Genomic DNA, 56,498 nt, shown 5'->3' with positions numbered 1-56,498 from the left:
ACATGGCGTGCGCCCTGACGGAGAAGGGATACCGGACCGTCTCAGGCGGGGCCTACGGCATCGACATCGCCGTGCACCGAGGCGCCCTCGCCGTCCCCGGCCCCACGACCGTCGTCGTCGCCGGGGGAATCGGGGCGCCCTACCCGCGCGCCCACGCCGAGGACTTCCACGCCGTCAAGGACGCCGGGGGAGCCGTCGTCTCCGAGGCCCCGCCGTCGTGGCGCCCCGCGAAGTGGCGCTTCCTCGCGCGCAACCGGCTCATAGCCGCCTGGTCGGGCTCCACCGTCGTCGTCGAGGCCGGGATGCGCTCGGGCGCCCTGTCCACCGCGCGCGCCGCCATGGAACTGGGCAGGAACGTGGGCGCGGTCCCCGGCTCCGTCAGGGCGCCCATGTCAGCGGGCGCCCTGGCCCTCATCCGCAACGGCGCCACACTGGTGCGCGACGCCGCGGACGTCGAGGAGATGCACGCGCCCATCGGCTCGTGCGCACCCGAGCCCCTCTTCGGCGCCCCCGTGGAGGAGGACCGGGGGACCGACGCCCTCGCCCCCGCCCAACGGCGCGTCTGGGAGGCCCTGCCCGCCAGGTCGCGCGCCCGCCTCGGCGCCGTCGTCACCGCCTCGGGGCTCTCTGAGCGCGACGTGCTCGTGGCGCTCGCGGGACTCGAACTGGCGGGCATGGTCTCCTCCGACACCACGGGCTGGAAGCGGATGCCAGTGGTGGCGCGCCGGTAGGATCGCCCCATGACGACGTCGGTCCTCGACCAGTGGGGCGCCCACCTGCGCCACAGCCGGGGCGCCTCCGCCCACACGGTGCGCGCCTACACGGCGGACCTGGCGGCGTTCCTCGCCTTCACGGGGACAGACCCCGCCGACCCGGGCGCGGCCTCGGCCCTGACCCTCAGGGCCGCCCGCGCGTGGCTGGCGGACTCCGTGGCCCGGGGCGCCGCCCGCTCCACCGTCTCGCGCCACGTGGCGGCGCTGCGCAACTTCTCCGCGTGGGCCCACCGGGAGGGACTGGCGCCCACGGATGCTGCGGCGGCCCTCGCCTCGGCGCGGGCGGACCAGCGGCTGCCCCGCGTCGTCGACCAGGACGAGGCGGCGGCCCTGCTCGAGTGCGCGCGCTCGAGGGCGAGCGCCGACGACCCAGTCTCCGTCCGCGACTGGGCGATCCTGGAGCTAATCTACGCCACGGGGATCCGGGTCTCCGAGGCGTGCTCCCTCACCACGTCTTCCGTCGACGCCGCCGCCCTCACCGTCCGGGTGCTCGGCAAAGGCGATAAGGAGCGCACGGTCCCCTTCGGCGTCCCCGCCCGCGACGCCCTCGACCAGTGGACGGTGCGCGCCCGCCCCTCGTTGGCGGTGGGGACGGACGCCCTCTTCGTCGGGGCCAAGGGCGGGCCGATCGACCCCCGCGTCGTGCGCGCGATGATCCACAGGATGTGCGCCAGGGCCGGGGTGCGCGACATCGCCCCCCACGGGTTGCGCCACAGCGCCGCCACCCATCTGCTGCAGGGCGGAGCGGACCTGCGGGCGGTCCAGGAGATCCTGGGGCACTCCTCGCTCGCGACGACCCAGCGGTACACGCACGTGGACGCGGGCAGGCTCAGCGACGTGTACCGCAGGGCGCACCCGCGCGCGTAGGGGGCGGTGGCCGCAGGATCGCGTTGACCGCAGGAGTGTGGTGCCTGATCACTTCCGCTCGGCTCATGGAGGCGATGGGTTCGACTTTGAGGATGCAACGGGTGAAGAAGATCCCGGCGATGATGGAGGCCAGAGCGGCTGCGTGCTTGCTGGCGTTCGCGCCGCCGATGACGGCGGCGAGGCGGGCGACCATCTCGGTCTGCAGATATTCCCGGAATATTCGTTGCGCTGCCGGCGAGGCGAGGCCGTCGCCGATGAGTTGGGCGAGCCCTTCCCGGTAGTCGGGCCGGTCCCAGGTGGTGAGGGCGGCTTCCAGCAGTGCGCGGCCCAGCTGGTCCCTGGGCACCCGGTCGGAGATGACGTCCAGCACCTCTGCGGGGGTGAGGCTGAGCTCAGCGATTGCCTTGAACAGGCCCTCCTTGGAGCCGAAGTAGTAGCTGACCAAGGCGTGGTCCACGTCCGCGTCGCGGGCGATCGACCGCAGGGACGTCCTGGCGTAGCCGTGTTCGGCGAAGCGCGCCTGGGCCGCTCTGAGGATGCGGTCCTTGCTGTCGGTCGGTCGTGCGGGACGCCCCGGTTGTTTATTCACCACAGTTGAAATGATGCCATACCCGGGACCTCAATAGACGCCATGACGAACATCGCTGTGTCCTTCCAGAAGTTGCGGATGGAGTTCCGCCGACCGGGCCGACCGCCCGTGGTCGCCTTGGATTCGCTGGACCTGGAGGTTGTCCGCGGCCAGATCCTCGGTCTGCTGGGACCGAACGGATCAGGTAAGACCACCAGTGTGAACCTGTTGTGCGGCCTGTTGCGGCCGACATCGGGGACCGTGGTCTGCGAGGGGATCGACGTCCGCAGTGACGTGACCGGAGTGCGCTCGCGGTTGGGCGTCGTTCCGCAGGAGACTGCCCTGTACGACGACCTGACCGCCGATGAGAACCTCTCCTTCCACGCCCGCCTGTACGGAGTGCCCCACGCCAAGCGGAAGGCCCGTATCGACGAGCTCCTCGACCTGGTGGGCCTCAGTGGGCGCCGAGGCGATCGGGTCGGCACCTACTCCGGCGGGATGCAACGCCGCCTCGCCCTGGCGCGGGCCCTGTTGACCCGCCCGACCGTGGTCGTCCTGGATGAGCCGACCCTGGGCGTGGACGTGCAGTCGCGCGCGGCGCTCTGGGAACGAGTGCGCCAGATCGCCGACGAGGGCGGTACGGTCCTGCTGACGACCAACTACATGGAGGAGGCCCAGGCGCTGGCCGACCAGCTGGCCGTCCTCGACCACGGGGAACTCGTCGTGACGGGGACTCCCGAGGAACTGCGCGGGGCGCTCGGCCAGACGTTCATCGACGTCCGCTCCTCCCATCCCCCGAACGAAACCGGTCTGCGAGCCGTGCCGGGGGTCTGCGAAGTCACTTGGCGCGACGGGATCGCGTCGATCGCCGCGGACGGCGGTCCGGCGACCGTCCGCGGAATCCTGGACTGGTTCGCCGACCACGACGCGGACGCCGTGCTCGCCGGAGTGCGCCGCCCCGACCTCAACGACGTCTTCCTGGCCTTGACCGGAAAGGCCCTGCGCGACGGGGGCGCCTCATGAGTCGGCTGGAGCCCGTATGGGCGATCGCGGTCAAGGACTGGACGCGGTTCATCCGGCAACCGTTCCTGCTGGTGATCAGTGTGGTCATCCCATTGGTGTTCATCTTCTTCTACTCGCTCGTCATCCCGGTCAGCAACAACAACCCGGTCATGGTCGCCGACTCCGACGGCGGCCCCGCCGCAGCCCGGCTCGTCGAGACACTGCGCGCCGTCCACAGTGAAGAGGGCCCCTACTACGACGTGATCGCCACCGACCCCAGCGCCGCCCTGAGCGCGTTCGACGAGCAGCGCGCCCTGGCCGTCATCGTCATCCCCGACGGCTTCTCCGAGGCCGCCGAGGCGGGCAACGCCGCCGTCGAGCTGCGGCTGAACAACATCAACTCCGACTACTCCAAGAACCTGCGCCTGCGCCTCGACCATGCCGTCCGCGCTTTGAACGACGAGTTGGCCGGACCGGTGATGACCGTCAAGGAGACCCGTTGGCTGCCTCGCGACCCCACCATGCTGGGCTACATCTCCACCAGTCTGCTGCTGTTCGGCTGCTTGTACGCCGCCATGGTCAACACCGGCCTGCAGGTCGCCGCTGAATGGAACGACCGCACCGTGAAGAACCTGCTGCTCGCCCCAGCGGGGCGCGGCGCACTCGTCGCGGGCAAGATCCTGGCAGGGCTCGGGCAGAGCCTCGTGTCGCTGTGCCTGGTCCTGGCCGTCCTGGTGGTCGGCTTCGGCTTCAAGCCCACCGGCGATCTGCTCGGCATGGTCGGCATCGTCGTCGCGACCCTGCTCATGGGATCCGGCATCGGGGCGGCATTCGGTGTCGCCTCGAAGAAGTCCCTCGCCACAGCGTCCGCGCTCATCGCGCTGGCGATCGCGTTCTTCCTCGTCTCCGGCAACGAGGAATCGATGCGGGGCCTGGCCTGGGGACAACCGATCACCGCGCTGTGGCAGCTCTCCCGGGCACTCCCCACCACGTACGCCTTCATGTCCGCCCGCAGTATCTTCCTCACCGGCGACACCTCGGACTTGGCCGTCAACCTCACCATCGTACTGGCCTCAACGGCAGTGATCTTCGCGGCCGCGGCCGGGTTGCTGCGCCGCGCCTTCTCCCACCTGAACGGAGGCCAATGATGCACCTCGACCGCATCAATGCCATCATCGCGAAGAACATGCGCCAATGGTCCCGCGATAAGCAAGCCCTGGCGGGCCCCATGCTGATCCCGCTCGTGCTCATGTTCCTCTGCGGCGTCCTGTTCGGATTCGGCGGCGACGAGTGGAACATCGCACTGGTCAACCGCGGCGCCGGTCCGCATGCGACCGCGTTCGAGACCGGGATACGTGAACTGCGCGGCAACATCAGCCCCTACTTCCGCGTCGTCACCACCGACCCAGTAGAGGCCGACCGGCTCGTCACCGAAGGCCGCCTGCACATGGCGCTCACCATCCCCGACGACTTCGACCAGGTGATCGAGGCCGGTGGCGTGCCGACGCTGGAGACCCACGTTTACAACATCAACACCGACATGATGAAGAACGCGCGCCTACGGCTCGACCGCGCCATCCAGGACTACGCCGCCGCCCATGCCGAGGGCCTGGCGCCGATCACCGTCACCCAAACCACCACCCGCCCTGACGACGTGTGGCGCCGGACCTTCATCGCCAATAGCGCTGTCATCCTCGCCATCATGGTCGGGGCCGCGCTCAATGCGGCGATCATGGTCGCTCGCGAATGGGAGCGCAGAACCACCAAAGAGATCCGACTCGCGCCGCGGCCGTTGGCCGACTTGACCACCGGCACCCTGCTGGCCGGGATCATCACCGGTGCGATCAACACCGTGGTGACCCTGATGGTGGCGGTCGCCGTGTTCGGGGTCCGTATTCCGCTGGGAAGGCTGCCCGTCCTGCTGTCCGTCGCCGGGCTGGTGTCAGTCGCCTGCGCCGGCATCGGTGTCGCAGTCGGAGCGTGGCTGCGCGACTACCGGACCATTCAACCGCTGCTCATGGTGACATTCGCCGGCTCGTTCTTCGCTTCCGGCGGGTTCTCGTCAGTGGCGACCCTGCCCCGCCCGGTCCAGGTGTTCGACCGGTTCTGGCCCCCTGCGGCGGTGTTCGAGAACCTCCAGGCATGGACCTGGATGGCCGACCCGCCATCGCCGGCGCCGATGGTGCTCGCTTCCGGTGTCGCCGCGGTGCTCGGCGTGGGCATCGGCGCCTGGGCGCTCCACCGCAGGCTATGACCCGCCGCCGATCCGAAACCGGTCTGACGGCACCGCCGCCCGCCTCTCGCGCAGCGTTCGCGCTCTCCGGGCTGGGGGGGCGGCGCGCCGCCGCTATTCCCACGGCTTGAGCACGACCGGGCCCAGGGTGAGCCGGATCGGGTCGGTGTAGGCGCGCCGACCGGTCCTGGCGCCCCAGTGGAGGTGGTCGGCACCGGGTGGGACCCGGCCGATCACTTGGCCCCGGACGACCCTCTGCCCCGCCTCGACCTCGGCCTGCGCGGGCACGTAGGTCGCCCACACCGGCGATCCCGCCCGCTCGTGCTCGACGGAGATGACGGGCTGGGACGCGACGGGGCCCGCGAAGGCCACCACGCCATCGGCTGCGGCGACTATCGGCGTGCCGCCGGGAACGTCGAGGTCCACTCCCCGCCGCCCGGGCAGCCAGTCGTGCGCCGGAGGGGCGAAGGACGACAGCACCGGCGAGGGGGACCCCGTGGGCCACATCCAACGCTGGTCCTCCACGCCTGGAGCAGCCCCCGCCGACAGCGGTTGGGCGAGGAGGGCGGCTGCGGCGGAGGCCCGGAGGAACCGGCGGAGGCGGGTGCGGGGAGTCATGGACCCAGTCTCACCAGGCGCGCCGCCCGCGCGCCTACCGGGGCCGGAGCCCTGTGCACAGCGTTCCCGCCCCGTCCGGGCCTGTGGACGGCGCCCTTGCCGCACCAGCCCATCCCCAGTGACCAGCGACACTTCGCGGGACATGTGGTGTGATTCCGTCTGTTCTAGAATGAACGGGCGCTTGCCACGTGCAGGCGACTTCGCGTGCCATTTTCTGCGTGCCCCCGCTTCGCGGGAGGCCCGCAGGGCCAGCGGCCACGGTCCCCTCGGGGCGGCCCGGTCATGGCACCAGGGCCCACAGAAGTGGGCGGACAACCGAAAACCCCGGGGCACCGCCCCATGAACTCGCACCGCGCGGGGAAGGAAGAACCATGGCAGTCGTAACCATGCGTCAACTCCTCGAGTCCGGCGTCCACTTCGGACACCAGACTCGCCGTTGGAACCCGAAGATGAAGCGCTTCATCCTCACCGAGCGCAACGGCATCTACATCATCGACTTGCAGCAGACCATCGCCGACATCGACATCGCTTTCGATTTCGTCAAGCAGACCGTCGCCCACGGCGGCACGATCCTCTTCGTCGGCACCAAGAAGCAGGCCCAGGAGGCCGTCGCGGAGCAGGCCCAGCGCGTGGGCATGCCCTACGTCAACCACCGTTGGCTCGGCGGCATGCTGACGAACTTCTCGACGGTGTCGCGCCGCCTGCAGCGCCTCAAGGAGCTCGAGCAGATCGACTTCGAGGACGTGGCTGCCTCCGGCCACACCAAGAAGGAACTGCTCATGATGAGCCGTGAGAAGGACAAGCTGGCCCGTACCCTGGGCGGTATCCGCGACATGGCGAAGGTCCCCTCCGCGGTGTGGATCGTCGACCCGAAGAAGGAGCACCTCGCGGTCTCCGAGGCCCGCAAGCTGAACATCCCGATCGTCGCCATCCTCGACACCAACGCCGACCCCGACGAGGTCGACTACCGCATCCCCGGCAACGACGACGCCATCCGCGCCGTCGCGCTGCTGACCCGCGTGGTCGCCGACGCCGTCGCCGAGGGCCTGATCGCCCGCTCCGACGCCCGCAAGGGCAAGGGCGAGGAGACCGCCGCCGAGCCGCTCGCCGAGTGGGAGCGCGAGCTCCTCGAGGGCGAGGTCAAGGCCGACGAGGCCGCCGCGGCCCAGGCCGCCGAAGAGTCCGCCCCCAAGCAGGACTGAACGTTTTACTGAGAGGAACCACCTGATGGCGAAATTCACCGCTGCAGATGTGAAGGCGCTGCGCGAGCAGACCGGCGCCGGCATGATGGACGTCAAGAAGGCGCTGACCGAGGCCGACGGCGACTCCGAGAAGGCCCTCGAGATCATCCGCCTCAAGGGCCTGAAGTCCCTGTCCAAGCGCGAGGGCCGCCAGGCCCTGGCCGGCCTGCTGGCCGCCACCACCGACGGCACCGTCGGCGTCATGGTCGAGGTCAACTCCGAGACCGACTTCGTGGCCAAGAACCAGAAGTTCATCGACTTCGCGAACGAGGTCCTCGCCGCGGCCGTCGCCTCCAAGGCCTCCGACACGGACGCGCTGCTGGCCGCTCCGATGGGCGAGGGCACCGTCAAGGACCGTCTCGACGCTTTCGCCGCGATCATCGGCGAGAAGCTGCAGATCGGCCGCGTCGTGCGCGTCGAGGGCGACAACGTCGACCTCTACCTGCACCAGACGAACCCGGATCTGCCCCCGCAGGTCGGCGTCTTCGTGGTGACCGACGCGGCGGGCAAGGCGGTTGCCCACGACATCGCGATGCACGTGGCCGCTTACATGCCGGCCTACCTCGACCGTGACCACGTCCCCGCGGACGTGCTCGACAAGGAGCGCGCGACCCTGGAGAAGATCACCCTCGAGGAGGGCAAGCCCGAGCACATCGTGCCCAAGATCGTCCAGGGCCGCCTCGAGGCGTTCTTCAAGGACAACTGCCTGGTCGACCAGGCGTTCGCCCGCGACCCCTCCAAGTCCGTGGGCAAGGTCCTCAAGGAGGCCGGCGCCTCCGTGAGCGACTACGTGCGCGTGCACGTGGGCGCCTGAGCCCGCTCCCGCATCCGCGGCCCCGCCTTCGGGTGGGGCCGCGTCGCATCTTAGGTAGTATTGTCTCGGTTGGGCGCGCCCGAGGCGGGCGCGCCGCGCTGGATCGTAAGGAGAACTGCCATGTCCAAACCCCGCCGCGTCCTGTTGAAAGTATCCGGGGAGGCGTTCGGGGGAGGGGCTATCGGACTCGACACCGCGGTCGTGCGCGATATCGCCGAGCAGGTGGCCGTGGCGATCCGCCAGGGGGTCCACGTCGCCGTCGTCGTCGGCGGGGGTAACTTCTTCAGGGGCGCCCAGCTGGCCAAGGCGGGCCTGGAGCGCAGCCGGGCGGACTACATGGGGATGCTGGGAACGGTGATGAACGCCCTCGCGCTGCAGGACTTCATCGAGCAGGCCGGGGTCCCCGCCCGCGTGCAGAGCGCCATCACGATGACCCAGGTCGCTGAGCCCTACATCCCGCTCAGGGCGATCCGGCACCTGGAGAAGGGCCGGGCGGTCGTGTTCGGGGCGGGGGCCGGCTTGCCGTACTTCTCGACCGACACGGTCAGCGCCCAGCGCGCCCTCGAGATCCACTGCGACGAGCTGCTGGTCGCGAAGAACGGCGTGGACGGCGTGTACGACGACGACCCGAAGACGAACCCGGGAGCCCGCCGCTTCGACGCGATCACCTATTCCGAGGCCCTCACCCGCGACCTCAAAGTCATCGACGCCACCGCTCTCGCCCTGTGCCGCGACAACGGGTTGAAGACCCGGATCTTCGGAATGGGTGAAAAGGGCAACGTGACTCGCGCACTCATGGGCGAACATATCGGTACTCTTGTCACAACGCAGGACTGACCACCACACCACCGACACTAAGGAGCCACTGTGATTGACGATATCCTCCTCGAGGCCGAGGACAAGATGGACAAGGCCGTGGACGCGGCCTCCCACGAGTTCGCCTCCATCCGCACCGGGCGCGCCACCACGTCGATGTTCGCGCAACTGAGCGTCGAGTACTACGGGGCGCCCACACCGATGCAGCAACTGGCGTCCTTCCAGATCCCCGAGGCCCGCATGGTCATTATCTCCCCCTTCGACCGCACTGCCACGCAGGAGATCCTGCGCACGCTGCGCGAGTCCGACCTGGGAGTCAACCCCACCGACGACGGCAACATCATCCGCGTGGTCCTGCCCGCCCTCACGGAGGAGCGCCGCAAGGAGTACGTCAAGCAGGCCAAGTCGAAGGCCGAGGACGGCAGGGTCTCGGTGCGCGGAGTGCGCCGCAAGGCCAAGGACCAGCTCGACCGCCTCAAGAAGGACGGCGAGGCCTCCGAGGACGACGTGGACCGCGCCGAGAAGGCCCTGGACGCGGCGACGCGGGCCCACACCGACCAGATCGACAAGATGCTGGCGGCTAAGGAGAGCGAGCTGCTGACGATCTGATGGAGGATCAGTCGCAGAGTTTCTTGTCGGCGGTCTTCCGCCCCGGCCCCACCCGCGAGCGCCCGCCCCTGGGCGCGACGGGCAGGGCGGGGCGCAACCTGCCGGCCGCTGTGACGACCGGGGCGGTCTTGGTCACGGTCATCGCGGTCGCCCTGTTCTTGTACCCGCCGCTGTTCATCGGCGTCATCGCGGTGGCGTGCCTGGCGGGGGTGTGGGAGCTGGCGGGCGCTTTCGCGCGCATGGGGGTGTCCGTGGCGGTGATCCCCCTGTACGTGGGCGCGATCGGCATGGTCACCTGCGCGTGGCTGCTGGGGGCGGAGGGAATGCTCTTCGCCATGTACCTCACCGTCTTCGTGTGCGCGGCGTGGCGCCTGCTGGACGCGCGCACCGAGTCCCGGATGAGTGATATCGCCTCGTCGGCCTTCGTGGCCGTCTACGTCCCCTTCCTGGCGTCCTTCGTCGTTCTCATGGTGTCGGCGTGGCCGGACCCGTGGGTGTTCCTTTCCTACGAGGCGATGGTGATCGCCTCGGACACGGGCGGCTGGGCGGCGGGGATCGCCATCGGCCGCCACCCCATGGCCCCGCGCCTGTCCCCGAAGAAGTCATGGGAGGGCTTCGCGGGCTCGTGCCTGGCGGCGACGGGCGTGGGGTGCCTCGGGCTGCACCTGCTGGGCGCCCAGTGGTGGTGGGGCCTGGTGGCGGGCGTTCTGGTGGCGTTCGTGGGGACCATGGGCGACCTGACCGAGTCCCTCATCAAGCGCGAGGCGGGCATCAAGGACATGTCGGGCCTGCTGCCCGGCCACGGGGGCGTCCTCGACCGTGTGGACGCGGTGCTCATGACGGCGCCCGTCGTCTACTTCGTCTACGCTCTCGCGCTGCCCGGCGTGTCGTGGGAGGGGAGCCATTGAGCACACGGACCCAGCTGGCCGCGGCGCGCGCGTCGGGGGCGGGGCGCGAGGTGCGCCCGACCGACCAGCCGCCCGAGGGCGCCGCGCACGCGGGTGCCCGCCCGGTGCTGTCCTTCACGGCCAAGCGGCGGGGCAAGCCCCCCTCGCACCTGGCCGACTTGGACGCGGCGGGGCGCAAGGCGGTGCTCGGGGGCATGGGCCTTCCGCCGTTCCGCGCCGACCAGTTGAGCCGCCACTACTTCGAGCGCTTCGAGGCGGACCCGGCGGATATGAGCGACATCCCCGCCTCCATGCGCCAGGGGGTCCGCGACTCCCTGTTGCCCCCGCTGGTGTCCGAGGTCGTGTCGCTGCGGGCCGACGGGGGGCGCACCGTCAAGGACCTGTGGAGGCTCTACGACGGCGCGCAAGTGGAATCCGTGCTCATGCGCTATCCGCAGCGGACCACCTTGTGCGTGTCCTCGCAGGCGGGGTGCGGTATGGCCTGCCCCTTCTGCGCGACGGGGCAGATGGGGCTGACCCGCAACCTGTCGACGGCGGAGATCGTCGACCAGGTCCGCCTGGCGCAGGCGGCGTGCCGCGACGGCGCCCTGGCCGGTGGTCCCACGCGGCTGACGAACGTCGTGTTCATGGGGATGGGTGAGCCCCTGGCCAACTACAAGACGGTGGTGGGCGCGCTGCACCGCCTCGTCGATCCGGTGCCGGAGGGCTTCGGGATGAGCGCCCGCAACGTCACGGTGTCCACGGTGGGACTGGTCCCCGCGATCCGCAGACTTGCGGGGGAGGGGCTTCCCGTGACGCTCGCCGTGTCCCTGCACGCCCCCGACGACGGCCTGCGCGACGACCTCATCCCCATCAACTCGCGGTGGAAAGTGGGGGAGCTCCTGGACGCGGCGCGCCACTACTTCCTGGTGACGGGGCGCAGGGTGTCCATCGAGTACGCCCTCATCAAGGACATGAACGACCAGGTCTGGCGCGCCCAGCTCCTGGCCGACGAGCTCAACCGGAGGGGGAAGGGGTGGGCCCACGTCAACCCGATCCCGCTCAACCCGACGCCGGGTTCGATCTGGACGGCGTCCACGAGGCGTTCACAGGACGCATTCGTCACGACTCTCCGCGACAATGGGATAGTGACTTCGATTCGCGACACCCGCGGCTCTGATATCGACGGGGCGTGCGGCCAGTTGGCCACGTCCGCGGCGAAGAGGGCCGCGGGGGACGGCAGTAGCAGGAAGGAGACCCGATGACCGACGCATTTCCGACGGTTGGTTTTTTCCGGCAGGGGTACAACCCCGAGGCCGTGGACGCGTTCTTCGAGGACGCGCGGCGCGCCTACGAGGGCGGCGTGCCTGCCGAGCAATTCAGCGCCGAGCAGGTGCGGCAGGCGACGTTCACGCTGAAACGGCGCGGCTACGACATCGACGCGGTCGATGGGGCGATGAACCGCTTGGAGGCGGCCTTCGTCCAGCGCGACCGGGCCGAGCACGTCGCGGCGATGGGGGAGGCCGCGTGGTACGACCGCGTCGCCGACCGGGCGACCACGCTGTACCCCAGGCTCCAGCGGCCGCGGGGCGAGCGCTTCGCCCACCCGGAGTCGGGGCGGGGCTACCGGATGGACGAGGTTGATGACCTGCTGGACCGGCTCGCCGCCTATTTCGACGACGGCGAACCCCTGAATGCCGATGAAGTGCGCCAGGCCACTTTCAGGCCCGCGCGGGGCAAGAAGGCTTACGCCGAGGGCCCTGTGGACGCGTTCCTGGGGCGGGCGGTGGACATCCTGCTGGCGGTCGACTGATGCCTCCGGCCGTCCCGGTGCCCGCCCAGGGCGCGCCCGTACCTGTGGTCGTCCTTGGCTCGACGGGGTCGATCGGCACCCAGGCGCTCGACGTGATCGACGCGAATCCCGGTGTCTTCGAGGTGGTGGGCCTCGGGGCCGGGGGCGCCGACCCGGGTGCCCTGGCCGCGCAGGCCGCCTCCCACGGGGCCCCGTTGGTCGCGGTCGCGCGTGAGGACCGCGTCGGGGAGGTGCGAGGGGCTCTAGCGGCTGCTGCCCCTTCAGTGGCGCCGACGGTCCTGGGGGGCGCCGACGCGGCTTCGGACCTGGTTCGCGAAGCGTGCGCCAGGTGGGGAGGGCGCGTCGTTGTCCTCAACGGGATCACGGGTTCCGTGGGGCTGCGCCCGACGTTGGCGGCTTTGGAGTCGGACGCCACACTGGCGCTGGCGAACAAGGAGTCGCTGGTGGCCGGGGGCGCCCTGGTCAAGAGGGCCCTGCGGCGCCCCGGACAGGTGGTGCCCGTTGATTCGGAGCACTCGGCGATCGCCCAGGCGCTGGCCAGCGGCGTGCACGAGAAGGGGCTCACGTCGCGGCGCCTTTCGGGCGCCAGCGAGGTCGCCGACCTGGTGCTGACGGCGTCGGGCGGCCCGTTCCGCGGCCTCACCCGCGCCGAGCTCGCCCGGGTCACACCCGAGCAGGCCCTCAACCACCCGACGTGGGACATGGGCCCCGTCGTCACCATCAACTCTGCGACCCTGATGAACAAGGGCCTGGAGCTCATCGAGGCGCACCTGCTCTTCGATGTCGCCCCCGACCACATCATCACGACGGTCCACCCCCAGTCGATCGTGCACTCGATGGTGACGTGGCAGGACGGGGCGACGACGCTGCAGGCCTCGCCCCCCGACATGCGGCTGCCCATCGCACTGGGACTGGCGTGGCCCCGGCGGCTGCGCGGAGTGGAAGAGCCCCTGCGGTGGGACGCTGCGTCGCAGTGGACTTTCGAACCGGTCGACGACGAGGCTTTCCCCGCCGTCGGCCTGGCGCGGGCCGCGGTGTCCGCCTCTGCCACCCACCCCGCGGTGATGAACGCGGCGAACGAGGTGCTCGTCTCCGCCTTCCGCGCGGGCGCGGTGGGCCTGCCGGGCATCACCGATGTCGTCGAGCGGGTCCTCAGCGAGCACGAGGGCGTCGAGGACCCGTCGTTGGAGGACGTGGAGGCGGTCGAGCGGTGGGCGCGCGAGCGCGCCCACGAATTGTCGGTGCTTTGAGGCGGGCCGAGGGGCCCGGGGAAGCGGCTCGTCGCCGCTGGAAGGAATAATATGGGTTACGTGGTAGGCATTGTCGTGGTCGTCGTCGGCATTCTGGCGTCGGTGGCGCTCCACGAAGTGGGGCACATGGTGCCAGCGAAGAAGTTCGGGGTCCTGGTCCCCGATTACGCGGTGGGCTTCGGCCCCGCGTTGTGGAAGAAGAAGATCGGGGAGACCACTTACGCGCTGCGCGCGGTGCTGCTAGGAGGGTACGTGAAGATCCTCGGCATGTACCCTCCTGCCCGTGAGGGCGCGCGCACGCTCAACCGCAAGGGCCGGCCCACTCTGGCCGAGGAGGCGCGCCAAGCGAGTGCTGAGGACCTGCCCGAGGGCCAGGAGGCGCGGGCGTTCTACAACCTGTCGGCCCCGAAGAAGATCGTTGTCATGGTGTCGGGGCCCCTGATGAATCTGCTGATCTGCGTGGTCCTGTCGGCCATCACGATGATCGGCATCGGCGCCCCCCGGGCATCGACTACCCTGGCGGCCGTTTCCCAGACGGTGGCGAGCGCTTCGGGCGAGGTCGCCGGCCCGGCCCACGAGGCGGGGGTGCGCGCCGGCGACGTCGTCGAGTCGTGGAACGGGACGCCCATCGCGTCGTGGTCCGAGTTCCACGAGGCGATCGCGGTCTCCCCGGCGGGCGAGCCGCAGCAATTGGGCGTCAAGCGCGGGCAGGAGCACCTCACCTTCGAGGTGGTTCCCGTGGAGGGCCAGCAGGGCCGCGTCGTCGGCGTGACCGCGGGGTTCGAGTACGTGTCCGCGTCGCCGGCCGATGTGGTCGCGGCGGACTGGCAGATGTTCACCTCCACGGCCAGTGTGGTCGTGCGGCTGCCGCAGGCGGTGTGGAACGTGGGGCGGTCGCTGTTCACCGACGACGCCCGCGAGGCGACCAGTGTCGTGTCCGTGGTGGGCGTGGGCCGCATGGCGGGGGAGGTGACCGGGGACCCCTCGTCCCTTGGCCTGCGCGACACCCGCCAGGTCGTCGCCGTTCTGCTGAGCCTGCTGGCGTCCTTGAACATGGCGCTCTTCGTGTTCAACCTCATCCCGCTGCCTCCCCTGGACGGCGGGCACATCGTGGGCGCCTGCTACGAGTGGGCGCGGGGCGCGCTCGCCCGGGCCCGCGGGAAAGCGGACCCGGGGCCGGCGGACACGGCGCGCATGGTTCCGCTCACGTGGGCGGTGGGCGGTGTGCTGGTCGCCATGAGCGTCATCCTCATCGCCGCCGACATTATCAAGCCGGTTTCTTTGGCCTGACGCGGGAAAGCGGGGGCCACGGGGCGCGGCGCCAGCCCCGCCCCGCCCCCGGTGGCCGCCGGAGCGGTGCGAGCGAGCGGCCGACTGGGGGATAATGGGCCGGTGAGCGCAATCAACCTCGGTATGCCCGACGTCCACACGACGCCCTTCCCCCGCAAGAGCACCCGGCGCATTATGGTCGGGGACGTGCCGGTCGGCGGCGGGGCGCCGGTGTCGGTGCAATCCATGACGACCACGAAGACTCATGACATCGGCGCGACACTGCAGCAGATCGCGGAGCTGACAGCCGCGGGCTGCGACATCGTCCGCGTCGCCTGTCCGACCGACAAGGATGCGGCGGCGCTGCCCGTCATCGCCAAGCAGTCGCGCATCCCGGTGATCGCCGATATCCACTTCAAGCCGAAGTACGTGTTCCAGGCCATCGAGGCGGGCTGTGGCGCGGTGCGCGTCAACCCGGGGAATATCCGCAAGTTCGACGACCAGGTGAAGGACATCTGCAAGGCGGCTTCGGACCACGGAGTGTCCCTGCGAATCGGTGTCAACGCGGGCTCGCTGGACCCCCGCCTGCTCAAGAAGTACGGTCGGGCCACGCCCGAGGCGCTCGTCGAGTCCGCGGTGTGGGAGGCGTCGTTGTTCGAGGAGAACGATTTCCACGACTTCAAGATCTCCGTCAAGCACCACGACGTCCTCACGATGGTGGAGGCCTACCAGCAGCTCTCCGAGCGCGGCGATTGGCCGCTGCACCTGGGCGTCACGGAGGCGGGGCCCGCCTTCCAGGGCACCATCAAATCGTGCGCGGCCTTCGGGGTCCTGCTCGCCCAGGGCATCGGCGACACGATCCGCGTGTCGCTGTCCGCCCCGCCAGTCGAGGAGGTCAAAGTTGGGACGAAGCTGCTGGAGTTCATGGGCTTGCGCGACAAGACGCTGGAGATCGTCTCCTGCCCCTCGTGCGGGCGTGCCCAAGTTGACGTGTGGACCCTGGCCGAGAACGTGACGGAGGGCCTGAAGGAACTGACCGTCCCCCTGCGCGTCGCCGTCATGGGCTGCGTCGTCAACGGCCCCGGCGAGGCCCGCGAGGCGGACCTGGGGGTGGCGTCGGGCAACGGGAAGGGGCAGATCTTCATCCAGGGGAAGGTGGTGGAGACCGTCCCCGAGGACCAGATCGTGGAGACCCTGATCCGCCGCGCGAACCTGTTGGCCGAGGAGATGGGCCTTGAGCCCGGATCTGGCGCCGTCGAGGTCGCTCCCGTCGGACAGCGCAGCACCAGCACACCTTAGGAGGAGAACATGCGCATACGCAGTGCCATTGCCGTCACCGCCCTCGCTGCCGCCGCGGGCGTCGCCGCCACGGGTTTCCCGCGCCGCATGGGGCTCACCGCCTCGCAGGCCGCCGTCTCACTGCCCGGCGATCTGCTGGTGCCCGGGGCCGACGTGGTGGCTGACCGGGGCATCGAGGTGCCCGCCCCCGCCGCGCTCGTGTGGGAGGTGCTGGACGCCGCCTTCGAACCCGACGGATCCGTCGATGTGGTGGCGCGGGAGAGGGGCGAGTATGTGCTGCTCCGCTCCGGCGGCCCCGACTCCCCGGAGGGGGAAGGGGGAGAGTCGTCGTGTGTGATCGCCCTGCTCCCCATTACCGTTGGCCGCACCCTGGTCCACATCCGCGAGCGGCACAAGGCGGGGGAGGGGAGCAGGGCGCGGCTGTGGGCGCGGATCGTCGCCCAGTCGTGGGCCACGGCCTCCCTGCTGCGCGAGATCCGCTCCGCCTCGGTGGCCCTCGCCGAACGCCGCGCCTGGGGCTCCCGCGGCGGCTGACGGGTTCCGCCTCGTAACGGGCGCCCCCGCGCCCGCAGGGGTAGTATGGGACGGCCGCGGCGCCAACGGGGATGCCGCCACGATCGAAGGGGAATGGGATGGTCCACTCCGCGTCCGCGCTCGTCCTCACCGCCACTGGCTGCGCCATAGGCGGGTTCTGGCTGTGGATGTGGAGCGGAGCGGGCGTTTTCGCCCGCAGGGCCGGCGTGCTGCGGCTGTCCTCCGCCCGGGATTCGCCCGCATGCCCCGTCCAGCGCGTCGTCTGGCCGCAGCTGCCCCTCCTGGCCGCCCTGTGGCTCGCCACCGCCGCCCTGGCCTCCCGGGAGGCCGCGGGGTGGGACGCCTCCGCGCAGTGCGCCGTCGTCTTCGCCCTGCTGGGGGCGATGGCCCTCGTCGCCGTCATCTGCCTCTACTTCGGGGCGCTGCCCGAATGGGCATACCCGGGGTGGATGGCCCGGCGCTACTACCGCGCCCACCCCGACAGGGCCGTCGCCGAGCTCGGCCACGCCAGGGCGGTCGGCCTCGCCGCGTGACCGGTTCGCCCGCTCCCATCCCGGATGCCCCTGTTGCGACCGCTCACCCGCCCGGCGGGCGGCGTTCCCGCTCTGCGGCCCCCGGTGCCCGCGCCGTGATCCCGCGCCCACCGCTGGGCCCGTTTCCCCTGTGTCGGCGCGTTGCCCTACTCTTGGACCATGCTGCGAAACTACTCGACACTCTTCCTGCGCACGTTGCGCGAAGATCCGGCGGACGCCGAGGTCAACTCCCATAAGCTGCTCGTGCGCGCGGGCTACATCCGGCGGGCCGCGCCCGGGATCTACACGTGGCTGCCCCTGGGACTGCGCACGCTGCGCAAGGTTGAAGGGGTCGTCCGCGAGGAGATGGACCGCATGGGCGCCCAGGAGGTCCACTTCCCGGGGCTGATCCCCGCTGAGCCCTACAAGGCGACGAACCGCTGGGAGGACTACGGGCCCACCCTGTTCAAACTGGCCGACCGCAAGGGCGGGGACTACCTGCTGGCCCCCACCCACGAGGAGATGTTCACCCTGCTGGTGAAGGACATGTACTCCTCGTACAAGGACCTGCCCACGACGCTGTACCAGATCCAGACGAAGTACCGCGACGAGGCGCGCCCGCGCGCCGGCCTGATCCGCGGGCGCGAGTTCGTCATGAAGGACGCCTACAGCTTCGACATCGACGAGGCGGGCCTGGAGGCCTCCTACCAGGCCGAGCGCGACACTTATGAGCGGATCTTCACCCGCCTCGGACTCGAGTACGTGATCGTGTCGGCCATGTCCGGGGCGATGGGCGGGTCGCGTTCGGAGGAGTTCTTGCACCCCAGCCCCATCGGCGAGGACACCTTCGTGCGCTCGCCGGGCGGCTACGCCGCCAACGTCGAGGCAGTGACCACGCCCGCGCCCCCGGAGGCGGACGCCTCAGGCACGCCGGCGCCGCGCGTGGTGCCCACCCCTGACTGCCCGACCATCGAGTCGCTGGTCGCGCTGCTCAACTCCGAGCAGCCGCGCGAGGACCGCCCCTGGGAGGCGGCCGACGCCCTGAAGAACATCGTCGTGGTCCTCACGCACCCCGATGGGGGCCGTGAGCTGCTGGTCGTGGGCATTCCGGGCGACCGCGACGTCGATATGAAACGGCTCGAGGCGTCGGTGGCGCCCGCCGAGGTGGCGATGGCCACGGACGCGGACTTCGAGGGCCACCCGGAGCTGGTGCGCGGCTACATCGGCCCGCAGGTGCTGGGGCCGAACGCCCCGGAGGGCGCCGACCCCGTGCGCTACCTGGTGGATCCCCGGGTGGTGGCGGGCACAGCGTGGGTGACCGGAGCGAACCAGGACGTCCACCACGTGCTCGACCTGGTGATGGGCCGAGACTTCACCGCGGACGGCACGATCGAGGCGGCCGAGATCCGCGAGGGCGACGAGGCGCCCGACGGCTCCGGCCCGCTGCACGTGGAGCGCGGCATCGAGATCGGCCACATCTTCCAACTGGGCCGCAAGTACGCCGAAGCGCTGGGGCTGAGCGTCCTGGACGAGAACGGCAAGAGCCAGGTCGTCACGATGGGCTCCTACGGCATCGGGGTCACGCGCGTCATGGCCGCCCTGGCCGAGGCGAACTGCGACGGCAAGGGGCTGAGCTGGCCCGCGGGCATCGCCCCCTTCGACGTGCACGTCCTGGCCACTGGGAAGGACGGCGCGGTGTTCGAGGCCGCTTCCTCCTTGGCGGCCGCGCTGGACGCAGCGGGGCTCGACGTCGTCTTCGACGACCGCCGCAAAGTGAGTGCCGGGGTGAAGTTCGCCGACTTCGAACTGGTCGGCGTCCCCCTGGGGGTCGTCGTCGGCAGGGGCCTGAAGGCCGGCAACGTGGAGGTGCGCGTGCGCGGCACGGGCGAGTCCTTCGAAGTGCCGGTGGACGCCGCCGCCGCCAGGGTGGTCGAACTGCACGGACAACTGATGGGAGCGAACTGATGGCCATTCGTCCGATCCGCATTATCGGGGACCCGGTGCTGCGCACTGTGTGCGATCCGATCACCGAGGTCACCGACTCGGTGCGGACCCTGGTGGAGGACCTGCTGGAGGGCGTCGATATGGAGGGCCGGGCGGGACTGGCCGCCAACCAGATCGGCGTCGGCCTGCGGGCGTTCTCCTACAACATTGACGGGCAGATCGGGTACGTCCTCAACCCGACGATCGTCGAGCTGTCGGAGGACGAGTACCAGGACGGCGACGAGGGCTGCCTGTCGGTCCCCGAGCTGTGGTACCCGACCAAGCGGGCGTGGTACGCGCGCTGCGAGGGCACGGACTTGGACGGGCGCCCGGTCGTCCTGGAGGGCGAGGAGCTCATGGCCCGTTGCATCCAGCACGAAGTGGACCATTTGGATGGGCACCTCTACATCGACCGTTTGGAGCGCAAGGTCCGCAAGAAGGCGCTGCGGGACATCCGCGACGCCGGCATGTGAGCCCACCCGGAGGACGGCACGGCCCGGCCCCGGGCGGCCGTCCTCCGCGCCGCGCCCGCGACCGACTGGAGGGGGCGGGCGCGGTGCCTTACAATGGAAGCACACCGTTCGCCGCCCCAAGGGGCGGCGCGTGGCCGCCAGATGAACGCGGGTCAGGACGTAGGGGAAGACGATCCTCACCAGCGAACTGGAGGAACCATGAGAGGGACGTACACCCGCGGTGTACTTTTCGTGCACTCGACACCGCCCGCGCTGTGTCCGCACATCGAGTGGGCGCTGGGCACGGCGCTCGGACAGGAGGTCCACCTCCAGTGGTCGGACCAGGGGGCGGCGCCCGGAATGGTGCGCTGCGAATTCGCGTGGGTCGGCCCCGTCGGCTCGGGCGCCCGCCTCGCTTCCGCCCTGCGCGGCTGGGAGCACCTGCGCTACGAGGTGACGGAGGAGGCCACCGCCTCCGCCGACGGTGGACGGTGGTGCCACACGCCGTCGCTGGGTGTTTTCCACTCGCAGATGGACACGGCGGGCAACGTCGTCGTCTCCGAGGACCGCGTCCGCGCAGCGTTGGAGTCCGCTTCGACCCTGGGCGAGCTGCGCGAGGCCCTCGAGCTGGCGCTCGGCCAGGCGTGGGACGACGAGCTCGAGCCCCTGCGCCACGCTGGCGCTGGCGCTCCCGTTCGCTGGCTCAACAATCGCGTGGGCTGACGATGGGGACGATCGCCGACCTCTTCGGCGACCAGCTGCGCGCCACCGTGGCGGCGGATCACGGGGCCGACGGCGCAGCGGGGGAGCTGGTCCCCGCCTCGTCCGGCGGCTCCAAGGCGGACCTGGTCGAGGAGGCCGCCATGGAAGCGGTCCTGGAGGAGAGCGGACTGGAACCGGGCAGCGCCCGCGCCGACTTGACTCTGCGCGGCGACTTGGACCTCGACGACCTCGGCCTGTGCGCGGTGGTGGCCCGCTTCGAACGGGCCGCGAACGCGCGCTGCCCCGATGCCGAGATCGAGCAGTGGCGCACGCTGGGGGACCTCCTGTCAGCGGCGCGCGCACTCGGAGGGGACAGCGGGCAGTAGCCGTGGCGCGACCGTGCCAGAGCGCCAGCTGCCCATAAACTCGCCCGGGTTCGGTCAAGGACTCGTCCAATGCGCGTAAAGGCTGGAGTTTCAGGGGAAAAGGGCCCTACCATTGGAGGTGCGGCATATTCCCGTGCCACGGAGCGCCCTCGTTGGAAGGAACACTGTTGACCCGCACCGAAGAAGATCTGCTCGGCACCCGTGAAGTCCCCGAAGACGCGTACTGGGGGATCCACACGCTGCGCGCCACGGAGAACTACAGGATCTCCGGGCGCACCATCAACGAGGCGCCCGAACTCATCCGCGCCTTCGCAGAGGTGAAGAAGGCCTGCGCGATGGCCAACATGCAGCTCAAGGCGATGAAGCCCGTGAAGGCCGAGGCGATCATCGCGGCATGCGACGAGATCATCGAGAACGGGAAGTGCCTCGACCAGTTCCCGGTCGACCAGTTCCAGGGCGGTGCGGGCACCTCAGTCAATATGAACGCCAACGAGGTCATCGCCAATCTCGCCCTCGAGATCCTCGGCGAGGAGAAGGGCAACTACTCGGTCATCCACCCCAATGACCACGTCAACCGCTCCCAGTCCACGAACGACGCCTACCCCACGGCGTTCCGCATCGCCCTGTGGCGCAAGGTGAACCGCCTGCGCAAGGCCCTGGACGAGCTCGCCGACGCCTTCGAGGAGAAGGGCGGGGAGTTCCGCCGCATCCTCACCATGGGGCGCACGCAGCTCCAGGACGCGGTGCCGGTATCCCTCGGCGCGGAGATGACTGCCTTCGCCCACACGCTGCGCGAGGAGGACGAACGCCTCGACAACAACGCGGAGCTGCTGCTGGAGACGAACTTGGGGGCAACCGCGATCGGAACGGGCCTGAACACCCCCGAGGGCTACCAGGAGTCGGTCGTGCGCCACCTGCGCCGCATCACTGGCGCCCGCGTGGTGGCCTCGCCGGACCTGCTGGAAGCCACCAGCGACACGGGCGCCTACGTGTCCATGCACGCCACCATCAAGCGCTCCGCGGCGAAGCTGTCGAAGATCTGCAACGACCTGCGGCTCTTGGCGTCGGGGCCGCGCGCTGGCCTCAATGAGATCAACCTGCCGAAGATGGCGGCGGGTTCGTCGATCATGCCCGCGAAGGTCAACCCCGTGATCCCCGAGGTCGTCAACCAGGTGTGCTTCAAGGTCATCGGCAACGACCACGTCGTTACGATGGCCTCGGAGGCCGGGCAGCTGCAGCTCAACGTCATGGAACCGGTGATCGCCCAGGCGATCTTCGAGTCCATCAACCTGCTGGTCAACGCCTGCGACACGCTGCGCCTGCGCTGCGTGGAGGGGATCACTGCGAACGAGGCGGTGTGCCGCGGCTACGTGGAGAACTCCATCGGCATCGTCACCTACTTCAACGACGTCATCGGCCACCACCTGGGCGACGTAGTCGGGAAGCGGGCCGCCGACGAGGGCAAGACCGTGCGCGAGGTGATCCACGACATGCAACTGCTTGCGCAGGACGAGGTCGAGCGCATCCTGTCCCCGGAGAACCTGGCACACCCCAAGTACGCGGGGGCAACGGAGGACTGAGCCCGGGCGCGCGTGCGGCCGGGGCCGGGAAGGCGCTCCCTCGACCCTGCGTCTGTCTGACGCGCGTCCCCGCACACCGCGGAGGCCGGCTGGGCGGAGGCGGTCTGTTGGGAGTCTGCCATGACGCCCCCGCACACGGTGGAGGCCGGAGCCCCCGCAGGGGCCCCGGCCTCGTTCCCCGTCAGTCGGAGCGGCGGCGCTGGCCCATCTCAGCCGTTCCCGGACACGCGCGGGTCAGCGCTGGTGAGCGCTGCCCGGCTTCCCGCGTACTGCCCGGGTGAGATGTGCTTCGAGCGCGTCGAGGAACTGCTGCGGTGAGGTGTCGTCGGAGTGGACGGTGAAATCTCCGCTCGTGACGGACGACGCGGGGGCCGAAACCAGCGCGCACGAGGTGTAGAGCCCCGTCGCCGTCAATCGTTGGCAGAGTTCGACGTAGCGGTCGATATAGGAACCGCGCCGCATAATATGATCTATTTCAAACAAGTACTGAGTGCCATCCCTGTGGGGCCGTGTGGAGGCGCTGTTCTCCTCGACGAACATGAACCAACCAATGAAAGGCGGATCGATCTGGCCGAGTAAGCCCTCGTCGTAGGCGCAGCGAAGATCGTACGCCGAGCCAACGGCTTCCTCAGAGCGGTTGTTGAAGTTGTTCCCCATGGACGTGCCGGCTTGGCTTTTGAACTCGATCACCGCCAGTAGGGCGCCCCGGTGGACTACTGTGACATCCCAGCTCTTCGAGGGACGGAAGAAGCCCGGCAGCGTCACTGCGCGGCGTTCCACCAACACCGAGTCCTTGGGAAGCCCTGCTCGGGGCACGACGTCGCGGATCAGACGGACGAACCCATCCATGTTCTTGCCAGCGGTCACTTGGCCACGACCACCCCGGTCGGCGTCTCCGCGCAGTGCTTGACGCGCACCCGCGTCCTGGCGTGCGGTCCAGAAGTGACGGACGGCCTCCCGCACGGCGGCCGTCACTTGGTCGGTGCTGCTCATGCCGCCCTCTTGATGGTCTTGCTCTCCGATTCTGTGATGCCCAGCGCTTCAGCGAGGAGTCTGCTGTCCGCGATTCCACCGAGTCTGCCCACGCGGCTGAGCTCGCGGCGTGTCCGTGTTTCCAGGCTGTCCCAAGCGGGCAGGTGTATGCGGCGGAGGTTCTGCGCCTGGAACCGGAAGTACCCTCCGCCGAGTTTGGTCGAGTAGGCGCGTACGACGAGCGCGGCGAGCCCGCTGCACAGGATCGCGCGCAGCGCGCGCAGGTCCCACGAAGTGGAAGTGATGTGGTACAAGCCGTGATGGGGATAAACGGTTCCAGCATCGTAGGCGATGGAATCCGCGTTGTCCCGGATGTCGGGTATGAGCAGTTTCGGAGTCGTGGTCAGGGAGGGAACGATGCGGTCAATGGTCCGGTACCACAAACGCTGCGGATCTCGTTTCGCGGTGTGCCTCTTGGCGAGGGGATGCCAGAATCTCCGCAAATACGCGCCAAGGCGGGGGTATTGCGAAAGATCGACCAATGAGCCGTCGTCGGCCCACGGGTTGATGATCCCGCGGCCATCCCACGCCAGGGCCCCGTTGACGATGTCTTTCCCAGTGGCCAATGGGAGTTTCCGGTCATCTTCAACGTCCAGCGCGTCGAGTCGCCCGATGAAGACTCTGTCAGCTCCAGTCGCGACACCGATCCCGATCCTGCAACCGGCGTCCTCAAGAGTGGGGAACGCGTCTTCCAGTCTGCGGATAACGGTCTGCGCAGGATCCGGGGACAGCAGCCACGGTGATGAGCCAGCCGGAGTTGGCAATGGTGCTAGGCGAGGGTCGCTTCGCTCCGGAGTATCGGCCGCGCGCGCGACATCTTGGAGGTAGGCGTCCTCGATGGACTCGATTTGCGCCACCAGGGTGCGGAGCACCGGGGAGCGCCGAATACGGGTGATCGATGTGTATGCCCCAACGGACTTCTCGAACGCGGGGAGCATGTACATGTCGAAATACGCGTCCATGCCGTACTCGTGGGCGATCAAGGCTCGTAGTTCGCGCCCGTAGGCGTTCTTCACCCACGAATCGGAGCAGATGAAGGACAATGTCCCGGAAGGCGACAACAGGGACAACGACCGCTCGAAAAAGGGGACGTAGATGTCAGCGCGTCCGATCATAGTCCTGTATCTGCGGCGGTAGAGGGCGAGCGCTGCGGGATCGAGGGCCTCCTGGCGGATGTACGGAGGGTTGCCCACCACGTAATCGAATGCGCCGTTCAAGGGGACTGTGAGAAAGTCTCCTTCAATGAGCCAACTATCGAGCAACAGATCCGCCTCGGCCGGTGTGAATCCGTGTTCCTGGATGGTCTCACGAAGACACCGACGGGTCGCGGTGAAGGTCGAGTGGTCCATTTCAACCGCGCGGACGCACGGTTCAAGGGATTCTGCGCTCTTCCCACCATGCGAATGGTGGCTCGACAACAGCCTTTCCACGATTCGGAGGAGGAAAACGCCGCCGCCGAAAGACGGCTCCAGAATCCTGCGTGAGGCGAGGGGCGCGTCTTGGCGGTATCCGATGAGGTCCAGCATGAAGTCGACGACTGCGGGTGCTGTGAAGACCGCTCCCCGTTGTTTCTCGCCGCCGAGGGATCCGGGCGGGTTCGGGTCGGTGAGGCTCGCACTGTCCGTCGTCATGTCCTCATTCTTCCATGGAGGGTGCGCACGTGCGGTGGAGGCCGGAGCCCCCGCAGGGGCCCGGCCTCGTTCCCCGTCAGTCGGAGCGGCGGCGCTGGCCCACCTCAGCCGCGCCCGGACACGCGCGGGTCAGCGCTGGTTGGTGCTGCCCGACTTCCCGCGTACTACCCGGGCCAGACGCGCCCGGATCAGTCCTCGCCCGCGTGGTCGGAGCCGGGGACCGCGCAGTTGAACAGGTCGTACTTGTCGATGGCCGCCCGCACGGCGGAGGGGGCCACCTGGCCGCGCGAGGCCAGGGCCGCCAGGGTGCGCACCACCATGGACTCGGCGTCGATGTGGTACCAGCGGCGGGCAGCGCGGCGCGTGTCGGAGAATCCGAAGCCGTCGGCGCCGAGCACGTGGTAGTCGCCGGGCACCCACTGGCGGATCTGGTCGGGCAGCATCTTGTCGAAGTCCGAGGAGGCCACGAAGGGGCCCTCGGCGCCCGCCAGGCGCTCGGCGACGAACGGCGTGCGCGGCTGAGCCTCGGGGTGCAGGAAGTTGTGCTCGTCGGCCTCCAGGCCGTCGCGGCGCAGCTCGGACCACGAGGTCACCGACCACACGGCGGCGTCCACGCCCCAGTCCTCGGCCAGCAGGCGCCGGGCCTCGCGCGCCCACGGCACGCCCACGCCCGAGGCGAGCAGCTGCGCCTTGGGGCCGCCGGAGCCGGTGTGCCCGTCGAGCTTGTAGATGCCCTTGACGACGCCCTCCACATCGAGGCCCGCGGGCTCGGTGGGCTGGTGGATCGGCTCGTTGTACACCGTGATGTAGTACATGACGTTCGGGTCGCGCCCGCCGGCGTCCCCGTACATGCGCTGCAGGCCGTCCGCCATGATGTGGCGGATCTCGTAGGCGTAGGCCGGGTCGTAGTTGACGAAGGCGTGGTTGGTGGCCGCCAGCACGTGCGAGTGGCCGTCCATGTGCTGCAGGCCCTCACCGGCCAGGGTGGTGCGCCCGGCGGTGGCGCCGATGACGAAACCTTTGGAGAGCTGGTCGCCCGCCGCCCAGAACTGGTCGCCGGTGCGCTGGAAGCCGAACATCGAGTAGAAGATGTAGATCGGCACCATCGGCAGGCCGTGCGTGGCGTAGGCGGTGCCCACCACCTGGAAGGCGGCCGCCGACCCCGCCTCGGTGATCCCGGTGTGCAGGATCCGGCCGTGCTCGGACTCCCGGTAGGACAGCATCATGTCCGCGTCCACGGGCGTGTACGACTGGCCGGTCGTGTTGAAGATCTTCGCTGACGGGAAGATCGCGTCCAGGCCGAAAGTCCGCGCCTCGTCGGGGATGATCGGCACGAAGTACCTGCCGACCGACTTGTCCTTCATGAGGTCCTTGATGAGGCGCACCAGGGCCATCGTCGAGGCGACCTCCAGCTTGCCCGAACCCTTCGACAGCGCCTCGAAGGGGCGTGTGGGCAAGGGGGGCAGCTTGGGCTGGCGGTCGGCGCGGCGCTCGGGCACCCACCCGCCCAGCACCTCGCGGCGCTCCTTCATGTACTGCAGGGCGGGGTGGTCGGCGGGGGGCATGTAGTAGGGCGGCTGGTAGGGGTCGCGCTCCAGCTCCTCGTCGGTGATGGGGATCTGCAGGCGGTCGCGCAGCTGCTTGGCGTCCTCGACGGTCAGCTTCTTCATCTGGTGCGTCGAGTTGCGGCCAGCGAAGTGGCTGCCCAGCGCGTAGCCCTTGATCGTGTGCGCCAGGATGACGGTGGGCTGGCCGGTGTGCTCCATGGCGGCCTTGTAGGCGGCGTAGACCTTGCGGTAGTCGTGCCCGCCGCGCTTGAGCCCCCAGATCTGCTCGTCGGTCCAGTTCCGCACCAGCTCCTTGGTGCGCGGGTCGCGCCCGAAGAAGTGCTCGCGCACGTAGGCGCCGTCGTTGGCCTTGAAGGTCTGGTAGTCGCCGTCGAGCGTCTCGTTCATCAGGTGGACCAGGGCGTCGTCCTTGTCGGCTGCGAGCAACTGGTCCCAGCCACGCCCCCAGATGACTTTGATGACGTTCCAGCCGGCACCCTTGAAGAACGCCTCGAGCTCCTGGATGATCTTGCCGTTGCCGCGCACGGGCCCGTCGAGGCGCTGCAGGTTGCAGTTGATGACGAAGGTGAGGTTGTCCAGGCGCTGCTGGGCGGCCAGCTGCAGCATTCCCCGCGACTCGGGCTCGTCCATCTCGCCGTCGCCGAGGAACACCCACGTGTGCTGCTGGGAGGTGTCCTTGATGCCGCCCAAGTGCAGGTAGCGGTCGAACCACGCCTGGTAGATGCCCTCGGCGGGGCCCAGGCCGAGGGAGACCGTGGGGTACTCCCAGAAGCCGGGCAGTTGGCGGGGGTGCGGGTAAGAAGGCAGGCCTTGGCGGGTGGAGGCCTGCTGGCGGAAGCCGTCCATCTCCTCCTGGGACAGGCGGCCCTCCAGGAAAGCGCGCGCGTAGGGGCCGGGCGAGGCGTGCCCCTGGAAGAACACGTGGTCGCCGCCACCGGGGTGGTCCTTGCCGCGGAAGAAGTGGTTGAGGCCCACCTCGTAGAGGGTGGACACCGAGGCGTAGGACGAGATGTGCCCGCCGACCTTGACGCCGGGGCGCTGGGCGCGCGTCACCTGGACGGCGGCGTTCCAGCGGATCCAACGCCGGTACTGGCGCTCCATCGCCTCGTCGCCGGGGAAGTAGGGCTCCTGGTCGACGGGGATCGTGTTGATGTAGGGGGTCGTGTACTCCTGGGGCAGCTGCACTCCGTTGCGGCGCGCCTCGTCGAGCATGTGCAGCAGGACGTAGCGGGCGCGGGGGCCGCCCTTCTCGTTGATGAGCCCCGACAGGGACTCAACCCACTCGCGGGTCTCCTGGGGGTCGTTGTCGGGTACCTGGGGGATCAGCCCGTTGACGACGGGATGGCTCTCATGGAGTTGGCTCACGGCTCACCTTCCAGCTGTGTTGGATGCTGCTCGCGCAGCGCGTTCGTACCCGCGTCGGCGCGCCACGGCACCATCGCATATCGGGACCATTGTCCCACTGTGCGTGTGGAATTGCGAGCGTTCCTTCATCCAGACTCGCCATGAGAATCAACTCATTTTGAGTCGGGGCCGGTGCCCGTTGTTTGCCGATCGGTCAGGGCGGGCTCCGCGCGAACTGCGGCTTAGCCGCTTTCGTCCGGTGCGCCCGCCCGACCGGGTGGAACGGCTGGGCTTGCCCCAGGGCTGCGGGCATGTCCTAGTATGAAGAGGTGATATTTGAAGCAGCGCTCAGCGCCGCGTCCGTGGACGGCGGTGCTCCGACATGCCGATGAACCTGGGATTCACGAGAGGGCAGATCATCCAGGAGTTCTACGTCGATGATGACGTGGACCAGCAGTTGCGCGAGGCGGTGGAGGCTTCGACGGCGGAACAACTGGTCGACGTCGATTACGGCGACGTCGTCGACGGCGCGATCGTCTGGTGGCGCGCCGACGACGCCGAGGAGGAGGACCTCGCGGATGTCCTCGTGGACGCCCTGAGCAATCTGGACGACGGCGGGCTCATCTGGGTCCTCATCCCCAAGCCGGGCCGCACGGGCTCCCTGCCCGTCGCCGACGTGGAGGACGCCGCCACTATCGCCGGCCTGCACTCGACGACGGCCGCGTCCGTGGGCAACCGGTGGGCAGGCATCCGCCTGACCGCCCGCCCCCGCCAACGGTAGGGCGCGCCCGCCTCCGAAAGCGGACCTTCGAGGAGAACGCGGAGGCCGTCGTCTCCGACGCCGTGCTCATCTGGGCTGTCACGCCCTCCGCCGGTGCCGCCGAGGAACAGTGGGTCAGCGGTTTTTGGATCAACGCCGAAGCGTGCGCGATCCACATTGCCGCAGGCAGGACGACCGTGGACATGATGCGCGAATCCGCGACAGTGATGGGGCCGCTATGGGTGGCCGTCGTCCGCTCGGGGGCCGTGGGGGACCACGGGGAAACGGAGCCGCCGCTCACTGCGGACGGACTCGTGGAAGGGGCGCGCGCCCTGGGGATGCCACTGGTCGTCCTCGCCCACCCGGGCGCGGACGAGCGCTCCGCGTGGGCCGGAGCGGCTGTGCGGCGCGCCTTCGACCACGCGGGCATAGGCTACGCGCTGGCGGATCTGTATCCCGGCGAGCCCATAGAGATCGGGATGGGGGAGGGGCAGGCGGACCCCGCCCGCTGGCCGAGTTCCTGATAAGCTGGTCAGCGCATATGGGGCCTTTAGCTCAGTCGGCTAGAGCATCTGGTTTACACCCAGAAGGTCATCGGTTCGAACCCGGTAGGGCCCACCCAGGCGGCGCGCCCACAGGGTGCGCCGCTTCTCCATAGGCACTCTGCCGTGGACACTCTGGATGAGCGCTCGATCTAGTGGAGCGCGCGGACAGAGCGAGTAGGGCCGGATAGCGCGTCGCCACTGCCTCCGGGCAGTCCGCCGCGCACATCGCCTCCCACGCGCCCCGGGTACTGTGGGGCGTATGAGCATCACCGATCAGACGACGGGGGACAGCGGAGCCGGGCCCCTGCTCTTCGACCAGATCAACGCAGCGGCGGAGAACGCGGGGATGCGCGCCAAAGGCTGGCCGCCCGTCTACACGGCGTCCGCCAGATCGCGGATCGTGCTGGTCGGCCAAGCGCCGGGCAGGATCGCCCAGCAGACCCTCAAGCCCTGGAACGACGCCAGCGGGCGCCTGCTGCGGCAGTGGCTCGCCGTCACGGACCAGCAGTTCTACGACCCGGACCTGTTCGCCCTGATGCCTATGGACTTCTACTACCCCGGCAAGGGCCCGCACGGTGACCTGCCGCCCCGCAAGGACTTCGCGCCCACGTGGCACCCCAGGCTCCTGGCCCTCATGCCGCGGGTGCGCCTCACCATCCTCGTCGGCGCCTACGCGCAGCGCTACTACCTGGGGAACTGGGCGGGGCGGACCTTGACCGAGACCGTGGCGAACGCCGCCGGAGCGCCGGACGGATTCTTCCCCCTGGTCCACCCCTCGCCCCTCAATATCGGCTGGCGCAAACGCAACCCGTGGTTCGAGCGGGAGACCGTGCCCCTGCTGCGCGAGGCGGTGGCCCGGGCGCTGGGGGACGCGGAGCCCTCCGATTCGCCGTCGCCGCCGACCGGCGGCCCGGGCGCACAGGGACGCGGGGGGACCGGGTAGCCCGGTCCTCGGCCGTTACCCGTGTTCCGGGCTTCCCCGGGTTCGGCGGCGTGGCCGCTAAACTCGGGGAAGCCACCCGCTCCCCGTGTTCCGCACACAAGGCTCGGATTTACGTAACACAGCCAGGCGGAGATCGTTGGAATCAAGCCGTTGTGTGCGCAGCATGTTGCGTAATCCGGGGTCCTTGCGTGCGATCAGTGACGCGGTGCCTGCGTGCGCCACCCGTCGACTGCCCGTCAGCCGCCCGCCGACCGCCTCCCGCCGGTCAGCCGCCTGCCGGTTCCGCGTCAGCGCTGTCTGGCTGCTCGTCGGCGCCTTCCGACTTTGTGGCGGAACCTTCCGACTCAGCCCCATCACCCGTCAGCCCGTCGGCGCCCGAAGCCGCCACCAGCGCCTTGACGATCATGGCGACCGCCTCGTCGGCGGGCACGTGCTCCCAGATCCTCAGCACGGTCCACCCCTCCTCTTGGCACATGGACGTGGTGTCGAGGTCGCGCCGGGCGTTCCGCTTGAGCTTCGCTTCCCAGTACTCGCGGTTGGTGCGGGGGACGCGCGAGTGCTCCGGGCAGGCGTGCCAGAAGCACCCGTCGACGAACACGGCGACCTTGAGGCGCGTGAACACGATGTCCGCGCGCCGCCGCTTGTTGGGCCACGGCGCGAAGTCCACGCGGTACCGGTAGCCCCGGGCGTGCAGGAGGCGGCGGATCGCCAGCTCAGGAGCCGTGTCGCGGCGCGTGTTGGAGCGCATCGAGCGCGCCGTCGCCTCGCTGGACGCCCACGAGCCCCCACCGTCCCCGCCGCTCATCCTTCCTCTGGCGAGTTCAGGGCCTCCGCGTCCCGCCCGGCCGCTCGGTAGGCGGCGGCCAGGTTGGCGCGGGCGACCGGCGCGTAGGGGTGGTCGGGTCCCGAAGAGCGGAGCACCGCGTCAAGGCCTCTCTCCAGCAGGGGGATGGCGTCGGCGGGCCGACCCGCCTGCTGGTGGGCCGCCGCCAGGCCATTGCGGGCCGCCAGCGTGTCGGCGCTGTCGGCTCCGCGCAGGTCCGCGCGCTCGCGGAGGTTCGTCTCGAACAGGGCGATGGCCTGATCGAACTCTCCCCGGGCCTGGTATCGGCGGGCCAGGGCGTTGCGCTCTGCGATGGGGTCTGCGTCGTTCATTCTTCACTCGATTCGGGGGACGAGGAGGGGGCCGGGGACGCTGCCCGTCTGGCGGATTCGAGGTCGCGCCGGATGTTGGCGGTGAGGGGGTGGTCGGGGCCAAGGGCGTCTTCGGAGGTTTTGAGCGCCGCTTCGTACAGGGGGATCGCCTCGCCCAGGCGGCCCGCTTTCCGGTAGGCGTTGGCCAGATTGGCTTGGACGGTGAGTGTGCCGGGGTGCGCGGGTCCCAGTAGCGCGCGGTGCTGGGCGAGCGCGTCCTCCAGCAGGGCGATGGCCTCGTTGAGCCTTCCGGCCTTCCGGTAGGCGGTGGCCAGGTTGGCCTGGCAGGTGAGGGCGTCGGGGTGTGCGGCGCCCAGCGCTGCGCGGAGCCGGGTGAGGGCGTCTTCGAGCAGTGGGATCGCCCGGTCGAATGCTCCTGCTTTCACGTGGGCGGCGGCGAGGCCGCCCTGGGACGTGAGGGTGCTGGGGTGGTCGGGCCCCAGGGTCTCGCGGCGTCGCCCGAGGGTCTGCTCGTGCAGGGCAATGGCCTCGTCCAGGCGGCCCGCCTCCAGGTAGGCGCCCGCCAGGATGCTTTGGGAGGTGAGCGTGTCCGGGTGCGCGGGTCCCAGGAGGGCGCGGTGCTGGGCGAGGGTGTCCTCCAGCAGGGCGGTGGCCTCGCCGAGCCTGCCCGCATCCAGGTACGCGGTGGCGAGGAGTCCCTGGGAGGCGACCGTATCGGGGTCGGTGAGCCCAAGGGTCGCGCGGCGTTTGGCGAGGGTGCCCTCCAGGAGAGTAGTGGCCTCGTCGAGGCGGCCCGCGTCGAGGTACACGGTCGCGAGGTTCGATTGCGTCGCGAGGGTGTCGGGGTGCGCCTGGCCCAGCGCCTCGCGGCTCAGCGCGAGGGCGCCGCCGTACAGGGCGATGGCCTCATCGAGCGCGCCCGCCGCCTGGTAGGCGGTGGCGAGGTTGCTCTGCGCGGTGAGCGTGTCGGGGTGGTCGGGCCCCAGGGCTTCCCGCCTGTGGGCGAGTTCGTCCTCGAACAGGGGGATCGCGAGGTCACCCCTGCCTTCCTCCAAGTACCGGTGCGCGCGGGCGTTCCGCTGGGCAGCGGGGTCTGCGGCGTTCATTCCTCACTCGATTCGGGGGACGAGGCGGTGGCCGGGTTCGTTTCGCGTTCAAGGGTTTCGAGGTTCTCCCGGACCGTGATGGTGAGGGGGTGGCCGGGGCTCAGGGCTTCTTCGCACACCTCGAGTGTGTCTTTGAACAGCGCACGAGCGTCGTCGAGGCGGCCCGCCGCCTGGTAGGTGTATGCGAGGTTGTATTGAGAAGCAAGTGCGTCCGGATGTATGTTTCCCAGGGTTTTGCGTAGCTGGGTGAGAGTATCTTCGTGCAGGGCAATGGCCTTGGCGAGTCTGCCTGCGGCTCGGTAGGCGGCGGCAAGATTGTTCTGGGATCTGAGCGTCTCGGGGTCGGTCGCCCCTAAATCCGTCCGACGGCGCTTGAGTGTGTCTTCGTATAGAGGAATTGCCTTTTCAAGTTTTCCTTTTCTAAAATAGGCGTTGGCGAGGTCGCATGCGGAGATGAGTGTGTCGGGGTGGTTGGGCCCGAGGACTTTGCGGCGCCGGATGAGGGTGTCTTCGTACAGGGGAATCGCTTGATCAAGTTTGCCAGTCATCCGATAGATGGTGGCGAGGTTGTATGCGGAGATGAGTGTGTCGGGGTGGTTGGGCCCGAGGACTTTGCGGTGTTGCACAAGTGCGTCTTCGTGCAAGACGAGGGCCTCATTGAATCTGCCCGCTGCCTGGTAGGCAAGGGCAAGGTTGTCCTGGGATGCGAGTGTGGCGGGGTGCCTAATGCCCAGGACTTTACGTTTTATGGTGAGCGTGTCCTTGTCCAGGGCGATGGCTTCGTCGAGTCTGCCAGCATCCTGGTAGGCAAGGGCAAGATTGGTCTGGGATGCGAGTGTGTCAGTATGCGTGGGTCCCAGAATGTCACGATGATATGCGAGAGTGTCTTCGAGAAGTATGAGAGCCTCGCTGAGTCTGTCTCCTTGACGGAGGGCATCGGCCAGGTGCCCCTGGGATGCGAGCGTCACGGGATGTGCTGCCCCTAGGGTTTCACGGCATTGCGTTAAGGTGTCCTCAAACACGGCAATGGCAGCGCAGATGTGGCCTGTCCTCTGGTAAGCGAGGGCGAGATTGTTGTGGAAGGACAGAGTGTCAGGTTGGTTGGTGCCCAGGATGTCCTCGACGGCGCTCACAGCATCGCGCAGTGTGAGAACCTCATACGGGAGGCCGAGGTCGTTCGCGTGTCTGAAAGCATGATGAAGGCAAACCCTCACCTGTTCGCGCTCGAACAAGGGGTGCGAGTAGTCCTGTGCGGCGATGGCGCGGAGCTGGTCGATGAGATCGAGGGTCTCCCGTCGGCGGCCCTCCGCATTGTTGCGCGGCAGCCTGTCAATGTTCACTTGACCCAGTAGGCCCGCGGCCGCGTCGAATGCCTCAGTCCATTCCTCCGGGTTCCAGTTCTCACGTAGCACCTGCGCCTGGAGCCGGTGCACCATGGTCACGCCCCCGTCGGCGGACTGCTGGACTTCCGACGCGTTGAGGAGTGCGGTCAATGCGCGGTGCGCGTCCTCGGCAGTATCATCGCGAGCGTTCGCGTCTCTGTCGGTCTTATCCGCATCCGCCCGCGGGTCGAGCCAATGCGTGGGCACACCCGACTCGGCGAGCACAGCGAGCGCCCCGAGCTGACGGCGAGCCGCGTCGCGTGAGTCGCCCTTGAGGTGGCTGAGGGCGGAGTCGGCGGCCATCAACAGCGCGATGGACACATCATCAGCGTAGGAATCGCCAGGAATACGACGGATCACCCGGTCACTGCTGAACGCCTCCAACCGCACGAGATACTCCTGGAGCGACCATCGCTTGTTTCTGGCGGTCTCGGCAGCCTGGGCAAGGGCGAGGGGAAGGTCCCCGAGCCGCTCGGCCACAGCATCCGCAGCCTTCTCGTCCTGTGTGCCCATGATCGACTGGACAAGATCGATCGAGTCAGGACGCGGCAGAACCTCCACTTCCACAGGCTCCCACGCCGACGACGCCTCCCGACTCCTGGCCGTGGCCACCACCCGCAACCCCGCCCCCTGTGGAACCAAATCCGCCAAATCTTCGAAGTCCTCGACGTTGTCGAAGATGACGAGCCGGTCGCCCAGGGCAGGGGACTTCAAGTGGTCGAGGCACCGCCGAATCATCTGATCCTCAGTGGGCTTATCATTCGTGTCAATGCCCAGCCGGTTCGCGAGTTCCACCAAGTCGCTTTTGACCGCCGCCTTCGTCTCTGCGCTGACCCATGCGACAACGCCCCACCCGGCCTCCTCGCACCACTGCGCCAGGGCCGACGCCAACTGGGATTTCCCACACCCAGCCATCCCCACCAAAACCGTCCGCCCCTGACGCTCGTCGATCACGAGACTACGCAACCGCCCCTGCTCCCCGCGCTCGACGAAACCCGAAGCCACATCAGGACGCCCGCCGAACAACACCCGACCCGGCCGCGCATCAACTGTCGTCGACGGATCCGATCTGGCCAACAGCACATCCAACTTCCCGTGCGTAACCTGATCGTTCTCGAGCCCCTTGCTCACGCCCAGCCGAACCTCGTCCACGCCCTCCTCAATACGGTCGAGCGCGCCCATGACGTACTTGAGTGCCTCGATCTTGAAGTTCGGCGACCATGGCGCGAGCCTGATGTACTCACCGGCCACAGCGTCGACAATCTCATTGAAATACGGCTCAGACCACTCGAAAAGCTCTGCTCGGATCGGGTCACCGAGGTCGTGGAGCAGGTCAGCGAACCCATCGGGGAAGCGCACGGCCTCGAGAACCAGAGATTCATCGGCTGCAACCCGGCCAAGAAGCCTCTCAACCTCAGTGGCAACGCCATCCAGGCACTCAGTGCCAACGCCCTGGTCGCGGCACTTCTGGTACATGCCGCGCACTCTGCCTGCCACGGTCTTCTCGATCCGCTTGGCGACAGCGTGGTTCTTATCGTTGACCTGGCCCCTCAACCGGGCCAACAACACCAACCCCTCCTGCGCATCGCCGACAAGACTGGCGCCCGTATCCTGGCCCGACGCGCGCAGAAGGAACTTCACCACAGGCGCACCAAGGCCAGCCACCGACACGAGCACAGGATCCATACCCGCATCCTACATGTGTCCCACCGCACATGTAAGAGGGGTGTCGAGGGCGGAGCCAACGAACACAGGCGCCTCGCCTCCCACGGTCCCGCGCCAGCCCCGCCGCCCCCGTAGCCCTGGCTATTCCTGCGCCTCGAGGATCTCCTCGACCACGTCCTCGCCCGCGACGAGTTTGCCGGAGGCGCCCACGCCCAGCTGGCCCATGGCCAGGCGGCCCACCATCTGCTGGTTCGTGGTGGTGCGCTGGGAGCGCGCGCCGGACACGAAGCTGAAGAACCAGTGGACCAGGGTGCCCACCTGGGATTTGAAGCCGACGATGTACAGCAGGTGCAGGAAGCACCACGCCGCCCACGCCGTGAAGCCCGTGAGGTGCAGTCGCCCCATCTTCACGACGGCCTTGAAACGGGCGATGGTCGCCATGGAGCCCTTGTCGAAGTAGCTGAACTCTGTGCGCTTGGGGGCGCGGCCCCGCAGGCGGGTCTTCACGGTGTTGGCGGCGAAGCGCGCCGACTGGATTGCCCCCTGGGCGACGCCGGGCACACCCGGCACGCTCATCATGTCGCCGAGCACGAAGATCTCCGGGTGGCCGGGCAGCGTGAGGTCCTTGCCGACGACGACGCGCCCGGAGCGGTCCACCTCGGCGCCCGTGGCGTCGGCCAGCAGTTTCCCGAGCTCGCTGGCCTGGACGCCTGCCGCCCACACCTTGCACTGGGAGGCGATGGTCTCGGTGGTGCCGTCCTTGTGTTTGAGGGTGACGCCGTCGGCGTCGACGCCGGTGACGAAGGCGTTCATGCACAGCTCGACGCCCAGTTTCTCCAGGGACTTGCGGGTCTTGGCGCTCAGTTTCTCGCCGAAGGGCGGCAGTGGCGCCGACGCCCCGTCCACCAGGACGACGCGCGCTTTGGCCGGGTCGATATTGCGGAACTCGCCTTTGAGGGTTTTGGAGGCGAGCTCGCGGATCTGCCCGGCCATCTCCACGCCTGTGGGGCCCGCCCCCACGACCACGAAGGTGAGGAGGCGCTCGACGACGGCGGGGTCGGTGGCCTGCTCGGCCTGCTCGAAGGCCCCGAAAATGCGGGCCCTCAGCTCCAGGGCGTCGTCAATGGTCTTCATGCCGGGCGCGAACACCGCGAAGTGGTCGTTGCCGAAGTAGGACTGCCCGGCGCCCGCGGCCACGATCAGCGTGTCGTAGGGCGTTTCAAAGCGGTCATTGTGGTTGCGCCACTTGACGACGCGCGCCTCGACGTCGATGCCGTCGACCAGGGCCTGCATGACGGTCACGTTCTTCTGGCGCTTGAGGATCTCCCGGGTCGTCGGCGCGATGTCGCCTTCGGAGAGGATGCCCGTGGCCACCTGGTACAGCAGCGGCTGGAACAAGTGGTGGGAGGTCCGCGCCAGGATCGTGATGTCGGCGTCTGCCCGCTTCAGGCGGCGCGCGGCGGTGAGTCCTGCGAAACCCGACCCGATGATGACGATCCTGTGGCGGGACATAGCTCATTCTCCTTTGTTAGGCCAGCCTAAATTGTACTGAAACCATGCATCTCCGAGTTGTGAGCTCTCCCTCAGTATGGGCCGGGTTGCTCCGATGCCCCCGATGTAGCGCAGCGCGTCCCGTCCCAGGTGGTCAGAGCCCTCGGGAATATGGGGCTCCGCAGTCCCCAGTGTTCCAAAATGCGTCTGAGTCTCGCACCGATCCGTAGGCACAGCGGGTGGGTGTTCCAAAATGCGTCTGAGTCTGGCCGAAATCCGTGAAATCTGCCCAAAACCGTCGAACTGAGACGCATTTTGGAACACTCCGCTCCGGTGCTGCCAAAACACGGCGAAGCTCAGACGCATTTTGGACCAGTTCGCCGTGCTGGTATGCGTCCGTGCGTACCCGACCCGAACTGCCGCACGTCCATCGGCGTGCCGTCCAGGCGCTGGTATGCGTCCGTGCGTCCCCGACCCGAACTGCGGCATCCGAGGAGGAGCGCGCCACGGCAGCCGGGAGCGGCCCCGCCCTCATACCTGGGTCGAGAACTCGCGCTCGGCGTTCTCCAGGTAGGAGCGGCCCCGCCCTCATGCCGGGGCTGTGGTCCGGGCGCGCCGCGCAGTGCGCTCGCGTAGGCGGGCCAGTACAGTGCCGGCCTCCTGCAGCGTCGAACCCGAGTCCGCGATGTGCGCCAGGTTCCGGGGGATCGCGAAGCCCCGCGCCCGCATGCCCTTGGCCCACAGCAGGCCCGCACGGTACGAGGAGCGCACCAGTGGGCCCGCCATGACGCCCGCGAAGCCGATCTGCTCGGCCTCGGCCGCCATCTCGAGGAACTCCTCGGGGTGCACCCACCGGTCGATGGGGTGGTGGAGCGGCGAGGGGCGCAGGTACTGCGTGAGGGTCAGCAGGTCGCAGCCCGCCTCGTGGAGGTCGCGCATTGCGGCGCCCACTTCCTCACGCGTCTCGCCCATCCCCAGGATCAGGTTCGACTTCGTCACCATGCCGCCGTCGTGGGCGCGGCGGATCATCCCCAGCGAGCGCTCGTAGTTGAACGCGGGGCGGATCTTCTTGAAGATGCGCGGAACCGTCTCCAGGTTGTGCGCGAACACCTGCGGGGCGGCGCCGATGACCATGTCAATGGCCTCCTGCCGGCCCCGGAAGTCGTCGACCAGCAGCTCCACTCCCGTGCCCGGGCACTTCGCGTGGATGAGGCGGCACGTCTGCGCGTACAGCCACGCTGCGCCGTCGGGCAGGTCGTCGCGGGCGACCCCCGTGATCGTCACGTAGCGCAGCTCCAACTCGGCGACGGACTCGGCGATGCGGCGCGGCTCGTCACGGTCGTACTCGCTGGGACGGCCCGTCGCGATGTCGCAGAAGTCGCAGCGCCTTGTGCACAGCGCCCCGCCGAGCAGGAAGGTGGCCTCCCGGTCCTGCCAGCACTCGTAGATGTTGGGGCAGCCCGCCTCGGCGCACACAGTGTGCAGGCCCTTGGCGTGGGACAGGGAGCGCATGTCCTGGTAGTTCTCCCCGGCGCGGGCGGTGGTGCGGATCCACTCGGGTTTCGCCTCGATGGGGGACTGGGAGTTGCGCACTTCGACGCGCAGCAGTTTGCGGCCCTCGGGATCGGGCAGGGTGCTCATTGAAGGGGCCTCGGATCGGTGGTGGCGGATACGTCTGCGACTGGGCGCGCCAGCTGCGGGGCGATGGCGTCGATCAGTGCGGGCACCAGGGCAGCGCAGGCGGCTTCGACTGTGGTGTGCACGCCCTCCCATGACAGCGAGGTCACGTCCGCGTCGACCAGGCCGCACGGGATGATCCCCGTGAAAGCGCTCTGCGGGTCGATGGCCACGTTGAGCGCCAGGCCGTGCAGCGTCGCCCCGCGCGCCACTTTGAGGCCGATGGCGCACAGTTTGCGGTCCCGGCGGCCCTCCTCGGTGAGCCACACGCCCGCCCTGCCCTCGACGCGGCGCACGGGCAAGTGCCACTGGGCGCGCACGGTGTCGATGACGCCGCGCTCCACCGCGCGGATCCACGTCACCAGGTCCACGGGCTCGCGCAGGCGCACCACCGGGTAGACGACCAGCTGGCCGGGGCCGTGCCACGTCGCCGAGCCCGCGCGGTCCACCCGGATCATGGGCACGTCGGAATCGGGGATGTCCTGGGGCTTCGTGTGGCGCCCCGCCGTCCACGTGGGCGTGAACTGGGAGACGACGACGGCGTCCTCGCCCCCCTGGAGCACACGGGCGTGCAGGGAGCGTTGGAGGGCGTCGACCTCGCGGTAGTCGACCAGCCCTCTGCCGAGAAGATTGACGATTCGCACGGCTGTGATGATAGTCGCACCGCCCCTGGTGCGCTGAGCGCGGCGCCGGTATCCTGTGCGGATGGAAGCTGCGAACACCGCCAGCCTCACGGTCGGCGACATCATGGGACTCATGGAGGCCTGGTACCCCGCCTCCACTGCCGAACCGTGGGACAAAGTCGGCCTCATCTGCGGGGATCCGAGCCGTCGGGCCTCCTCCGTGCTGCTGGCGCTGGACCCCGCCCGCGCTGTCGCCCAGCAGGCGCGCGAGGGCGGTTTCGACATGGTCATCACCCACCACCCACTGCTGCTGCGCGGGGCGTCCTTCCTGCCCGTCACGGACCCGAAGGGGAGCGTGATTTCGCACCTTATCCGTTCCGATATTGCCCTGTTCAACGCGCACACCAACGCCGATGTGGCGCACTTGGGCGTCGCCGAGGCCCTGGCCGCCCTGGTCGGGATGAGCCACTGGGAGCCCTTGGAGCCCACGGGCACTGACTCCCAGGGCCGTCCCATCGGACTGGGGCGCGTCGGGGAGGTCGAGCCCCAGAGCCTCGGCGAATTCGCGGACCGCGTCGCCTCCGCGCTGCCCGCCAGCCCCGCCGGGCTCCTCGTCGGCGGCGACGAGGCGCGCCCCGTCCGGCGGGTCGCCGTCCTGGGCGGGTCGGGGGACTCCCTGCTCCAAAGGGCGCGCGAGGCGGGCGCCGACGCGTACTTGACCGCTGACCTGCGCCACCACCCGGCCCAGGAGCACCTGGAGGGAGGGGCGCCGGCGCTGCTGTGCGGCAGCCACTGGGCGACGGAGAGCCCGTGGCTGCCCGTGCTGGCAGGGCGCCTCGCGGCCGCGGCCGCGGCGAAGGATGTGGAACTTCGCGTGGAAGTCTCTACGATTGTCACCGAGCCCTGGTCCAGTCACCGCGCCACCCTGGGAGGAACAGCATGAAGGCCCCGCACACCGACCAACTCGAGCTGCTCACCCTGCTGGGCTACGACCAGCGCGAGTCGGCGCTGCGCCACAAGCGCGAGTCCCACCCCGCCCACGCCGTCGTCCGCGAGTTCGCGGGGCGCGCCCAGGACCTGCAGCGCGCCGCGGTAAAGCAGAGCGCCGTCATCTCCGACGCGGGCCGCGAGGTGGCGCGTATCGAGGCGGAGATCGCCAGGGTGCGCGAGCGCCGCCAGCGCCAGCAGGGCCGCATCGACGCCAACCAGGTGCCCCTGCGCGACATCTCCGCGATGCAGCATGAGATCGCGCAGATGGACCGCCGTTTGGGCGAGCTCGAGGACGACCAGCTGGCCGCGGAGGAACGTGTGGAGTCCGCCCGCTCCGCCCAGCGCGCCATGGAGGAGGAGTCGGCCGCGATCATGGCCGACATCGAGGAGCACAAGGCGCAGTTCCTGGCCGACACGGCCGCCACTGACGACGAGCTCCGCCAGGTCATCAGGGCGCGCCGCGAACTGGTGGCGCGCCTGGACGCGGGCCTGGTGGAGGAGTATGAGGATGCGAAGCGGCGCAACGGCGTCCTGGCGGTCATCGAGGTGCGCGACGGCGTCGGCATCGGCGTCGGCGCCGACCTGAGCCCCCTGGAGCTCGACCGCATTATGCGCACCCCCGCCGACGAGGTCTACCGCACGGAGGACACCCAGCAGATCGTCGTGCGCACGACGGCGTCCACTCCGCGCTGAGCTCCCCGGCGCGCCTTACGAGACGACCAGGGTCACTTCGCGCGTCGATCCGCCCGCAGTGGCGCGCCGGGGTTCGGAGCGCTCGACGCCGACCACCCGGTGCGCGCCGCCACGCGCGTCCACGAGCTCGATCTCCATGGCCGTGCCGGTGAGGGCCGCCATGCACTCCTCCTCGCCCTCCGACTCCAGGGCGCCCGCCGCCATCAACGACCCGGCGATGGCGCCGCGCCACCGTTTCGCATCGTGGGAGACGACCTGGCGGCCCGTGGCGCTCTGGCGCTCGACGCGCAGCTCCCAAGTGTGCGCCCACGGCGCCCGGCACGCCGCCCTGTACGGGCCCGACCGGCAGTCCAGCACGATCTGTCCCTTCGCCCGGGGTTCCAGTGCGGCGGCGAGGCGGGGCGCCCACCACCGCGCCATGGGGCCCAGTCCCGGCAACGACACTCCCATGGCGAGGCGGTGGTCGGGCACGGGATCGGCGGGGGACAGGGCCCCGAAGAGGGCCGAGAAGACCGTGACCCCCTCCGAGCGCTTCCATGGGTCGGCGCCCGAGGCGGCGATCGCGTCGTAGAGGACGCCGGTGAACACACGGGAGGCGGGAGCGCACGGGGAGGTCCACAGCCGCGTGTTCGCTCCCAGCTGCGCGGCCGCTCGTGCGCCGACTCCGAGCACCCGCGCGGCCTCCTCCCCATCGCCGAGGGCTACCAGCGCTTCGATGACGGTGCGCCTGGCGGTCGCCAGGGCGGGGATCGACAGGGCTTCGACATTGAGGCGCGGCCCGGATTCGGGCGCGGACTTGCCCTCGGAGGGCGGTAACCAGATCAGCACGGTCCCCACCCTAGATGCTCGGAGGCCCGGGGGCGTGCGGACCGGCCCCTCGGGGATGTCACGGCCGGTGGTGAGGGTGAGGGTGAGGGCGCCGGCGGGGCCGCGCCCGCCGGCGGCGAGGGGGATGGCGGGCACCCGTGCCGACGGGGCACTACACTGGATGGCGGTTGAGTCGGCCGGGCGGCCGCGTGCGCGTCAGCGCCCGAGGAACGTCCGGGCTCCACAGGGCAGGGTGGTGGCTAACAGCCACCCGGGGCGACCCGCGGGACAGTGCCACAGAAAACAAACCGCCGCCCAGTGCGGCAAGGGTGAAAAGGTGGGGTAAGAGCCCACCAGCGGCGCGGGCGACCGCGTCGGCTAGGTAAACCCCACCCGGAGCAAGACCGAGCAGCAGGCGGATGGCCCGTCCTCGCCTGCGGGTAGGTCGCTCGAGGCCGTCGGCAACGGCGGTCCTAGATGGATGGCCGCCGCCGCGCTGCCGGTAACGGGGCGCGGCACAGAACCCGGCGTACAGGCCGACTCGGCCGTGCGGGAGGGGGAGAGGTCCCCCTCCCGCGCCCCTCTATCAGTCCTGGTGGTTGGCCGCGTAGTAGGCGGCCCCCACGATGCCCGCCGTGTTGAGCAGCTTCGCCGGGATCATCGGCGTGCGCAGTTCCAGCAGCGGCATGAACTTGTCGGCGTTCTCCGACACGCCGCCGCCCACGACGAACAGGTCGGGGCTGAGCAGCATCTCCAAGTGCGAGTAGTAGCGTTGCAACCGCTCCGCCCACTGCGCCCAATCGAGGCCCTGCAGGGTCTTCTGGCCGCTCGAAGCGCGCTTCTCGGCGTCGTGGCCGTCGAGTTCGAGGTGCCCGAGCTCCGTGTTGGTCATCAGGCGCCCATCGACGATGATCGCCGAACCGATGCCGGTCCCCTGCGTCGTGAAGACGACAACGCCCTTCGCGTCCTTCGCGGCGCCGTAGGCGACCTCGGCGATCCCGGCGGCGTCGGCGTCATTGAGGGGGACGACGCCGCGGCCCAGGTGCTCGGACATGAGCGCGTTGACATCGGTGCCCACCCACGACTGGTCGAGGTTCGCCATGAAGGGGATGACCCCGTTGAAGACGGGAGCGGGGAAGGTGACGCCGATGGGGACATCGGCGCCCACGCCGAGGCGGTCCACCAGTTCGCGGCACACCCGCGCAACGGCGCCGGGGGTGGCCGGTTTGGGAGTGGGGATGCGGATCTGGTCGCCGATGTACTCGCCGGTGTCCAGATCGACCAGCGCAGCTTTGACGCCGGAGCCCCCGATGTCGATTCCGCATGCGATATGAGCCAAAACCCCTCCTTGGGACGCGGTGTGCACGGGTGGGCCTCCCACGCTGGGGGCCACACTGCGGATTCTACCGCGAGGTGCCCTCACTTGTGCAAGGGCCCGTCCACTATCAGGGCTCGCCTACGGCAGGGTCAGGATCTGCGCTCCGTCCTCCGTCACCACGAGGGTGTGCTCGAACTGGGCGGTGCGGGAACGGTCCGCTGTGACCACGGTCCAGCCGTCGTCCCACTGCTCCCACTCAACACCCCCCAGGGTCAGCATCGGCTCGATGGTGAAGACCATGCCGGGTTCCATGACCGTGTTGTACTGGGGCGCTGCGTCGTAGTGGGGGACGACCAGGCCCGAGTGGAATGCCTCCCCGACCCCGTGGCCGGTGTAGTCGCGCACGACGCCGTAGTGGAAGCGCTTGGCGTAGGCCTCGATGACCCTGCCGATCACGTTGATCTCGCGCCCCGGACCCACCGCTTTGATGCCGCGCATCATGGCGTTGCGGGTGCGCTCGATCAGCAGGTGCGACTCCTCGTCCACTGCTCCCACCTCGAACATGGCGCACGTGTCCCCGTGGACGCCGTCCTTGTAGGCGGTGATGTCCACGTTGACGATGTCCCCTTCCCGCAGGGGCCTGTCGTCGGGGATCCCGTGGCAGATCACCTCGTTGATGGAGGTGCACAGGGACTTCGGGAAGCCCATGTATCCCAGGCACGAGGGGTAGGCGCCGTGGGCGATGAGGAAGTCGTGGCCGACGCGGTCCAGCTCGTCCGTGGCCACTCCGGGGGCCACGGCGGCGCCGACGGCCTCCAGGGCGCCCGCGGCGATGCGCCCCGCCTCGCGGATCCTGCGGATCGTTGCGGCGTCCTTGACGTCCGAGGCGGTGACGCGCTCGGGGCCGGAGTGGAACATGTACTCGGGGCGTTCGATGCGCTCGGGCACGTGGCGGGCGGGGGAGACGCGCCCGGGGGCCAGGGTGCCCAGAGGGGCGCGGCGCGCGAGTTCGGAGGCTTCAGTCATGCCCTAAGCCTACGTCCTGCGGGGCCGCCGTTGGTCGCGGGTGCGCCGGCGGCGAACGCAGGGCGGGCCCGGTGGCGGCACACGGGGTCCGAGTCGGGGACGAGCCGCGCCCGTTCCGAACCAGCGCGGGGCGGAGGCGCGGGCGCGCGTGGGTACCGGGGGGGCTGGGCCGCCACGTGGTGCCAGCCCCCCAGTGGCAGCGCGGCGGAGCCGCCGACTGGCGCCCGCCCCGCTGTGGCGGGCCTACTGCTCCTTGAAGTTGCCCTCGCCGGGGAAGGAGCCGTCGCGCACGGCCGCCACGTAGTCGCAGGCCGCGTCGGTCAGGGCGCTGCCGAGCTCGCCGAAACGGCGCACGAAGGAGGGCGTCCAATCGCTCATCCCCGCCATGTCCGACCACACGAGCACCTGGCCGTCCGTGTCCGGGCCCGCGCCGATGCCAATGGTCGGGATGTCGAGGTCGGCCGTGATGCGCGCCGCGACCGTGGAGGGCACCATCTCGAGGACGAGCGCGAAGGCCCCGGCCTCCTGCACGGCGCGGGCGTCGGCGCCCATGGCCTGGCCCGCCTCGCCGCGCCCCTGCATCCGGGGTCCGCCCAGGGCGTTCTCCGATTGCGGCGTGTAGCCCAGGTGGGCGCACACGGGGATGCCCGCGTCCACCAGGGAGCGGATGATGTGGGCGCGCGGTGCCCCGCCCTCGAGCTTGACCGCGTGCGCCCCGGCCTTCATGAGGCGCGTCGCCGAGGCGAAGGCGTGGGCGGGGCCGTCCTCGTAGCTGCCGAAGGGCAGGTCCGCGACGATCAGCGCCCTGGAGGTGGAGCGGGCCACCGACGCGGTCGCGCGCTCCATGTCCTCCACGGTGACGGGCAGCGTCGAGGAGTGCCCCAGCATGACGTTGCCCAGGGAGTCGCCCACCAGCAGCATGTCGACCCCGGCCGCCTCCAGAAGGGGGGCGGTGAGGGCGTCGTAGGCGGTGAGCATGGTGAGCCTGGTGCCCGACCGTTTTGCCGCCGCGATGTGCGGCAGGCGGACCCTGCCCTTGGAGATGGGGGCGGGGGAGTGGGCGTCGGGTGGGGTGATGCGGGACATCAATGGCTCCTGGAGGAAAGTGGTGGCGGGTTCGGCGCCCGCTCTGGGGCGGGCGGACGGGAACAGCTTAACGCGCCCGTGGACGTCACAAGGAGCCCCCGGGGGCGGAGCACTACTATTGGATCGGTGTGCGCCGCGCGGACAGCGCCGACCGGGAGGCCGCAGGGCCGTACCCGGGGCCGTCCGCGCCGGGCGCACGTCGGCAACACCCCCAACAAGGAAGCAGGACATGGCTGGCAACGCCCCAGACCTCGACCCCCTCGATGCGGACGCAGTCGACGCCGTCCGCGTCACGGGACTCGCCTCCATCGCGGCCGCACAGTCCCTCGACGAGCTCAAGGCTGTGCGATCGGCACTGCTGGGCGAGCGCGCCCCCCTGGTCACCGCGAACCGCGCGATCGGCGGCCTCGAGCCCTCGCAGCGCGCCGCAGCGGGTAAGAACCTCGGCCGGGCACGCAGCGCGCTCACCCAGGCCCTCCAAGAGCGCCACGAGGTCCTGGCCGCCGCCCACGAGGCCCGCGCCCTCGTCGAGGAGGCCGTCGATGTGACGCTTCCCACCAGGCGCGAGCGGCTCGGTGCCCGCCACCCCCTGGAGACCCTCATGGAGGAGATCGCCGACTTCTTCGTCGCGATGGGCTGGGAGATCGCCGAGGGGCCCGAGATCGAGCACGAGTGGTTCAACTTCGACTCACTCAACTTCGACATCGACCACCCCGCCCGCCAGATGCAGGACACCCTGTACATCGATGGCACCAGTGCGGGCGGGCGGGAGGCGTCAGACGGGCACCTCGTCATGCGCACCCACACCTCGCCGGTGCAGTCCCGCGCGATGCTCGCCAGGGGCGTGCCCCTGTACGTCGCCTGCCCGGGCAAGGTCTTCCGCTCCGACGCCCTGGATGCGACCCACACCCCGGTGTTCCACCAGGTCGAGGGCCTCGCGGTGGACAAGGGCCTGACAATGGCGCACCTCAAGGGCGTGCTCGACCACTTCGCGAAGGCGATGTTCGGCCCCGAGGCCCGCGCGCGCCTGCGCCCCTCCTACTTCCCCTTCACCGAGCCCAGCGCCGAGATGGACCTGTGGTTCCCCCAGAAGAAGGGCGGCCCCGGCTGGATCGAGTGGGGCGGCTGCGGCATGGTGAACCCCAATGTGCTGCGCGCCAGCGGCATCGACCCCCGGGTCTACTCGGGCTTCGCCTTCGGCATGGGCCTGGAGCGCACGCTCATGCTGCGCCACGGCATCTCCGACATGCACGACATCGTTGAGGGGGACGTGCGCTTCTCCCAGCAGTTCGGCCTCACCGGAAGGGGAAACTGACATGCCCATGGTTCCACTCAGCTGGCTCGGCGACCACGTGGACATCGCCGAGGGCGCCACCGCGGCGCAATTGGCGGCCGCCCTGGTCAGGGTCGGCCTCGAAGAGGAGGAGATCCACCCGGCGCGCGTGCGCGGCCCGCTGGTGGTCGGCCGGGTGCTGACCCGCGTGGAGGAGACCGCCTCGAACGGAAAGACCGTCAACTACTGCCGCATCGACGTCGGGGAGCACAACGACGCACCCGGAACTGGCAAGGAGCCGTCAGAGCTGCCCAGCCGCGGTATCATCTGCGGCGCCCACAACTTCGACGTGGGCGACCTGGTGGTCGTGTCCCTGCCCGGCGCCGTCCTGCCCGGGGACTTCCGTATCGCGGCCCGCAAGACCTACGGGCACGTGTCCGACGGGATGATCTGCTCGGCCCGCGAACTGGGGCTGGGAGAGGACCACAACGGCATTATCGTGCTCGACCGCTGCTATCCGGACAAGCGGATCCCCGCCCCCGGCACGGACATCGTCGGCTGGCTCGGCCTTGGCGAGGAGGTCTTGGAGATCAACGTCACCCCGGACCGCGGCTACTGCTTCTCGATGCGCGGGGTCGCCCGCGAGTACTCCCACTCAACGGGCGCCGCCTTCCGTGATCCGGGCCTTCCCGGCGTGATCGCCGCCGAGCCCCCCTCGGCCACCCCCGACGGGTTCCCCGTGGTCTTCGCCGACGAGGCGCCCGTGCGCGGCAATAAGGGCGTGGACCGCTTCGTGGCGCGCGTGGTGCGCGGGGTGGATCCGGCGGCCCCGACCCCGCGGTGGATGGTCGAGCGCCTCGAGGCGGCGGGCATGCGCTCGCTGTCCTTGGCGGTCGACATCACGAACTACGTGATGCTGGACCTGGGCCAGCCGATGCACGCCTACGACCTGGGCGGCCTCGCGGCCCCCATCGTGGTGCGCCGGGCCCGCGACGGGGAGTCGCTGGTGACCCTGGACTCCGAGGAGCGCGCCCTGGACCCCGAGGATCTTCTGATCACGGACTCTCCCGACGGCGAGGGCTCGCGCGTCATCGGCATCGCCGGCGTCATGGGCGGCCAGTACTCCGAGGTCGGCCCCACTACCACGGACGTGCTCCTCGAGGCGGCGCACTTCGATCCGGTGTCGGTGGCGCGCAGCGCCCGGCGCCACAAGCTCCACTCGGAGGCGTCCAAGCGCTTCGAGCGCGGATCCGACCCGCGCCTTCCTGCGGTCGCCGCCCAGCGCGCCGCCGAGCTCCTGGCCCACTACGGCGGGGGGACCATCGACTCCGCCGTCACGGACGTCGACGAGGCGCCCGCCCCCGACCCGATCGCCTTCCCCGTGGGCGAGGCGGAGCGCCTCACGGGCGTCGCCCACACCGTGGAGCGCGTCATCGCCCTCCTGGAGACGGTGGGCTGCTCCGTGGAGGGCCCCGCAGACGGGGTGCTGACGGTGGTTCCTCCGTCATGGCGCCCGGACCTGGTGGACGCCGCCGGGCTGGTCGAGGAGATCGCGCGCCTGGACGGCTACGACAACATCCCCGTGGTCATGCCCCCGGCGCCCGCGGGCAGGGGCCTCACCCCCGCCCAGCGCGCCCGTAGGAGCGCCGCCGCGACGCTGGCGGAGTCGGGCATGGTCGAGGTCAAGTCCTACCCCTTCGTGTCGGACTCCTTCGACCGCCAGGGGATGGAGGCCGACGACCCCCGACGGGCCGCCCTGCGGCTGCGCAACCCGATGGCCGACGACGCGCCGCTGCTGCGCACCTCCCTGCTCGACACGTTGCTCGACGTCGCCGGGCGCAATGTGGCGCGCTCCAACGAGGACGTGGCCGTCTACGAGCTGGGAATGGTCGCCAGGCCCGCGGGGACGGTCCCGGCGCCCCTGCCCACCGCAGAGCACCGCCCCGACGAGGCGGCCATCGCCGCACTCCACGCGGGGACCCCCGCCCAGCCGTGGCACGTCGCGGGCGTCCTGACGGGTAGCGCCACCGCGCCGGGCGTCCTGTCCGCCGCGCGCCCCTACGACTGGGCGGACGCGGTGGAGGCGGTGCGCCGTATCGCCTCCGTGCTCGGCGTGCGCGTCGAGGTGACGCGCGCGTGGCTGCCGGAGCCCCCCGCGCGCCGGGGTGCCCCCATGCCGACCCCTGCCTCGCGCCCCTCCGAGGTGGCGCCCTTCCACCCGGGCCGCGTCGCGCGCGTCTTCGTGCGCGCGGGCCGCGACCTGGTCGAGGTGGCGCTGGCGGGCGAGTTGTCGCCGAGCGCCTGCCGCGCCTTCGGGCTGCCCGCGCGCTCGTGCGCCTTCGAGGCGGACCTGGACGCGCTGATCGGGCAGATGGACGCCGGTGCGGTACAGGTCAAGAGTGTGTCGACGTTCCCGCTGGCCAAGGAGGACATCGCCCTGGTGGTGCCCTCCGACATCCCGGTCGCCCGCGTCGAGCAGGTGGTCCGCCAGGGCGCGGGCGCTCTGGCGGAGTCGGTCGTGCTGTTCGACGTGTACGAGGGCGACCAGGTGGAACAGGGCCACCGGTCCCTGGCGTTCGCGCTGCGCCTGCGCGGGGACCACACGCTGACGGCCAAGGAGGCCGAGGACGTGCGCCGTGTCGTCGTGACGAAGGCGCGCAAGGCGCTGGGCGCCCGCCTGCGGGCCTGAGGCGCTGGCAGGGAGCCGGCTTTCGGCGAGGGGCCGGCGTCCAGGTGCGACGGTCCCGCATGGGGCGGGGCCGAGGACCCGGGAGCACGGGCCGGGCGAATCTCACGCGCGCAATGCCCACATGGAGTGGGACACGCGGGGGATCCGCCCGGCTCATTGTCTACGATTAGGGCATGCACATCCTGGTTACAGCCGCATCAAAGCATGGGGCGACCGACGAGGTCGCCGACGCAATCGCCCGTCGGTTCACCAAGGCGGGCTTCGAGGCCGACCGGATCGCGCCTGGGGACGTGGACTCCGTCGAGGAGTACGACGCGGTCGTCGTCGGATCGGCCGTGTACATCCTCCAGTGGATGCCCGCGGCGCACGATTTCATGGAGCGCTTCGCCCGCGAGCTGGCCGCCAAGCCGGTGTGGGCGTTCTCCGTGGGCATGAACGGCGTTCCCAAGCACGCGCCGCAGGACCCCACGCGCATCGGCCCCCTGCTCACCCACGTCAACGCGAAGGACCTCAAGTCCTTCGGGGGGCGGTACAAGCCGTCGCTGCTGTCGTTGCGCGAGCGCTCGGTGGCCCGCTTGGCGGGGGTCGTCGAGGGGGATTTCCGCGACTGGGCGGCAATCGACGAGTGGGCGGACGGCATCATCGCCTCCCTCGGCCGGTGAAGGGCGCCTGCGCGCGCATGCTCACGCGCCACAGTATGCATAATTATGTATACTCGTGCATATGAGTGGTGGATCGAGCATTCCTCAGACGAAGACGGCCAGGCACGAGGCCATCCGCGCCCTGCTGGCCGCCGAGGCCATCGGGAGCCAGGAGGGTCTGCGGCTCAGGCTTTCCCAGATGGGGATCGACGCCACCCAGACGACCCTCTCGCGCGACCTCATGGACATGCGCGCCACGAAGATCCGCGACGCCCGGGGCGCACTGGTCTACACGGTGCCGGACGTCGATGGAGGCCCCACCCACGAGGCCGAGGCCGCCCATGCGCGCCTGGCCCGCTGGTGCCAGAACCTGCTGGTCACATCCGTCACAGTGGGCAACCAGCTCGTGCTGCGCACCCCGGTGGGAGCAGCGAACCTGCTGGGCTCGGCGCTCGACGCCGTCAGGCTCGACGGGGTGGCTGGGACCATCGCCGGCGATGACACGATCCTGGTCATCTGCCGCACGCCCGACGAGGCGCGGTCGGTGGAGCGCCGGCTCCTCGCCCACGCCGAGCCCGGCGCGGCGCCCGAGGGCTGAGGGGCGCCCAGGGCCCGGAACCCGGGCCGCACCGTGCCGTCGCACTTGCCCCACGAGGGGCGAACACACCTGGAAGGAAAAGAATGTCCACCTCGAAAGATCGCGTCGTCCTGGCCTACTCCGGCGGCCTCGACACATCCGTCGCCATTGGATGGATCGGCGAGCAGACGGGCCGGGAGGTCGTCGCAGTCGCCGTCGACGTCGGCCAGGGCGGTGAGGACCTGGAGGTCATCCGCCAGCGGGCCCTCGACTGCGGCGCCGTCGAGGCCTACGTGGCCGACGCCCGCGAGGAGTTCGCCTCGGACTACTGCATGCCCGCGCTGAAGGCGAATGGCCTCTACGAGGGCAAGTACCCGCTGGTGTCCGCGCTCTCCCGCCCCGTTATCGTCAAGCACCTGGTGAAGGCGGCCCGCGAGTTCGGGGCCACGACCGTCGCCCACGGCTGCACCGGCAAGGGCAACGACCAGGTGCGCTTCGAGGTCTCCATCACGTCGATGGCGCCCGACATGGACTGCATCTCGCCTGTGCGGGACCTGGCGCTCACCCGAGATGTGGCAATCGACTACGCCGAGAGGCACCACCTGCCCATCGAGACCACCAAGCACAACCCCTTCTCCATCGACCAGAACGTCTGGGGCCGCGCCATCGAAACGGGCTTCCTGGAGGACCTGTGGAACGCGCCCACCAAGGACGTCTACGTCTACACCGACGACCCCACCTACCCGCCGCTGCCCGACGAGGTGACACTCACCTTCAAGGAGGGGATCCCGGTGGCGATCGACGGCCGGGCGGTCACGCCGCTCGAGGCCGTCCAGGAGCTCAACCGCAGGGCCGGCGCCCAGGGCGTGGGCCGCATCGACATGGTCGAGGACCGCCTGGTGGGCATCAAGTCCCGTGAGATCTACGAGGCCCCCGGCGCCGTCGCCCTCATCGAGGCCCACCAGGCGCTCGAGGCGATCACCCTCGAGCGCCTGCAGCGCCGCTACAAGCGCCATATCGAGCAGGTGTGGGCCGAGCTCGTCTACGAGGCCCAGTGGTACTCCCCGCTCAAGAAGTCCCTCGACGCCTTCATCGACGACACGCAGAAGTACGTGACGGGGGATGTGCGCATGGTCCTGCACGGCGGGCGGGCGACCGTCAACGGGCGCAGGTCCGAGGCCTCGCTCTACGACTTCAACCTGGCCACCTATGAGACCGGCGACACCTTCGACCAGTCCTCGTCGCGTGGTTTCATCGATATCTACGGCCTGCAGTCCAAGCTGGCCGCCGCACGGGACGTGCGTTCCGGCGTTGATATGGGCTACTGATCAGCGGTGTTCTGCATTACAATGAAGGTCACGAAGCGGTAGCATCTGCGCAACGGCGCGGGAGGATCCCCTCTGGGGTCTCCCGCGTCGTTTATTGTTAAATCAATGAGTACGACGACCACAATGGCAATGCCGGGCCGCCCGTGGATCTCCACCTCGAGGAACCCGCGCCCCACGGGGGACTCCCGGGCCCTCTTGTACGCGACGGCCGCCCTCTTCTTCCTGGGATTCGCGGGAAAGGGCGTGCGGGCCATATTCGGCGAGATCGGTTCCCTCGTCCCCATGGGCGTCGCACTCGCGGTGTTCGTCGTGGTGTTCCGCCGTAGCGGGGCACGTCTGACACTGCGCAGGTTCCCCACCACCATCAGCCTGTTCGTCGCATGGTGCGCGTGCACCACCGCGTGGTCGCTCTACCCGATCGACACTGTGAAGTTCTCCGTCGTCCAGATTGGCGTCACACTGGTGTCGATCAGTATCGCCGTCGCGCTGCCACTGCCGTTGCTGGTCGACGCCCTGATACTCGCTTTCCAGTGGATCATCGCCTCTTCGTACCTCCTTGAGGCTGCGGTCGCCCTCTTCCACCAGGGCCCGCTGGCGCCCCCCGTCCTATGGGGCAAAGGCCCCTTGCCCGCCTCGTCCTACTGGGTCGACGGACGGCTGTTCGGCGGTGGGCCGATCCAGGGCTTCCCAGGCAACCGCAATCCGCTGGCCTTCATCGCCCTGCTCATGGGCGTGTGCCTGGTGCTGCGGTGGATGCAGACCCGCTCGCGCACCCTGTCGACGGTGCTTTGGGGCCTGGCCGGCCTGGCCGTGTTCCCCCTGACAGGATCGGCGACCGTCGTACTGTCGGCCCTGGGCTGCGCCATCGCGGTCGGGGTGCTCGTCATCTGCCGCCACGTCGAACCCCGCAAGCGCCTCAGCCTGGTCGGGGTGTTCGCGGGCATGGCGGGCGTGGGCGCCCTGGGCGTGTTCTTCGCGCGCCACTGGGTCGCAGACTTCTTCGGCCGCAGCCCCGACATGAGCGGGCGGAGCGTCATCTGGCACGCCGTCGTGCGCCTCGTGCGCGAGCGGCCCATCGGGGGATGGGGGTGGACCATCGGGTGGGCCACCTACATGGAGCCCTTCAAATCCCTGGTGGTGCGCGGGGACGGGACCTCCACGAACCAGTCGCACAACGTCTACGTCGAGGCCGCCCTGCTCACCGGCGTCATCGGATTGCTCATCATCTCCTTCGCGGTGGCGTGGACCACGTACCGGCTCACCAAGGTCGCGGTAGCGCACATCGACGACAACCTGCTCGACGTCATCCCGGCGGTCCTCATGATCGCCATGGTCATCCAGTCCTTCACCGAGTCCCGTATGCTCTCGGAGGGTAACTGGATGCTCTTCGTCGTCATCTCCACATGGGTCAAGGTGCGCGGAGAAGTGCCCTTCGTATGGCCGTCGGCCGCCCGTGAGCACCTGGAGTACGCATAGGATTGCACCGGAGCGCACCCGCCGAACCAAGGAGAGCCCCATGACTGCGAACGACCACGTCTCCCTGTGGGGGGGCCGCTTCAGCGGAGCCCCCGCCGACGCCCTGTCCGCGCTGAGCGTGTCCACCCATTTCGACTGGCGCCTCGCGGGCGCCGACATCGCGGGCTCCCACGCCCACGCTGACGCGCTGCACGCGGTGGGGCTGCTCAGCGACGACGAGGCCCGGCGCATGCACGAGGCCCTACGGTGCCTCGACGACGACGTGCGCTCGGGCGCGTTCAAGGCGGGCCCCGACGACGAGGACGTGCACACGGCCCTGGAGCGGGGCCTCATTGAGCGGGCCGGTCCCGCCCTGGGCGGCAAGCTGCGCGCGGGCCGTTCCCGCAACGACCAGATCGCCACGCTCATCCGCATCTACCTGCGCGACGAGGCGCGCCACCTGGCCGGGCGGCTGCTCGACGTCGCCGACGCCCTGGTCGCCCAGGCCAAGGCCGCGGGCGGGGCCGTCATGCCGGGGCGCACCCACTTGCAGCACGCCCAGCCGGTCCTGGTCGCCCACCACCTCATGGCCCATGTGTGGCCGCTCATCCGCGACGTGGAGCGCATGGTCGACTGGGACCGGCGCGCCCGCGTCTCCCCCTACGGCTCGGGCGCCCTGGCGGGCAACACTCTGGGACTCGACCCCCGCGCGGTCGCCGCGGCGCTCGGTTTCGACGACTCCGCGGCCAACTCCATCGACGGCACCGCCTCGCGCGACGTGGTCGCGGAGTTCTCCTTCATCCTCGCCATGGCGGGGGTGGACATCTCCCGCCTCAGCGAGGAGATCATCATCTGGAACACGAAGGAGTTCGGCTACGTGACGCTGGACGACTCGTACTCGACGGGGTCGTCGATCATGCCGCAGAAGAAGAACCCCGACGTGGCCGAACTGGCGCGGGGGAAGGCGGGCCGGCTCATCGGGGACCTCGCGGGATTGCTCGCCGTGCTCAAGGGGATCCCCCTGGCCTACGACCGCGACCTGCAGGAGGACAAGGAGCCTGTATTCGACCAGATCGACACCCTGGACGTGCTCGGTCCCGCAGTGGCCGGGATGATCGCCACCATGACGATCCACTACCCGAGGCTGGCGGACCTGGCGCCCCAGGGGTTCTCCCTGGCGACCGACATCGCGGAGTGGCTGGTCAAGCGGGGCGTTCCGTTCCGCGAGGCCCACGAGATCTCCGGTGCCTGCGTGCGCGCCGCCGAGGCGCGCGGCGTCGAGTTGGCCGACCTCACGGACGAGGAGCTCGCCGCCGCCTCTGCGCACCTGACTCCCGGTGTGCGCGAGGTCCTCACGGTCGAGGGGTCCGTGGCCGCGCGCGCGGGCCGGGGCGGCACAGCCCCAGCCCGGGTCGCCGAGCAGATCGACGAGGCCGGGGCGGCCCTGGCCCTCCTGCGCGATTGGGCGGACACCCCGGTCCGGCGCCCCAGCCGCTAGCGGCAACGGGGCCGACGGGCGCGGCACCGACGGCCGGGGCGGAACCTGCCCGCGCCTCGTCGGAACATGCGGAGCCAGGGCGCGACGGCCGGTCCAGGTGGATCCTGCCCGCGCCTCGTCGCGGCGCGCCCGGCCCCGCGCGAGCCGCTACACTGGCCACGTCACGGACGACATGAAGAGATTAGGACGGCCCACAGTGACGGACATCATCGACGAACTGCAGTGGCGGGGGCTCCTCGCCCAGCACACCGACCTCGCAGCATTGCGCGAGCACCTCGCGTCGGGCCCCGTCACCTTCTACTGCGGCTACGACCCGACCGCGCCGTCGCTGCACCACGGGCACCTGGTGCAGTTGATCGTCATGCGCCACCTGCAACTGGCGGGCCACAAGCCCCTCGCCCTCGTGGGAGGGGCGACCGGCCAGATCGGCGATCCCCGTCAGAGCGGCGAGCGCCAGCTCCAGCCCACCGGGGTCGTCGAGGGGTGGGCGCGGAAACTGCGCGACCAGATTTCGCGCTTCCTCGACTTCGAGGGGCCAGCCGCCGCACGGATGGTGAACAACCTCGACTGGACGCAGCAGATGAGCGCGATTGACCTGTTGCGCACCATTGGCAAGTACTTCCGCGTGGGCACCATGCTGAACAAGGACATCGTCGCGCGGCGCATCGCCTCCGATGAGGGCATCTCCTACACGGAGTTCTCCTACCAGGTCCTCCAGGCCAACGACTTCCTGGAGCTCTACCGCCGCTACGGGTGCACCCTCGAGACGGGGGGCAATGACCAGTGGGGGAACATGGTCGGTGGGGTGGACCTGATCCACAAGGTCGACGGCGCTGACGCCCACGTCATGACGACGCCCATCATCACCAAGGCCGACGGCACCAAGTTCGGCAAGTCCGAGGGCGGGGCGATCTGGCTGGATCCACAGATGATGACCCCCTACGCCTTCTACCAGTTCTGGCTCCAGGTCGCCGACGAGGACGTGGTCCGCTTCCTGAAGATCTTCACCTTCCTCGACCGCGCGCGCATCGAGGAGCTCGAGGCGGAGGTCGCCGAGCGCCCGCACCAGCGCGCCGCGCAGAAGGCGCTGGCCGCAGCTGTGACGGCCATGGTGCACGGCGATCAGGAACTCGCCCGCGTTCAGACGGCCACGAAGGCGCTGTGGGGCGGCGGCGACATCAAGGAGCTCGACGAGGCGTCGTTGCGCGCGGCGACAGCCGACCTGCCGCGCGCGTCCGTTCCGCTCGGAGAGGCGACTGTGGCGGACGCCCTCGTCGCCGTCGGATTCGAGAGGGGGAAGTCCGCCGCGCGGCGGACGGTGGCCTCGGGCGGGGTGTCGGTGAACAACGTGAAGGTGTACGACGCCGACGCGCCGCTGAGCGAATCCGACGCGTTGCCGGGCTCGCTCGTCCTGCTCCGCAAAGGGCGCAAGAACCTGGCGGTCGTGGAACTGGCCTGAGCCCTTGGGGGAGCGGGGTGTCCGGTGTGGTCCGGGCGCCCCGTTTCCGTTGAGTCCAAGCGGAAGCGACAGGGTGTGATGGACAACATAATGACCTGGCTTGACGTGGTGTGGGTGGGTGGGTAGATTATTCGTCTGTCGCCGCGGCGTGGTTCGTGGTGGTTGTGCCTGGCTTGTGGTTCTGCCTTGTTGTGGTGGGGTTGCGGGTTTGTGTGGGTGTTGTTTGTGAACTCGATAGTGTGTTTGTTTGTCTACAGTTTTTGTTTTGTTTTTGTGCCTGTTTTTGTTTTTGAGTTTTTTGGTTGGGGTCGCCTGCTTGTTCCTGGTTGGTTCTGGGGGTGGGTGGGTGGTTCTCTTCCGGGCTGTTTTGTTTTTGTTCGGAGAGTTTGATCCTGGCTCAGGACGAACGCTGGCGGCGTGCTTAACACATGCAAGTCGAACGCTGAAGCCTGGCTTTGTGTTGGGTGGATGAGTGGCGAACGGGTGAGTAACACGTGAGTAACCTGCCCTCTTCTTCGGGATAACGGT

Annotated in this window: 51 protein-coding genes, 1 tRNA gene, 1 rRNA gene and 1 other RNA gene (1 of these 54 running past the window's edge); 38 read left to right on the top strand and 16 right to left on the bottom strand. The window is 69.5% G+C overall.

All coding sequences use genetic code 11. The features are described from left to right. Nucleotides 1–731 carry the 3' portion of a DNA-processing protein DprA gene (locus G447_RS0107285; RefSeq protein WP_026430575.1) on the top strand. Its footprint begins 430 nt before the window's first position, so only the last 731 of its 1,161 coding nucleotides appear in the window; the start codon falls outside the window, past its left edge; it ends in the stop codon at nt 729–731. 9 nt (nt 732–740) lie between these two features. Continuing rightward, on the top strand, nt 741–1,640 hold the full coding sequence (locus G447_RS0107280; protein WP_026430574.1) for a tyrosine recombinase XerC: 900 nt from the start codon (nt 741–743) through the stop codon (nt 1,638–1,640). Here the strand turns inward: G447_RS0107280 and G447_RS0107275 are convergent. Beyond that, the gene (locus tag G447_RS0107275) at nt 1,603–2,232 is read right to left on the bottom strand and encodes a TetR/AcrR family transcriptional regulator (protein WP_165577606.1); all 630 of its coding nucleotides are present in this window, start codon (nt 2,230–2,232) and stop codon (nt 1,603–1,605) included. The two genes, G447_RS0107280 and G447_RS0107275, sit on opposite strands and share 38 nt — an antisense overlap. 39 nt (nt 2,233–2,271) lie before the next feature. Between G447_RS0107275 and G447_RS11275 the strand changes: the two genes are divergently transcribed. The 3 genes from G447_RS11275 to G447_RS0107260 are packed head-to-tail and all read left to right on the top strand — an operon-like array spanning nt 2,272 to nt 5,464. Further along, nucleotides 2,272–3,231: an ABC transporter ATP-binding protein gene (locus G447_RS11275; protein WP_051226276.1), complete on the top strand. Its 960-nt coding sequence runs from the start codon at nt 2,272–2,274 to the stop codon at nt 3,229–3,231. Continuing rightward, a complete protein-coding gene (locus G447_RS0107265; RefSeq protein WP_026430572.1) occupies nt 3,228–4,358 on the top strand; it encodes an ABC transporter permease in 1,131 nt (376 codons plus the stop codon). The genes G447_RS11275 and G447_RS0107265 overlap by 4 nt, the downstream gene beginning before the upstream one ends. Beyond that, on the top strand, nt 4,358–5,464 hold the full coding sequence (locus tag G447_RS0107260) for an ABC transporter permease (protein ID WP_165577605.1): 1,107 nt from the start codon (nt 4,358–4,360) through the stop codon (nt 5,462–5,464). Before G447_RS0107265 ends, G447_RS0107260 begins: the two co-directional genes overlap by 1 nt. Before the next feature lie 93 nt (nt 5,465–5,557). On the opposite strand, the gene G447_RS11270 is transcribed toward G447_RS0107260, so the two are convergent. Beyond that, on the bottom strand, nt 5,558–6,061 hold the full coding sequence (locus G447_RS11270) for a M23 family metallopeptidase (RefSeq protein ID WP_026430570.1): 504 nt from the start codon (nt 6,059–6,061) through the stop codon (nt 5,558–5,560). A 371-nt stretch (nt 6,062–6,432) separates the two neighbouring features. Between G447_RS11270 and rpsB the strand changes: the two genes are divergently transcribed. The 17 genes from rpsB (at nt 6,433) to aspA (ending at nt 22,208) form a co-directional block, all read left to right on the top strand. After that, nucleotides 6,433–7,263, top strand: coding sequence for a 30S ribosomal protein S2 (gene rpsB / locus G447_RS0107250; RefSeq protein ID WP_005868739.1), 831 nt, complete (start codon nt 6,433–6,435; stop codon nt 7,261–7,263). 25 nt (nt 7,264–7,288) lie between these two features. After that, nucleotides 7,289–8,116, top strand: a complete 828-nt coding sequence (gene tsf, locus G447_RS0107245) for a translation elongation factor Ts (protein WP_005868737.1) — start codon at nt 7,289–7,291, stop codon at nt 8,114–8,116. A 120-nt stretch (nt 8,117–8,236) separates the two neighbouring features. Continuing rightward, nucleotides 8,237–8,953 (top strand): UMP kinase, encoded by a 717-nt coding sequence (gene pyrH, locus G447_RS0107240; protein WP_005868742.1) that lies wholly within the window; start codon nt 8,237–8,239, stop codon nt 8,951–8,953. A 30-nt stretch (nt 8,954–8,983) separates the two neighbouring features. Then, nucleotides 8,984–9,541 (top strand): ribosome recycling factor, encoded by a 558-nt coding sequence (gene frr, locus G447_RS0107235; RefSeq protein WP_005868738.1) that lies wholly within the window; start codon nt 8,984–8,986, stop codon nt 9,539–9,541. After that, nucleotides 9,541–10,449 carry a phosphatidate cytidylyltransferase gene (locus G447_RS0107230; protein WP_005868745.1) on the top strand — a complete coding sequence of 303 codons (909 nt, stop codon included), beginning with the start codon at nt 9,541–9,543 and terminating at the stop codon, nt 10,447–10,449. The genes frr and G447_RS0107230 overlap by 1 nt, the downstream gene beginning before the upstream one ends. Then, nucleotides 10,446–11,693: a dual-specificity RNA methyltransferase RlmN gene (gene rlmN, locus G447_RS0107225; protein ID WP_243442332.1), complete on the top strand. Its 1,248-nt coding sequence runs from the start codon at nt 10,446–10,448 to the stop codon at nt 11,691–11,693. Before G447_RS0107230 ends, rlmN begins: the two co-directional genes overlap by 4 nt. Further along, entirely contained in the window at nt 11,690–12,241 is a 552-nt protein-coding gene (locus G447_RS0107220) for a DivIVA domain-containing protein (RefSeq protein WP_005871185.1), read from the top strand. Before rlmN ends, G447_RS0107220 begins: the two co-directional genes overlap by 4 nt. Next, nucleotides 12,241–13,491 (top strand): 1-deoxy-D-xylulose-5-phosphate reductoisomerase, encoded by a 1,251-nt coding sequence (dxr, locus tag G447_RS0107215; RefSeq protein WP_026430568.1) that lies wholly within the window; start codon nt 12,241–12,243, stop codon nt 13,489–13,491. Before G447_RS0107220 ends, dxr begins: the two co-directional genes overlap by 1 nt. Nucleotides 13,492–13,542: 51 nt before the next feature. After that, nucleotides 13,543–14,781: a M50 family metallopeptidase gene (locus G447_RS0107210; protein WP_026430567.1), complete on the top strand. Its 1,239-nt coding sequence runs from the start codon at nt 13,543–13,545 to the stop codon at nt 14,779–14,781. A gap of 123 nt (nt 14,782–14,904) precedes the next feature. Beyond that, on the top strand, nt 14,905–16,059 hold the full coding sequence (ispG, locus tag G447_RS0107205) for a flavodoxin-dependent (E)-4-hydroxy-3-methylbut-2-enyl-diphosphate synthase (RefSeq protein WP_051025753.1): 1,155 nt from the start codon (nt 14,905–14,907) through the stop codon (nt 16,057–16,059). A 9-nt stretch (nt 16,060–16,068) separates the two neighbouring features. Next, nucleotides 16,069–16,593, top strand: a complete 525-nt coding sequence (locus tag G447_RS0107200; RefSeq protein ID WP_026430566.1) for a hypothetical protein — start codon at nt 16,069–16,071, stop codon at nt 16,591–16,593. Between the two features lie 98 nt (nt 16,594–16,691). Further along, on the top strand, nt 16,692–17,126 hold the full coding sequence (locus G447_RS0107195; RefSeq protein ID WP_005871180.1) for a hypothetical protein: 435 nt from the start codon (nt 16,692–16,694) through the stop codon (nt 17,124–17,126). Between the two features lie 159 nt (nt 17,127–17,285). Then, entirely contained in the window at nt 17,286–19,070 is a 1,785-nt protein-coding gene (locus G447_RS0107190; RefSeq protein WP_026430565.1) for a proline--tRNA ligase, read from the top strand. Further along, nucleotides 19,070–19,561: a peptide deformylase gene (gene def / locus G447_RS0107185; RefSeq protein ID WP_005871165.1), complete on the top strand. Its 492-nt coding sequence runs from the start codon at nt 19,070–19,072 to the stop codon at nt 19,559–19,561. Before G447_RS0107190 ends, def begins: the two co-directional genes overlap by 1 nt. A gap of 198 nt (nt 19,562–19,759) precedes the next feature. Next, a complete protein-coding gene (locus G447_RS0107180) occupies nt 19,760–20,263 on the top strand; it encodes a DUF3145 domain-containing protein (protein ID WP_026430564.1) in 504 nt (167 codons plus the stop codon). A gap of 2 nt (nt 20,264–20,265) precedes the next feature. Beyond that, nucleotides 20,266–20,628 carry a hypothetical protein gene (locus tag G447_RS0107175; RefSeq protein WP_005871205.1) on the top strand — a complete coding sequence of 121 codons (363 nt, stop codon included), beginning with the start codon at nt 20,266–20,268 and terminating at the stop codon, nt 20,626–20,628. 167 nt (nt 20,629–20,795) lie between these two features. Further along, nucleotides 20,796–22,208: an aspartate ammonia-lyase gene (gene aspA / locus G447_RS0107170; RefSeq protein WP_005871151.1), complete on the top strand. Its 1,413-nt coding sequence runs from the start codon at nt 20,796–20,798 to the stop codon at nt 22,206–22,208. 234 nt (nt 22,209–22,442) lie between these two features. Here aspA and G447_RS0107165 read toward each other — a convergent pair whose 3' ends face one another. The 3 genes from G447_RS0107165 to aceE all read right to left on the bottom strand — a co-directional run bounded on the left by G447_RS0107165 (nt 22,443) and on the right by aceE (nt 27,804). Further along, nucleotides 22,443–23,201: a PaeR7I family type II restriction endonuclease gene (locus G447_RS0107165; protein ID WP_026430563.1), complete on the bottom strand. Its 759-nt coding sequence runs from the start codon at nt 23,199–23,201 to the stop codon at nt 22,443–22,445. Beyond that, entirely contained in the window at nt 23,198–24,871 is a 1,674-nt protein-coding gene (locus tag G447_RS0107160; RefSeq protein ID WP_026430562.1) for an Eco57I restriction-modification methylase domain-containing protein, read from the bottom strand. Before G447_RS0107160 ends, G447_RS0107165 begins: the two co-directional genes overlap by 4 nt. Before the next feature lie 188 nt (nt 24,872–25,059). After that, complete coding sequence (gene aceE / locus G447_RS0107155; RefSeq protein ID WP_026430561.1) at nt 25,060–27,804, bottom strand: pyruvate dehydrogenase (acetyl-transferring), homodimeric type; 2,745 nt, start codon at nt 27,802–27,804, stop codon at nt 25,060–25,062. Between the two features lie 361 nt (nt 27,805–28,165). Between aceE and G447_RS0107150 the strand changes: the two genes are divergently transcribed. From G447_RS0107150 to G447_RS0107135, 4 genes are all read left to right on the top strand, one after another. Beyond that, nucleotides 28,166–28,564: a DUF3052 domain-containing protein gene (locus G447_RS0107150; RefSeq protein WP_005871210.1), complete on the top strand. Its 399-nt coding sequence runs from the start codon at nt 28,166–28,168 to the stop codon at nt 28,562–28,564. A gap of 62 nt (nt 28,565–28,626) precedes the next feature. Next, on the top strand, nt 28,627–29,067 hold the full coding sequence (locus G447_RS11265) for a hypothetical protein (protein ID WP_243442331.1): 441 nt from the start codon (nt 28,627–28,629) through the stop codon (nt 29,065–29,067). Between the two features lie 20 nt (nt 29,068–29,087). Then, nucleotides 29,088–29,161, top strand: a tRNA-Val gene (locus G447_RS0107140). 186 nt (nt 29,162–29,347) lie between these two features. Next, nucleotides 29,348–30,031: a uracil-DNA glycosylase family protein gene (locus G447_RS0107135; RefSeq protein ID WP_026430560.1), complete on the top strand. Its 684-nt coding sequence runs from the start codon at nt 29,348–29,350 to the stop codon at nt 30,029–30,031. Nucleotides 30,032–30,296: 265 nt separating this feature from the next. On the opposite strand, the gene G447_RS0107130 is transcribed toward G447_RS0107135, so the two are convergent. From G447_RS0107130 to lipB, 7 genes are all read right to left on the bottom strand, one after another. Then, nucleotides 30,297–30,836, bottom strand: coding sequence for a very short patch repair endonuclease (locus G447_RS0107130; RefSeq protein WP_026430559.1), 540 nt, complete (start codon nt 30,834–30,836; stop codon nt 30,297–30,299). After that, a complete protein-coding gene (locus tag G447_RS0107125) occupies nt 30,833–31,186 on the bottom strand; it encodes a tetratricopeptide repeat protein (RefSeq protein WP_026430558.1) in 354 nt (117 codons plus the stop codon). Before G447_RS0107125 ends, G447_RS0107130 begins: the two co-directional genes overlap by 4 nt. Then, nucleotides 31,183–32,292, bottom strand: coding sequence for a tetratricopeptide repeat protein (locus G447_RS0107120; protein WP_026430557.1), 1,110 nt, complete (start codon nt 32,290–32,292; stop codon nt 31,183–31,185). Before G447_RS0107120 ends, G447_RS0107125 begins: the two co-directional genes overlap by 4 nt. Then, nucleotides 32,289–35,360 carry a tetratricopeptide repeat protein gene (locus G447_RS11260; protein ID WP_081697881.1) on the bottom strand — a complete coding sequence of 1,024 codons (3,072 nt, stop codon included), beginning with the start codon at nt 35,358–35,360 and terminating at the stop codon, nt 32,289–32,291. The genes G447_RS0107120 and G447_RS11260 overlap by 4 nt, the downstream gene beginning before the upstream one ends. A gap of 120 nt (nt 35,361–35,480) precedes the next feature. Continuing rightward, a complete protein-coding gene (locus G447_RS0107110; protein WP_026430556.1) occupies nt 35,481–36,851 on the bottom strand; it encodes an NAD(P)/FAD-dependent oxidoreductase in 1,371 nt (456 codons plus the stop codon). A 567-nt stretch (nt 36,852–37,418) separates the two neighbouring features. Next, nucleotides 37,419–38,471 carry a lipoyl synthase gene (gene lipA / locus G447_RS11255; protein ID WP_051226275.1) on the bottom strand — a complete coding sequence of 351 codons (1,053 nt, stop codon included), beginning with the start codon at nt 38,469–38,471 and terminating at the stop codon, nt 37,419–37,421. Next, nucleotides 38,468–39,151: a lipoyl(octanoyl) transferase LipB gene (lipB, locus tag G447_RS0107100; RefSeq protein WP_026430555.1), complete on the bottom strand. Its 684-nt coding sequence runs from the start codon at nt 39,149–39,151 to the stop codon at nt 38,468–38,470. Before lipB ends, lipA begins: the two co-directional genes overlap by 4 nt. Before the next feature lie 61 nt (nt 39,152–39,212). Between lipB and G447_RS0107095 the strand changes: the two genes are divergently transcribed. Both G447_RS0107095 and G447_RS0107090 read left to right on the top strand, forming a co-directional pair. Continuing rightward, on the top strand, nt 39,213–40,073 hold the full coding sequence (locus tag G447_RS0107095; protein ID WP_026430554.1) for a Nif3-like dinuclear metal center hexameric protein: 861 nt from the start codon (nt 39,213–39,215) through the stop codon (nt 40,071–40,073). Further along, complete coding sequence (locus tag G447_RS0107090; protein WP_005871149.1) at nt 40,070–40,813, top strand: zinc ribbon domain-containing protein; 744 nt, start codon at nt 40,070–40,072, stop codon at nt 40,811–40,813. The genes G447_RS0107095 and G447_RS0107090 overlap by 4 nt, the downstream gene beginning before the upstream one ends. A 15-nt stretch (nt 40,814–40,828) precedes the next feature. Here G447_RS0107090 and G447_RS0107085 read toward each other — a convergent pair whose 3' ends face one another. Further along, entirely contained in the window at nt 40,829–41,641 is an 813-nt protein-coding gene (locus tag G447_RS0107085; RefSeq protein ID WP_026430553.1) for a YaaA family protein, read from the bottom strand. 168 nt (nt 41,642–41,809) lie between these two features. On the opposite strand from G447_RS0107085, the gene rnpB reads away from it, so the two are divergent. After that, nucleotides 41,810–42,168: RNase P RNA component class A (gene rnpB / locus G447_RS11745), an RNA gene on the top strand. Between the two features lie 38 nt (nt 42,169–42,206). Here rnpB and ppgK read toward each other — a convergent pair. The 3 genes from ppgK to panB form a co-directional block, all read right to left on the bottom strand. Then, nucleotides 42,207–42,959: a polyphosphate--glucose phosphotransferase gene (gene ppgK, locus G447_RS0107080; protein WP_005871169.1), complete on the bottom strand. Its 753-nt coding sequence runs from the start codon at nt 42,957–42,959 to the stop codon at nt 42,207–42,209. A gap of 117 nt (nt 42,960–43,076) precedes the next feature. Continuing rightward, a complete protein-coding gene (gene map / locus G447_RS0107075) occupies nt 43,077–43,964 on the bottom strand; it encodes a type I methionyl aminopeptidase (protein ID WP_026430552.1) in 888 nt (295 codons plus the stop codon). A gap of 243 nt (nt 43,965–44,207) precedes the next feature. Next, on the bottom strand, nt 44,208–45,050 hold the full coding sequence (gene panB / locus G447_RS0107070) for a 3-methyl-2-oxobutanoate hydroxymethyltransferase (protein ID WP_026430551.1): 843 nt from the start codon (nt 45,048–45,050) through the stop codon (nt 44,208–44,210). Between the two features lie 229 nt (nt 45,051–45,279). On the opposite strand from panB, the gene pheS reads away from it, so the two are divergent. From pheS to G447_RS0107025, 9 genes are all read left to right on the top strand, one after another. Next, on the top strand, nt 45,280–46,365 hold the full coding sequence (gene pheS, locus G447_RS0107065) for a phenylalanine--tRNA ligase subunit alpha (protein ID WP_026430550.1): 1,086 nt from the start codon (nt 45,280–45,282) through the stop codon (nt 46,363–46,365). Nucleotide 46,366: 1 nt separating this feature from the next. Beyond that, a complete protein-coding gene (pheT, locus tag G447_RS0107060; protein WP_026430549.1) occupies nt 46,367–49,012 on the top strand; it encodes a phenylalanine--tRNA ligase subunit beta in 2,646 nt (881 codons plus the stop codon). Between the two features lie 173 nt (nt 49,013–49,185). Next, complete coding sequence (locus tag G447_RS0107055) at nt 49,186–49,674, top strand: flavodoxin domain-containing protein (protein WP_005871343.1); 489 nt, start codon at nt 49,186–49,188, stop codon at nt 49,672–49,674. A 61-nt stretch (nt 49,675–49,735) separates the two neighbouring features. Next, on the top strand, nt 49,736–50,251 hold the full coding sequence (locus tag G447_RS0107050; protein WP_243441576.1) for an arginine repressor: 516 nt from the start codon (nt 49,736–49,738) through the stop codon (nt 50,249–50,251). Nucleotides 50,252–50,334: 83 nt separating this feature from the next. After that, a complete protein-coding gene (locus tag G447_RS0107045) occupies nt 50,335–51,558 on the top strand; it encodes an argininosuccinate synthase (protein WP_005871348.1) in 1,224 nt (407 codons plus the stop codon). Between the two features lie 123 nt (nt 51,559–51,681). Continuing rightward, nucleotides 51,682–53,034 carry an O-antigen ligase family protein gene (locus tag G447_RS0107040; RefSeq protein WP_005871341.1) on the top strand — a complete coding sequence of 451 codons (1,353 nt, stop codon included), beginning with the start codon at nt 51,682–51,684 and terminating at the stop codon, nt 53,032–53,034. A 40-nt stretch (nt 53,035–53,074) separates the two neighbouring features. Then, nucleotides 53,075–54,511 (top strand): argininosuccinate lyase, encoded by a 1,437-nt coding sequence (argH, locus tag G447_RS0107035; RefSeq protein WP_026430547.1) that lies wholly within the window; start codon nt 53,075–53,077, stop codon nt 54,509–54,511. A gap of 196 nt (nt 54,512–54,707) precedes the next feature. Continuing rightward, nucleotides 54,708–55,970, top strand: a complete 1,263-nt coding sequence (gene tyrS / locus G447_RS0107030) for a tyrosine--tRNA ligase (protein WP_026430546.1) — start codon at nt 54,708–54,710, stop codon at nt 55,968–55,970. 374 nt (nt 55,971–56,344) lie between these two features. Beyond that, nucleotides 56,345–56,498, top strand: a 16S ribosomal RNA gene (locus G447_RS0107025); the annotation flags it as partial.

Origin of the sequence: Schaalia georgiae DSM 6843 (assembly GCF_000429245.1) — a bacterium.
Taxonomy (GTDB): domain Bacteria; phylum Actinomycetota; class Actinomycetes; order Actinomycetales; family Actinomycetaceae; genus Pauljensenia; species Pauljensenia georgiae.
This window is presented reverse-complemented; position numbering and strand designations above follow the sequence as displayed.

What these genes read in the sequence shown, in the direction of transcription:
- G447_RS11270 (WP_026430570.1), bottom strand. Translation starts at nt 6,061, where the DNA reads ATGACTCCCCGCACCCGCCTCCGCCGGTTCCTCCGGGCCTCCGCCGCA.
- lipA (WP_051226275.1), bottom strand. Translation starts at nt 38,471, where the DNA reads ATGAGCACCCTGCCCGATCCCGAGGGCCGCAAACTGCTGCGCGTCGAA.
- G447_RS0107210 (WP_026430567.1), top strand. Translation starts at nt 13,543, where the DNA reads ATGGGTTACGTGGTAGGCATTGTCGTGGTCGTCGTCGGCATTCTGGCG.
- pheS (WP_026430550.1), top strand. Translation starts at nt 45,280, where the DNA reads ATGGCTGGCAACGCCCCAGACCTCGACCCCCTCGATGCGGACGCAGTC.
- G447_RS0107160 (WP_026430562.1), bottom strand. Translation starts at nt 24,871, where the DNA reads ATGACGACGGACAGTGCGAGCCTCACCGACCCGAACCCGCCCGGATCC.
- rpsB (WP_005868739.1), top strand. Translation starts at nt 6,433, where the DNA reads ATGGCAGTCGTAACCATGCGTCAACTCCTCGAGTCCGGCGTCCACTTC.
- tsf (WP_005868737.1), top strand. Translation starts at nt 7,289, where the DNA reads ATGGCGAAATTCACCGCTGCAGATGTGAAGGCGCTGCGCGAGCAGACC.
- G447_RS0107050 (WP_243441576.1), top strand. Translation starts at nt 49,736, where the DNA reads ATGAGTGGTGGATCGAGCATTCCTCAGACGAAGACGGCCAGGCACGAG.
- pyrH (WP_005868742.1), top strand. Translation starts at nt 8,237, where the DNA reads ATGTCCAAACCCCGCCGCGTCCTGTTGAAAGTATCCGGGGAGGCGTTC.
- G447_RS0107040 (WP_005871341.1), top strand. Translation starts at nt 51,682, where the DNA reads ATGGCAATGCCGGGCCGCCCGTGGATCTCCACCTCGAGGAACCCGCGC.
- G447_RS0107220 (WP_005871185.1), top strand. Translation starts at nt 11,690, where the DNA reads ATGACCGACGCATTTCCGACGGTTGGTTTTTTCCGGCAGGGGTACAAC.
- G447_RS0107095 (WP_026430554.1), top strand. Translation starts at nt 39,213, where the DNA reads ATGGAAGCTGCGAACACCGCCAGCCTCACGGTCGGCGACATCATGGGA.
- G447_RS0107230 (WP_005868745.1), top strand. Translation starts at nt 9,541, where the DNA reads ATGGAGGATCAGTCGCAGAGTTTCTTGTCGGCGGTCTTCCGCCCCGGC.
- G447_RS0107180 (WP_026430564.1), top strand. Translation starts at nt 19,760, where the DNA reads ATGAGAGGGACGTACACCCGCGGTGTACTTTTCGTGCACTCGACACCG.
- def (WP_005871165.1), top strand. Translation starts at nt 19,070, where the DNA reads ATGGCCATTCGTCCGATCCGCATTATCGGGGACCCGGTGCTGCGCACT.
- G447_RS0107190 (WP_026430565.1), top strand. Translation starts at nt 17,286, where the DNA reads ATGCTGCGAAACTACTCGACACTCTTCCTGCGCACGTTGCGCGAAGAT.
- pheT (WP_026430549.1), top strand. Translation starts at nt 46,367, where the DNA reads ATGCCCATGGTTCCACTCAGCTGGCTCGGCGACCACGTGGACATCGCC.
- G447_RS0107055 (WP_005871343.1), top strand. Translation starts at nt 49,186, where the DNA reads ATGCACATCCTGGTTACAGCCGCATCAAAGCATGGGGCGACCGACGAG.
- G447_RS0107135 (WP_026430560.1), top strand. Translation starts at nt 29,348, where the DNA reads ATGAGCATCACCGATCAGACGACGGGGGACAGCGGAGCCGGGCCCCTG.
- G447_RS0107195 (WP_005871180.1), top strand. Translation starts at nt 16,692, where the DNA reads ATGGTCCACTCCGCGTCCGCGCTCGTCCTCACCGCCACTGGCTGCGCC.
- G447_RS0107090 (WP_005871149.1), top strand. Translation starts at nt 40,070, where the DNA reads ATGAAGGCCCCGCACACCGACCAACTCGAGCTGCTCACCCTGCTGGGC.
- G447_RS0107200 (WP_026430566.1), top strand. Translation starts at nt 16,069, where the DNA reads ATGCGCATACGCAGTGCCATTGCCGTCACCGCCCTCGCTGCCGCCGCG.
- argH (WP_026430547.1), top strand. Translation starts at nt 53,075, where the DNA reads ATGACTGCGAACGACCACGTCTCCCTGTGGGGGGGCCGCTTCAGCGGA.
- G447_RS0107130 (WP_026430559.1), bottom strand. Translation starts at nt 30,836, where the DNA reads ATGAGCGGCGGGGACGGTGGGGGCTCGTGGGCGTCCAGCGAGGCGACG.
- G447_RS0107165 (WP_026430563.1), bottom strand. Translation starts at nt 23,201, where the DNA reads ATGAGCAGCACCGACCAAGTGACGGCCGCCGTGCGGGAGGCCGTCCGT.
- map (WP_026430552.1), bottom strand. Translation starts at nt 43,964, where the DNA reads ATGACTGAAGCCTCCGAACTCGCGCGCCGCGCCCCTCTGGGCACCCTG.
- G447_RS0107265 (WP_026430572.1), top strand. Translation starts at nt 3,228, where the DNA reads ATGAGTCGGCTGGAGCCCGTATGGGCGATCGCGGTCAAGGACTGGACG.
- ispG (WP_051025753.1), top strand. Translation starts at nt 14,905, where the DNA reads ATGCCCGACGTCCACACGACGCCCTTCCCCCGCAAGAGCACCCGGCGC.
- G447_RS11275 (WP_051226276.1), top strand. Translation starts at nt 2,272, where the DNA reads ATGACGAACATCGCTGTGTCCTTCCAGAAGTTGCGGATGGAGTTCCGC.
- G447_RS11260 (WP_081697881.1), bottom strand. Translation starts at nt 35,360, where the DNA reads ATGGATCCTGTGCTCGTGTCGGTGGCTGGCCTTGGTGCGCCTGTGGTG.
- panB (WP_026430551.1), bottom strand. Translation starts at nt 45,050, where the DNA reads ATGTCCCGCATCACCCCACCCGACGCCCACTCCCCCGCCCCCATCTCC.
- G447_RS0107120 (WP_026430557.1), bottom strand. Translation starts at nt 32,292, where the DNA reads ATGAACGCCGCAGACCCCGCTGCCCAGCGGAACGCCCGCGCGCACCGG.
- G447_RS0107260 (WP_165577605.1), top strand. Translation starts at nt 4,358, where the DNA reads ATGCACCTCGACCGCATCAATGCCATCATCGCGAAGAACATGCGCCAA.
- G447_RS0107280 (WP_026430574.1), top strand. Translation starts at nt 741, where the DNA reads ATGACGACGTCGGTCCTCGACCAGTGGGGCGCCCACCTGCGCCACAGC.
- G447_RS0107150 (WP_005871210.1), top strand. Translation starts at nt 28,166, where the DNA reads ATGCCGATGAACCTGGGATTCACGAGAGGGCAGATCATCCAGGAGTTC.
- G447_RS0107125 (WP_026430558.1), bottom strand. Translation starts at nt 31,186, where the DNA reads ATGAACGACGCAGACCCCATCGCAGAGCGCAACGCCCTGGCCCGCCGA.
- G447_RS0107110 (WP_026430556.1), bottom strand. Translation starts at nt 36,851, where the DNA reads ATGTCCCGCCACAGGATCGTCATCATCGGGTCGGGTTTCGCAGGACTC.
- dxr (WP_026430568.1), top strand. Translation starts at nt 12,241, where the DNA reads ATGCCTCCGGCCGTCCCGGTGCCCGCCCAGGGCGCGCCCGTACCTGTG.
- G447_RS0107045 (WP_005871348.1), top strand. Translation starts at nt 50,335, where the DNA reads ATGTCCACCTCGAAAGATCGCGTCGTCCTGGCCTACTCCGGCGGCCTC.
- G447_RS0107175 (WP_005871205.1), top strand. Translation starts at nt 20,266, where the DNA reads ATGGGGACGATCGCCGACCTCTTCGGCGACCAGCTGCGCGCCACCGTG.